The sequence below is a fragment of the Janthinobacterium fluminis genome (assembly GCF_028595325.1).
In the GTDB taxonomy this organism is placed as follows: domain Bacteria; phylum Pseudomonadota; class Gammaproteobacteria; order Burkholderiales; family Burkholderiaceae_D; genus Janthinobacterium; species Janthinobacterium fluminis.
In genome coordinates this window covers 910205-967875 of the sequence record NZ_JAQQXR010000001.1, presented here as the reverse complement: position 1 = coordinate 967875, position 57671 = coordinate 910205, and the positions used below count along the sequence as shown (strand labels likewise).

Annotated in this window: 50 protein-coding genes and 1 riboswitch (2 of these 51 running past the window's edge); of the genes, 14 read left to right on the top strand and 36 right to left on the bottom strand. The window is 66.8% G+C overall.

The genetic code is table 11. From position 1 onward, the window contains the following. The 5 genes from OIK44_RS04290 to OIK44_RS04270 all read right to left on the bottom strand — a co-directional run. On the bottom strand, positions 1-294 hold the start of the coding sequence (locus OIK44_RS04290) for a response regulator (RefSeq protein ID WP_273669440.1). It extends 693 nt beyond the left edge of the window; 294 of the gene's 987 nt are visible here — the first part of the coding sequence; it begins with the start codon at positions 292-294; its stop codon lies off the left edge, out of view. Beyond that, complete coding sequence (locus OIK44_RS04285) at positions 287-1702, bottom strand: sensor histidine kinase (RefSeq protein ID WP_273669439.1); 1416 nt, start codon at positions 1700-1702, stop codon at positions 287-289. Before OIK44_RS04285 ends, OIK44_RS04290 begins: the two co-directional genes overlap by 8 nt. Next, positions 1696-3105 (bottom strand): class I SAM-dependent methyltransferase, encoded by a 1410-nt coding sequence (locus OIK44_RS04280; protein ID WP_273669437.1) that lies wholly within the window; start codon positions 3103-3105, stop codon positions 1696-1698. The genes OIK44_RS04285 and OIK44_RS04280 overlap by 7 nt, the downstream gene beginning before the upstream one ends. A gap of 490 nt (positions 3106-3595) precedes the next feature. Further along, positions 3596-5185 carry a sensor domain-containing diguanylate cyclase gene (locus tag OIK44_RS04275; protein ID WP_273669435.1) on the bottom strand — a complete coding sequence of 530 codons (1590 nt, stop codon included), beginning with the start codon at positions 5183-5185 and terminating at the stop codon, positions 3596-3598. Positions 5186-5290: 105 nt separating this feature from the next. Then, positions 5291-6181, bottom strand: coding sequence for a LysR family transcriptional regulator (locus tag OIK44_RS04270; protein WP_273669433.1), 891 nt, complete (start codon positions 6179-6181; stop codon positions 5291-5293). Between the two features lie 136 nt (positions 6182-6317). Between OIK44_RS04270 and OIK44_RS04265 the strand changes: the two genes are divergently transcribed. Next, positions 6318-7388: a YeiH family protein gene (locus OIK44_RS04265; protein WP_273669432.1), complete on the top strand. Its 1071-nt coding sequence runs from the start codon at positions 6318-6320 to the stop codon at positions 7386-7388. A 177-nt stretch (positions 7389-7565) separates the two neighbouring features. Then, positions 7566-8417, top strand: a complete 852-nt coding sequence (locus OIK44_RS04260; protein WP_273669431.1) for a type 2 periplasmic-binding domain-containing protein — start codon at positions 7566-7568, stop codon at positions 8415-8417. A 72-nt stretch (positions 8418-8489) separates the two neighbouring features. Here OIK44_RS04260 and OIK44_RS04255 read toward each other — a convergent pair whose 3' ends face one another. The 5 genes from OIK44_RS04255 to OIK44_RS04235 all read right to left on the bottom strand — a co-directional run bounded on the left by OIK44_RS04255 (position 8490) and on the right by OIK44_RS04235 (position 16607). Then, positions 8490-11201, bottom strand: coding sequence for a polysaccharide deacetylase family protein (locus tag OIK44_RS04255; RefSeq protein ID WP_273669430.1), 2712 nt, complete (start codon positions 11199-11201; stop codon positions 8490-8492). 225 nt (positions 11202-11426) lie between these two features. Next, the gene (locus OIK44_RS04250; RefSeq protein WP_273669429.1) at positions 11427-13862 is read right to left on the bottom strand and encodes a TonB-dependent siderophore receptor; all 2436 of its coding nucleotides are present in this window, start codon (positions 13860-13862) and stop codon (positions 11427-11429) included. 94 nt (positions 13863-13956) lie between these two features. Then, a complete protein-coding gene (locus OIK44_RS04245; protein ID WP_273669428.1) occupies positions 13957-14943 on the bottom strand; it encodes a FecR domain-containing protein in 987 nt (328 codons plus the stop codon). Next, entirely contained in the window at positions 14944-15468 is a 525-nt protein-coding gene (locus OIK44_RS04240; protein WP_420213824.1) for a sigma-70 family RNA polymerase sigma factor, read from the bottom strand. A gap of 146 nt (positions 15469-15614) precedes the next feature. Continuing rightward, complete coding sequence (locus OIK44_RS04235; protein ID WP_273669426.1) at positions 15615-16607, bottom strand: alpha/beta hydrolase; 993 nt, start codon at positions 16605-16607, stop codon at positions 15615-15617. Positions 16608-16863: 256 nt separating this feature from the next. Here OIK44_RS04235 and OIK44_RS04230 point away from each other — a divergent pair, with 256 nt between their 5' ends. Continuing rightward, a complete protein-coding gene (locus OIK44_RS04230) occupies positions 16864-19104 on the top strand; it encodes an EAL domain-containing protein (protein ID WP_273669425.1) in 2241 nt (746 codons plus the stop codon). Here OIK44_RS04230 and OIK44_RS04225 read toward each other — a convergent pair. The 4 genes from OIK44_RS04225 to OIK44_RS04210 form a co-directional block, all read right to left on the bottom strand. Then, positions 19101-20369, bottom strand: a complete 1269-nt coding sequence (locus OIK44_RS04225) for a haloacid dehalogenase-like hydrolase (RefSeq protein ID WP_273669424.1) — start codon at positions 20367-20369, stop codon at positions 19101-19103. The two genes, OIK44_RS04230 and OIK44_RS04225, sit on opposite strands and share 4 nt — an antisense overlap. A gap of 101 nt (positions 20370-20470) precedes the next feature. After that, on the bottom strand, positions 20471-21841 hold the full coding sequence (locus OIK44_RS04220) for a TolC family protein (protein WP_273669423.1): 1371 nt from the start codon (positions 21839-21841) through the stop codon (positions 20471-20473). Further along, positions 21838-23988, bottom strand: coding sequence for a peptidase domain-containing ABC transporter (locus OIK44_RS04215; protein WP_273669422.1), 2151 nt, complete (start codon positions 23986-23988; stop codon positions 21838-21840). The genes OIK44_RS04220 and OIK44_RS04215 overlap by 4 nt, the downstream gene beginning before the upstream one ends. Positions 23989-24006: 18 nt before the next feature. After that, the gene (locus tag OIK44_RS04210) at positions 24007-25260 is read right to left on the bottom strand and encodes an HlyD family secretion protein (RefSeq protein WP_273669421.1); all 1254 of its coding nucleotides are present in this window, start codon (positions 25258-25260) and stop codon (positions 24007-24009) included. Positions 25261-25709: 449 nt separating this feature from the next. Here OIK44_RS04210 and OIK44_RS04205 point away from each other — a divergent pair, with 449 nt between their 5' ends. The 7 genes from OIK44_RS04205 (at position 25710) to OIK44_RS04175 (ending at position 29609) form a co-directional block, all read left to right on the top strand. Further along, positions 25710-25943 (top strand): hypothetical protein, encoded by a 234-nt coding sequence (locus tag OIK44_RS04205; protein ID WP_273669419.1) that lies wholly within the window; start codon positions 25710-25712, stop codon positions 25941-25943. An 81-nt stretch (positions 25944-26024) separates the two neighbouring features. Continuing rightward, positions 26025-26966, top strand: coding sequence for an MvdC/MvdD family ATP grasp protein (locus tag OIK44_RS04200; protein ID WP_273669418.1), 942 nt, complete (start codon positions 26025-26027; stop codon positions 26964-26966). Positions 26967-27393: 427 nt separating this feature from the next. Beyond that, positions 27394-27582: a hypothetical protein gene (locus OIK44_RS04195; protein ID WP_273669417.1), complete on the top strand. Its 189-nt coding sequence runs from the start codon at positions 27394-27396 to the stop codon at positions 27580-27582. An 83-nt stretch (positions 27583-27665) separates the two neighbouring features. Further along, complete coding sequence (locus OIK44_RS04190; RefSeq protein ID WP_273669416.1) at positions 27666-28607, top strand: MvdC/MvdD family ATP grasp protein; 942 nt, start codon at positions 27666-27668, stop codon at positions 28605-28607. 300 nt (positions 28608-28907) lie between these two features. Further along, complete coding sequence (locus OIK44_RS04185) at positions 28908-29111, top strand: hypothetical protein (RefSeq protein WP_273669415.1); 204 nt, start codon at positions 28908-28910, stop codon at positions 29109-29111. Positions 29112-29156: 45 nt separating this feature from the next. Beyond that, positions 29157-29318, top strand: coding sequence for a hypothetical protein (locus OIK44_RS04180; RefSeq protein WP_273669414.1), 162 nt, complete (start codon positions 29157-29159; stop codon positions 29316-29318). A 126-nt stretch (positions 29319-29444) separates the two neighbouring features. Beyond that, positions 29445-29609: a hypothetical protein gene (locus tag OIK44_RS04175; RefSeq protein ID WP_273669413.1), complete on the top strand. Its 165-nt coding sequence runs from the start codon at positions 29445-29447 to the stop codon at positions 29607-29609. A gap of 101 nt (positions 29610-29710) precedes the next feature. Here OIK44_RS04175 and OIK44_RS04170 read toward each other — a convergent pair whose 3' ends face one another. The 16 genes from OIK44_RS04170 to OIK44_RS04095 all read right to left on the bottom strand — a co-directional run bounded on the left by OIK44_RS04170 (position 29711) and on the right by OIK44_RS04095 (position 49146). Next, complete coding sequence (locus OIK44_RS04170) at positions 29711-30283, bottom strand: HupE/UreJ family protein (RefSeq protein WP_273669412.1); 573 nt, start codon at positions 30281-30283, stop codon at positions 29711-29713. A gap of 47 nt (positions 30284-30330) precedes the next feature. Next, on the bottom strand, positions 30331-31434 hold the full coding sequence (locus tag OIK44_RS04165) for a CobW family GTP-binding protein (protein WP_273669411.1): 1104 nt from the start codon (positions 31432-31434) through the stop codon (positions 30331-30333). After that, positions 31431-32990, bottom strand: coding sequence for a precorrin-3B C(17)-methyltransferase (gene cobJ, locus OIK44_RS04160; protein ID WP_273669410.1), 1560 nt, complete (start codon positions 32988-32990; stop codon positions 31431-31433). Before cobJ ends, OIK44_RS04165 begins: the two co-directional genes overlap by 4 nt. Continuing rightward, positions 32987-33745 carry a cobalamin biosynthesis protein gene (locus OIK44_RS04155; protein ID WP_273669409.1) on the bottom strand — a complete coding sequence of 253 codons (759 nt, stop codon included), beginning with the start codon at positions 33743-33745 and terminating at the stop codon, positions 32987-32989. Before OIK44_RS04155 ends, cobJ begins: the two co-directional genes overlap by 4 nt. Next, positions 33742-34548 carry a precorrin-4 C(11)-methyltransferase gene (gene cobM, locus OIK44_RS04150; protein WP_273669408.1) on the bottom strand — a complete coding sequence of 269 codons (807 nt, stop codon included), beginning with the start codon at positions 34546-34548 and terminating at the stop codon, positions 33742-33744. Before cobM ends, OIK44_RS04155 begins: the two co-directional genes overlap by 4 nt. 2 nt (positions 34549-34550) lie before the next feature. After that, positions 34551-35282 (bottom strand): precorrin-2 C(20)-methyltransferase, encoded by a 732-nt coding sequence (cobI, locus tag OIK44_RS04145; protein ID WP_273669406.1) that lies wholly within the window; start codon positions 35280-35282, stop codon positions 34551-34553. Beyond that, positions 35279-36427, bottom strand: a complete 1149-nt coding sequence (gene cbiD / locus OIK44_RS04140; protein WP_273669405.1) for a cobalt-precorrin-5B (C(1))-methyltransferase CbiD — start codon at positions 36425-36427, stop codon at positions 35279-35281. Before cbiD ends, cobI begins: the two co-directional genes overlap by 4 nt. Beyond that, complete coding sequence (locus OIK44_RS04135; protein ID WP_273669404.1) at positions 36414-37982, bottom strand: precorrin-8X methylmutase; 1569 nt, start codon at positions 37980-37982, stop codon at positions 36414-36416. Before OIK44_RS04135 ends, cbiD begins: the two co-directional genes overlap by 14 nt. After that, positions 37979-38683: a cobalt-precorrin-7 (C(5))-methyltransferase gene (locus OIK44_RS04130; protein WP_273669403.1), complete on the bottom strand. Its 705-nt coding sequence runs from the start codon at positions 38681-38683 to the stop codon at positions 37979-37981. The genes OIK44_RS04135 and OIK44_RS04130 overlap by 4 nt, the downstream gene beginning before the upstream one ends. A gap of 78 nt (positions 38684-38761) precedes the next feature. Further along, the gene (gene cobA, locus OIK44_RS04125) at positions 38762-39502 is read right to left on the bottom strand and encodes a uroporphyrinogen-III C-methyltransferase (RefSeq protein ID WP_273669402.1); all 741 of its coding nucleotides are present in this window, start codon (positions 39500-39502) and stop codon (positions 38762-38764) included. Continuing rightward, positions 39499-41406: a putative cobaltochelatase gene (locus OIK44_RS04120; protein ID WP_273669401.1), complete on the bottom strand. Its 1908-nt coding sequence runs from the start codon at positions 41404-41406 to the stop codon at positions 39499-39501. The genes cobA and OIK44_RS04120 overlap by 4 nt, the downstream gene beginning before the upstream one ends. Position 41407: 1 nt before the next feature. Continuing rightward, entirely contained in the window at positions 41408-45520 is a 4113-nt protein-coding gene (locus OIK44_RS04115; RefSeq protein ID WP_273669400.1) for a cobaltochelatase subunit CobN, read from the bottom strand. Continuing rightward, positions 45513-45851, bottom strand: coding sequence for a (2Fe-2S) ferredoxin domain-containing protein (locus tag OIK44_RS04110; RefSeq protein WP_273669399.1), 339 nt, complete (start codon positions 45849-45851; stop codon positions 45513-45515). Before OIK44_RS04110 ends, OIK44_RS04115 begins: the two co-directional genes overlap by 8 nt. Positions 45852-45861: 10 nt before the next feature. Beyond that, positions 45862-46686, bottom strand: a complete 825-nt coding sequence (locus OIK44_RS04105; RefSeq protein WP_420213814.1) for a CbtA family protein — start codon at positions 46684-46686, stop codon at positions 45862-45864. Continuing rightward, positions 46677-46874, bottom strand: coding sequence for a CbtB domain-containing protein (locus OIK44_RS04100; protein WP_273669398.1), 198 nt, complete (start codon positions 46872-46874; stop codon positions 46677-46679). The genes OIK44_RS04105 and OIK44_RS04100 overlap by 10 nt, the downstream gene beginning before the upstream one ends. Positions 46875-46972: 98 nt before the next feature. After that, a riboswitch (cobalamin riboswitch) is annotated at positions 46973-47205 on the bottom strand. A gap of 96 nt (positions 47206-47301) precedes the next feature. Beyond that, positions 47302-49146, bottom strand: a complete 1845-nt coding sequence (locus OIK44_RS04095) for an AMP-dependent synthetase/ligase (protein ID WP_273669397.1) — start codon at positions 49144-49146, stop codon at positions 47302-47304. A 271-nt stretch (positions 49147-49417) separates the two neighbouring features. On the opposite strand from OIK44_RS04095, the gene OIK44_RS04090 reads away from it, so the two are divergent. Then, positions 49418-50257, top strand: a complete 840-nt coding sequence (locus OIK44_RS04090) for a universal stress protein (RefSeq protein WP_273669396.1) — start codon at positions 49418-49420, stop codon at positions 50255-50257. A gap of 9 nt (positions 50258-50266) precedes the next feature. Here OIK44_RS04090 and OIK44_RS04085 read toward each other — a convergent pair whose 3' ends face one another. The 4 genes from OIK44_RS04085 to OIK44_RS04070 form a co-directional block, all read right to left on the bottom strand. Then, positions 50267-50821 (bottom strand): PadR family transcriptional regulator, encoded by a 555-nt coding sequence (locus OIK44_RS04085; RefSeq protein WP_273669395.1) that lies wholly within the window; start codon positions 50819-50821, stop codon positions 50267-50269. 70 nt (positions 50822-50891) lie between these two features. After that, positions 50892-51323, bottom strand: coding sequence for a nuclear transport factor 2 family protein (locus tag OIK44_RS04080; protein ID WP_273669393.1), 432 nt, complete (start codon positions 51321-51323; stop codon positions 50892-50894). Positions 51324-51383: 60 nt separating this feature from the next. After that, positions 51384-53405, bottom strand: a complete 2022-nt coding sequence (locus OIK44_RS04075) for an NADPH-dependent 2,4-dienoyl-CoA reductase (protein WP_273669392.1) — start codon at positions 53403-53405, stop codon at positions 51384-51386. 89 nt (positions 53406-53494) lie between these two features. After that, positions 53495-54388, bottom strand: a complete 894-nt coding sequence (locus OIK44_RS04070; protein ID WP_273669391.1) for a LysR family transcriptional regulator — start codon at positions 54386-54388, stop codon at positions 53495-53497. A gap of 100 nt (positions 54389-54488) precedes the next feature. Between OIK44_RS04070 and OIK44_RS04065 the strand changes: the two genes are divergently transcribed. The 3 genes from OIK44_RS04065 to OIK44_RS04055 all read left to right on the top strand — a co-directional run bounded on the left by OIK44_RS04065 (position 54489) and on the right by OIK44_RS04055 (position 56600). Then, positions 54489-54725, top strand: a complete 237-nt coding sequence (locus OIK44_RS04065; protein WP_273669390.1) for a DUF2798 domain-containing protein — start codon at positions 54489-54491, stop codon at positions 54723-54725. A 55-nt stretch (positions 54726-54780) separates the two neighbouring features. After that, positions 54781-55176 carry a VOC family protein gene (locus OIK44_RS04060; protein ID WP_273669389.1) on the top strand — a complete coding sequence of 132 codons (396 nt, stop codon included), beginning with the start codon at positions 54781-54783 and terminating at the stop codon, positions 55174-55176. Between the two features lie 140 nt (positions 55177-55316). Next, complete coding sequence (locus OIK44_RS04055; RefSeq protein WP_273669388.1) at positions 55317-56600, top strand: hypothetical protein; 1284 nt, start codon at positions 55317-55319, stop codon at positions 56598-56600. An 8-nt stretch (positions 56601-56608) separates the two neighbouring features. Here the strand turns inward: OIK44_RS04055 and OIK44_RS04050 are convergent, their stop codons facing one another. Together OIK44_RS04050 and OIK44_RS04045 are read right to left on the bottom strand one after the other, a co-directional pair. After that, a complete protein-coding gene (locus tag OIK44_RS04050; RefSeq protein WP_273669387.1) occupies positions 56609-57319 on the bottom strand; it encodes an alpha/beta hydrolase in 711 nt (236 codons plus the stop codon). Between the two features lie 90 nt (positions 57320-57409). Further along, positions 57410-57671, bottom strand: the end of a protein-coding gene (locus OIK44_RS04045; RefSeq protein ID WP_273669386.1) for a 3-hydroxyacyl-CoA dehydrogenase NAD-binding domain-containing protein. Its footprint extends 1826 nt past the window's final position; only the last 262 of its 2088 coding nucleotides appear in the window; its start codon lies beyond the right edge, outside the window; the stop codon is at positions 57410-57412.

Genomic DNA, 57671 nt, shown 5'->3' with positions numbered 1-57671 from the left:
CTCCACCGTCTGTTCCAGCTCGGAATAGGCGGTGGTCAGCACGCGCACGATGTGCGGATGGCGGTCCCAGGCGTAGGACAGCAGTTCGTTGCCGTTGGCGCCGGGCATGCGTTGGTCCGACACCAGCACGGCGATACGCCCGGCGTTCTCGTCGAGCAGGCGCTTGCCCTCCTCGACCGAGCCGGCCGTCAGCACGGGCGCCAGGCCGCCTATCGCACGTTGGAAGTATTTGAGGGCGTTAGCCTCGTCGTCGACGTAGAGTATCGCCGGTGCGTGCGATGGAAAGTCAGTCATGCTCTTGCCTTATGTGTTCTGAAGAATTCGTGGCGGCGCCGCCGTCGGCGCCCTGCCATTCCGCGCGCGGTAAATCGAAGCTCATTTGCGTCCATTCGCCGACGACGCTGTCGGCCAGCAGCGCACCGCCGTGGCGTTCGATGACGCTATAGCTGATGCTCAGCCCCAGGCCCAGGCCCTGCCCCACTTCGCGCGTCGTGAAGAAGGGCTCGAACACCCGCGCCAGATTGTGCGCGGCGATGCCGGGGCCGTTGTCGCGCACGGCCACGCGCAGGCGCGGCCCGTCCCAGGCGGCCGTGACGTCGATGCGGTGCGGCGCGGCGCCCTGGCGCAGCGACAGCGCGGCATTGCCCAGCAGATTGATCAGCACGCCGACGATGGCCGCCTCGTCGCCGCACACCAGCGTGTCGTCCGGCAGCGCGCGCGCGACGGCAACGTCCTTGAGCTCGTGTCCGATCAGGCGGATGGCCGCGTCGAGCGCGCGCTCGAACAGAAAGTGCGCGCCCTCCACCTCGCCGCCCGCCCCGGCCTTCCTGTAGGCGAAGGTTTTCAGGTCGGAGACGATGTGCTGGATGCGCTGCATCCCCTGTTTCGCGTCGTTCAGGCAGTCGGCCAGCAAGTCGTTGGCCTTGGCGTCCGGCTCCTCGATGGCGACCTCGATGGCCATCAGACAGAAATTGACCGGATTGTTCACTTCGTGCAGCAAGCCGGCCGCCAGCGTGCCGATCGCCGCCATTTTTTCCTGTTGCAGCATTTGTCCCTTGATCTCCGCCAGGTTCTTGTTGGTTTGCTCCAGCTGGCTGTTCTTATCGGCCACCTCGGCCTTCAGCTGGAACAACATGAAACGCGCCTGTTCATTATAGAAGGTGCAGACGGCGCTGGCGATGGCTGTGAAGATCAGGAACAGGGAATTGACGCCAAAGGCGCCGCGCCACTCGAAGCCGCCCGGATGCAGGTAGCAGGCGGCAAAGTAGAACAGGTAGCTGAGCGCGCCAAGGGCGGCATTTTGCCACAGGCTGAACGGCAGCGCGATGGCCGAGGCGAACACGGCCAGGTTCAAGCCGGCGTAATAGATGGAATCGGCGCCCTCGGTGACCCAGATCATCCAGGCGATCATCGCCTGCGGTAGCAGCAGCCACAGGAAGGTCAGCGCCGGCACGCGGCGCCGCCCCCAGTCGCTGCCCATGACGCCGATGACGGCCAGCATCAGCGTGGCGAACAGCAGGCGCACCAGGGCGAAGCGCAGTTGCTGCTGCGGATACAGGCTGTAGTCGAGGCCGACGCCAAATAGCACCAGCGCGATGCCGGTCCAGGCGCCGCCCCGGCTGAATTTCAGGCGGTAGGCGCTGAGGGTGGCGTCGTACCGGCCGCGCAGTTCGGCGTCCGGCGCCGGCACCGACGTCAGCACGCGCTGCTCGCTTCGGCGAAGACGTTGACGCCGGTGGCGTCGACATACAGGCGCTGCGCCGTCGACAGCGGCGGCAGCAGCGCCGCCATCTGCGCCTGGTCGCGGTAGATCAGATACCATTCCAGCAGGTGCTCCATGCCGGCCTTTTCCGGATTGTCGGAGTGGACGTTGGTCAGCAGCAGGCGGCCTCCGCGGCGCATGCGCGCGACGAAATGGTTGATCAGCCGTATACACACCTTGTCAGACAGGTAGTCGAACAGCCCGGCACAGTAGACGGCGTCGAACTCGCCAAAGCCCTGCGGCGCCGGCGTGGCGCTGACGCGGCGCTTCAGCAGTTGGTGGACGGAGTCGTGCACATAGTCGATCGCCACCTCCTGGCGGCCGCGCGCCGCCTGTGCCTGCGCCTGCGCCAGCGTGGCGCGCGTATAGGCCAGCGTCTCCTCGCTGAAGTCGACCAGCTCGAAGGCCAGCCAGTGCGGCTCCGGATACTCCTGCAGGAAGCGCTGGATTTCGACGGCCGGGCCGCAACCGACGTTGAGCACGCGGAAGGGGCGCCCGGCCAGCCGCGCCGCGTCGGCCTGGCCGGCCAGGAAGTCGACCAGGATGTCGATGCGGTTGCGGTGGGCGTGCGCGACGGCCGTCTGCAGGAAGGCCGCATTGACGATCTGGAAATAGGTGCTCGGCCCCTGCCGCGGGTCGTCGAGTATCTGCCTGACCATCTGGTAGTCGCCGGCGTAGCCGAGCGGCTTGGTGTAGGTGCGGAAGACGAAGGGGGCGCGCAGGATCAGCGGGTGCAGCGCCGCCTGGACGAAGGCGCGGTGGGCCGGCGCCAGCTCCTCGTCGACCAGCGCGGCCTGGCCGTTGAGTTCGTCGAAATAGTGGCGCGTCTTTTCCATCAGCGGCTCGGCCAGCTCGAAGAAGACATCCTCGCGCAGGCGCCCATCCTGCTTCGGCAGTGCGTCCGACATGTCGACCTGTTCGACCCAGCGCGACACCTCGGCCAGGAAGGCGCGCATTTCGTTGACGACGACCTGGTAGTCGCGGCGTATGCAAAAGCGCTGGTCCCATTCGCGCACGAAATTGCCGGCCTCGTGGCGCAGCGCGCCCGGCACCAGGGCGACATTGCTCAACTCGCGCCACTCGTCGATCAAGGCCACCGACACCAGCGCCGTCAGACCCGTGTTGACCATGCTGATGACGACCGCCTTGCCGAGGTAAATGCTTTTGATACCGCGGCGCACGGTCAGCTCATCGAGCACCTCGCTGACCTGGACGATGGAGTACGGGTTGTAGACCTCCATCACCAGCGCCTTGCGCTGCAAATTGATGATGGTCGCGCGCACGGATTCTCCCTGCGAGTTGCGGAAATTCACCACCGGATCGATTTGCGATTCTGAATACACGATTGAACACTATGAAATTGCCGGAAGCCCCGGCGGGAGATGGCACACGCACACCGCCAGCTTCACGCGGCGGGCAGCAAAATGGACGCGACGGCACACAGCGCAGCCAGGGGAACGCGGGCGCGCGGGGGTGACAGTCGAGTGTACTATGGATACGTAGCAATGAGCAATTATTGCCCTGCTGGCCATGGGCGAATACCACGGCGGCGCCGCGCCGCGCGGCCGGTGCGCGTAGTCGAGCACCGGCGCCGGCGTAGAGGGCGGCGATGACGCTGGAACGGTGGAGGGGCAGCATGCGGGCGGCGAGCCTTATGTGAGCGACGGCCGAACAGCATATATGCCCGGCGTGACAAGCCGATGACAATGCCGGGGAAGTGTCCGCGCCCTAAAGTTACCGCAACCAAATGGGGTCAGGTCTAGACATGGCGGTTTTCGCCCCCAAAACCGCCATGTCTAGACCTGACCCCAGCACCGGTTTGGTGCATGCGCCTCAGGCTGCGGCGTCGCCGGCGTGCAGCAGTTGTTTTGCCGGGCCGCAGACGCGGTTGCGGCCGTGCGCTTTGGCTTGGTAGAGGGCCTGGTCGGCCGCTTCGATCAGTTCCAGGGGCCGGCTGTCGAGCCGCACCGGCGCGAACGCTTCGACGCCGGCGCTGACGGTGACGACGCCGCCGTTGTTGCCGGCATGGCGTAGTTGTAGTTTGTTGATGGCCTTGCGGATGTTTTCGGCCACGATGAGGGCGCCGGCCACGTCCGTTTCCGGCAGTAGTACGGCCATTTCTTCGCCGCCGTAGCGCGCCGTGATGTCGCCGGGCCGGTGTTTGCTGCCGGCCACCACTTTGCCAATGGCGCGCAGGCATTCGTCGCCGGCCGGGTGGCCGTAGATGTCGTTGTATTGTTTGAAGCAGTCGACGTCGATCATGATCAGCGCCAGCGAGCTGGCGTTGCGCATGGCCCGGCTGAATTCTTCCTGCAGCGAGGCGTCGAACTGGCGCCGGTTCGCCAGCCCCGTCAAGCCGTCTTGCATGGCCAGTTTTTCCAGCGTGCGGTTGAGCGTTTCCAGCGAGTTGCGCGCGAGTACCAACTCGGACTCGGTCTGGCTGCGCAGCTCGATCTGCCTCACCAGGCGCCAGCCCATCCAGCCCAGCACCAGCACCAGCAGGCCGACGCCGATGCCGTGCAGGTAGGCGTCGGCCCGCCATTGGGCCAGTATTTCGTCCCTGGACAGCGCCGCCGAGATCACCAGCGGGTATTGCTCCAGCTTGCGGTAGCTGTTGATGCGGGTAACGCCGTCCTGGCCGGAGGTGATGATGGCCGTGCCGACCGGCCCGCGCGGCAGATGATCGCGGAACAGAGGCAGCGCGGAGATGTTGCGGCCCAGCGATTTTTCCTCGAACGGACGGCGCACCAGCATGATGCCGTTGTCGAGCGCGACGAAGATGGCGCCGGAGCGGCCTATCATGAAGCGCTCGAAGAAGGACCTGAAGTAGTCCATCTTGATGGTCGCCAGCACCACGCCGGCAAAGCTGCCGTCGGCCGCGTCGATGCGCCGCGAGACGGTGACGATCCAGTCGCCGGTGGATTTGCTGCGGATCGGCGGCCCGATGTGCGGCCCGCGCTCCGCATGGCTGCGGTGGTAGGCAAAATACTCGCGGTCGGCGTTGTTTTGCCCTTTGGCCATCGTCGGCTGCGAGTTGACCAGCCAGCCGCCGTCGCGGTCGTAGACAAACAGCCCGTGCAATTGCGGCAGCTCGCCCACGCGCTTGATCAACAAGCGGTGGATGCGCTCCAGTTGGGAAGGCTTGCGTCCGTCCGTTTCCATCCGCTCCACAAGGCCGACGAGGATCGTGTCGGTTTCCTTGACGGTGTCGTAAGCGTGCTGCGCCACCGCCTGCGCCAGATTGGCCGTGGCGATCGTCGTTTCGTGCAACTGGATGTCGCGCGCCCGCCAGGTCAGCCAGGCTTGCACCGCGACCAGCGACGCGCATACCAGCACGACGAAGGAGACGGCGCGCCATTTGATGGGCGAAAAACCGGTGTTCAAGTCGATGATGCGCGCCGCGATTCCGCGTAGCTTGGCCATGATGTCCCCCCGTAGCGGCGCCCGCACACACCGGCGCAGTTCCATTGTGCCGCGTTCCCCGGCGGGAAATCTCTCAGATAGTCACGGCGCCCGCAGTTTGCGGACTCAGCCGCCATATTCGCGGCAAGTCTGCAGGAAGGCGGCCAGGCGCGGCGACAGCATCTTGCGCTCGTGGTGAATCAGGTAGAAATGCCGCTGCAGCGGCGGCAGCGCCGTGTCGAGTTCGACGAGCTGGCCGCCGGCCAGCAGGTCGGCCACCACCACGCGCGACAGGCAGGCGATGCCCAGCCCGGCCGCCGCCGCGTACTTGATCGCCTCGGAGTTGCTGAATTCGCCGGCCGGATGCAGATAATGCAGATGCGGCACCAAGGCGTGTTCGACCGCCTCGCGCGTGCCGGAGCCCGATTCGCGCAGCAGCCAGCCGGCGCCGCGCAGCGCCGCCGGCGCCAGCTTGCCGCCGCCGGCCAGGGCGTGGCCGGGCGCGGCGACGACGATCATGCGGTCGCTGAGCCAGGGTTCGACGTGCAGCCCGGGCTGGTGGCACGGCCCCTCGATCAGCCCGAGGTCGACGCGGAACTCCGCCACGGCCGCGGCGACGGCGGCCGTGTTGGCGATGCTCACCTGCGGCGTGCTGCGGCCGTGGCGCCGGGCGAAGCCGGCCAGTATCGCCGGCAGCAGGTAGCTGCCGATGGTGGTGCTGGCGCCGATGCGCAGGCCGACCGGCACGGCCGGCGCGCCGCCGGCGAACTGGCGTTCGATGCTGGCGGCCGCGTCGCCCATGTGGCGCGCCTGGGGTAGCAGCAGGCGGCCGTTGTCGTTCAAGACCAGGCGCCGGCCGACGCGGTCGAACAACTGCGCGCCCAGCAGCGACTCCAGCTCATTGAGCGCGGCGCTGGCGGCCGATTGCGACAGCGCCACCGCGTCGGCGGCGGCGGCCGTGCTGCCGTGGTCGGCCACGGCCAGAAAAATTTGTAACTGTCTCAGCGTCAAAGCCATCGAATAAGCAATTTAATGGGTTAAATATACAAAAACAATTCGTTTTACCATTTAAATGCCGAACTGTACAGTGCGCTACGTGGCCACGGCCACGAAAAGCGCAGCCCTTCGCCGCGCGCACAGTCCAGGAAAAACCATGCATACCGCCCCCGCCGCCCTCCCATCCGCCACGCCCCGCTGGCAGCAACTGCTGCCGGGCCTGCTGTTCAGCGGCGCCCTCGCCTGCGCCGCCAGCGAACTGGGCGCACTGCCGGCGCTGCAGGCGCAGGGCGTCAGCGCCCTGACCCTGGCCATCGTGCTGGGCATGGCGCTCGGCAACACCTGCTACGCCCGCCTGGCGCCGCCCTGCGCGGCCGGCGTCGACTTTTCCAGGCAGACGCTGCTGCGCCTGGGCATCATCCTGTACGGCTTCCGCCTGACCTTCCAGGACATCGGCGCCGTCGGCCTGGCCGGCGTGGCGATCGACGCGCTGGTGCTGACATCGACCTTCGCGCTGGCTCTGTTGCTGGGGACGAAAGTGTTCAAGCTGGAGCGCAACAGCGCCATCCTCATCGGCGCCGGCAGCGCCATCTGCGGCGCCGCCGCGATCATGGCGGCCGAGCCCGTCGTCGAGGGGCGCCGCGAACAGGTGGCCGTCGCCGTCGCCACCGTCGTCGTGTTCGGCACGCTGGCCATCTTCCTCTACCCGCTGCTGTACCGGCTCAATCTGCACTGGCAGGTGATCGGCGCGGCGCCGGCCGCCTTCGGCGTGTATGTCGGCTCGACCGTGCACGAGGTCGCGCAGGTGGTCGCCGCCGCCCGGGCCGTCGGCACGCAAGCGGCCGACAGCGCCGTCATCGCGAAAATGGTGCGCGTGATGATGCTGGCGCCCTTCCTGATGGTGCTGTCGGCCTGGCTGGCGCGCGGCCGCGCCGCCGGCGCCGCGCCGGGCGGCGCGCGCCTGGCGGTCCCCTGGTTTGCCTTCGTCTTCATCGCCGTGGTCGGCTTCAACTCGCTGGCCTGGCTGCCGCGCCCGGTGGTCGCCGCCGTCACCGCCGCCGACACCTTCCTGCTGGCGATGGCCATGGCCGCCCTCGGCCTGGGCACGCAATGGTCGGCCATCCGCCGCGCCGGCCTCAAGCCGCTGCTGCTGGCGGCCCTGCTGTTCTGCTGGCTAGTCGCGGGCGGCGCCGCCATCAACGCCGGCGTCGCAGCGATGTTGGCGTAAAACTCCAGCGGATTGATGCACAAATGATACGAAAGGTGTAATCTGGCGGAGTCCGCAGAACGGGCACAGACTGCGGCAATTCCACAGGGGGAGCGCCAAGTGCGTCCACACACGAAGCAAGCCGGCGACGCGCCGGCACACGGGCGGGCATCGCCGCGGCTGACGGCATCCGCCCTCATGCTCGCAACGCTGCTGTGCTGCGGCGCGGCGGCCGGCGCCGGCGTGAAAGTCGTCTATCCGGCCGACGAAGCGGCCGGCGGCACGCGCTTCAACGACTTGATCGAGCTGCTCCAGCAGGCGCTGGAAAAGACGGCGGCGGAATATGGCCCGTTTGAGCTGCGGGCCTCGCACGCCGGCATGACGGAGGCGCGCTACCTGGCCGAGCTGAAAAGCCCTGGCCGCGAAATCAACATCGCCTGGACCTCGACCTCGAAGGCGAAGGAGCGCGAGCTGCTGCCGCTGCGCATCCCGCTGCGCAAAGGTCTGCTCGGCTACCGCATTGCCCTGATCGCCCAGGACAAGCAGGCGCTGGTCGACCAGGTCGACACCATCGAAGACCTGAGAAAGCTGACCTTCGGCCAGGGCCTCGGCTGGGGCGACACCGAGCTGTACGAAGCCAACGGCATCCACGTCAGCAAAGCCCGCTACGAGAACCTGTTTGCGATGACGGCGCTGGGGCGCGTCGACATATTCCCGCGCGGCATCAGCGAAATATTCGTCGAACACCAGTCGCACGTGGCCGCCAACCCGACGCTGGCGATCGAAAAAAACCTGCTGATTTACTATCCCTGGCCGTACTACTTCTTCTTCAACCGGCAAGACGCGGCCCTCAAGGCGCGCGTCGAAAGCGGCCTGCGCACGATGCTGACGGACGGCAGCTTCGACCTGCTGTTCCGCAAATACCATGGCCTGGCCATCGAACAGGCCGAGCTGAGCCGGCGCCGCGTCATCCGCATCGACAACGACATGCTGCCGCCGGAAACGCCGCTGAACGACCCCTCGCTGTGGTTCGACCCGTCCCGCTACTAGCGATACAGCCGGGGACAGACCACGATTTCCGAGAAATATTTCTCGGAAATCGTGGTCTGTCCCCGGCTGTTGTTAGATTTTTTCCAGTTGCTGTTTGGCGTAGACGGCCTGGCTGCCACCCGGCGCCAGTTCCAGGTAGGTGCGGTAGGCGCCTTTGGCTTTGGCAACGTCGCCGGAACGGGCCTGGGCGTCGCCCAGGTTCAGGTAGGCGATCGCCCGCGACGGGTCCATTTTGATGGTGTTCTCGAACCAGCGCGCCGCTTCCGGATATTTTTCCTGCTTGTAGAAGACGAAGCCGAGGTTGTTGGCCGCCAGCGCGAAGTCGGTGCGCAGTTTCAGCGCTTCCGTGAATTGCGCCTCGGCCGCCGCGTATTGCTTCTCCTTGTAGAGTTGCAGGCCGCGGTCGTTGGCCCGCTGCGCCAGTTGCCGCGCCGACGTCGGCACCGTCGGCGGCGTGACGATTTTCTGTTCGACGCCCTGCAAGTCCTTGACGGTGACGGCGCCGGCCGGCGCGCCGGCAGCCTTGCGCTCCTCGCCCGGCGCCGGGCGCGAGGCGTCCAGCTTGGAGTTCAGCGCGATCGCCGCCGTCGACAGTTGCGTCGTGGTCGGGCTGAGGAACTCCGTCTCGCCCGGCAGTTCGAAGACGAAGTCGCCGCCCTCCGAGCCCGGCAGGCTGCCGAAGGCCGGCGTCTGGTTCGACACGCTGGCCACGGCCGGCGCGACATAGGCGGCCAGCTCGGTGGCCGTGATCAGGCCGTCGCCATTCAGGTCGGCCTTGCCGGCCATGCCCTGCAGCAGCGTCCAGGTGAACACCGAATGGCCGTTCGGCCCGCCGTCGGCGACCAGTTGGTCGCCGCCGCCGGCCGTCAGCATTTGCCGGCCGATGCGCTTGGCGTTGTCGCGCAGGAAGGAGCTGGAACCGGCGCCGCGCGTCAGGCCCAGGCCGCTGTAGCAGGCGTCCATGACGAACAGCGCGTGCTTGGCCGTCAGGCTTTCGGCGATGTTCTGGATTTCCGTCATCGGGATGGCGTCGGTGGCGAACTGGTTCGGGTCCGAGTCCGCCGGCACGATGTAGCCGAGGTCGCGCCCCGAGCTGAGCTTGCGGGTGGCGCCGTGGCCGGCGAAGAAGACGAAGATGCGGTCGTTCCTTTGCACGCCGCCGTGGGCCAGCTTGTCGTGGAAGGCGGCCAGGATATTGGTGCGGGTCGCCTCGGCGTTCTTCAGCGATACGACGCGCTCGGGCGCGAAGCCGAATTTTTCGACCAGGCTCTGGCGCACGCCCTGCGCGTCGCGCACCGCGTATTGCAGCTTGGGCCACTTGGCGTAGTCGTCGATGCCGATCACCACGGCCCAGGAATTGCCGTAGCCGGTGGTGACGGGGGTTTTCTCGGCCACCGGCGTGGCGCCCTTGCTGACCTTGAAGGTGCTGCCGTCCCAGCCGGCGAACTGGTAGCCGTCCGCCACCAGCCGGTCCAGCACGGCCGGCAGCGCCTTGACGGTGCGCTCGTGGATGTCGTGGAACAGGATGATGCCGCGCCCTTCCTTGTCGACGGAGCGCAGCACGCGGTCGGCGATCGAGCTGGGCACCGGATCGGCCCAGTCCAGCGAGTCGATATTCCACATCACCGATTTCAGATGGGCGCCGGCCAGCGCCGCCATGCCTTCGCCGTTGCGGGCGCCGTAGGGGAAGCGGAACAGCGGCGCGCGCTCGTTGTTGATGGCCTTGAGCAGCACGTCGGTGTTGAGGATTTCGCCCTTCAGGCTGTCGCCGGTCTGCTTCGACAGCTGCGCGTGCGTGAAGCTGTGGTTGCCGACGGCGTAGCCATCGGCCATCAGCTTGCGGCTCACTTCGGCGCCGGCCGACAGTTTCGCCTTGCCGGCCGCGTCCAGGCTGCCCAGGTTGCGTCCGACGCTGAAGAATACGGCCGGCACCCCGTATTGTTTAAGGATGGCGGCGATTTCCTCGCTGTAGCGCTTGTGCGGGCCGTCGTCGAAGGTCAGCACCACGGTTTTCTTCGGCAGCGCCGTGCCGAAGATTTCCGCCTCGTCCTTTTTGACGTCCGCTTCGGCCGCGGCCGCCGGCGCCGCCGGGTAAGGCAGCACGACACCGTATTCCTTGAGAATCTGTTCGCGCGTGTAGCGCTTTTTCAGGTGGGCGACGTAATCGTCCCAGCGCTCGCGCTTCAGCTCGATGGCGCGCGCCTCGAAACGGCCGAAGATCTGGCGTATCTCTTTTTCATAGTTGCGCTCGATTTCGGCCAGCGCGTCCAAGTCTTCCGAAATGCGCTTGTGCACCTTGATGGCCGGCAGCGAGGAATCCTTGGCGACGTCGGCCAACAGGGTTTGCAGCAGCTCGCGGAAAGCCAGGCGGTCGGCGTCGAACAGGTCCGGGTCCGACTCGACATAGCTCAGCAGCGCATCGATGGCCTCGAAGCGGCCCGCATTGCCCGGCGCCGTCAGCGCGGCGAGCGCCTCGTCGAGCCGGGCGATGCGCGCCTGGTTGTCATGGAACAAGCCCTGGCCGACGCGCCGGGTTTCCTCGCGCAACTGCGCCGACTGCGCCTGCTCGTCGGCCAGCAGCACGATGATTTTGCGGTGGGCGGCCAGCACTTCACGGAATTGCGCGCCGATGGCGGCGGCGTCGACGCTGCCGACCGGGGCGGCTGCGCCGGAAACGGGCGCTGGCGCCGGCGCCGTGGCCGGGCGCTTGGCGAGGTACAGGCCGCCGCCGACCGCCATCAGGGCGGCGAGCGTAACGGCGATCTTGATCGGCTTGGAAGTCACAATGGGGGTCCGTAAAAAACGATGTGTGAAAAATACAATATGGCTATGGGCGTAATTGTAGAGCACACCTTGCCTTTACGTAAGACCGCGCGCGCCCGCCACGCGGGGCCGCGCAAGCCTGGGCCAATCATTTTGACAACAATCCGCCGGATTTACAGAAGAGCATGCGGACAATGCTGCTGGCCGGCGAAGCGCGCAAGCACGCGCAGCCGGCCAATCTGGCTGTTACCAGCGATACGTGGCCGACGCGACGACCTGGCGCCGCTCGCCGAAGAAGCAGGCGTAGGTGCAGGACGCGATATAGCGCTTGTCGCCCAGGTTGTTGAGGTTCAGGGCATAGCGCCATGGCCCCGTTTCATAGGACAGCATCGCGTCGGCGACCGTATAGGCCGGCACCTTGCCATCCACAAACAGGCCCAGCGTGGAGCCGACGTAACGCAGGCCGCCGCCCAGCTTCATCCCCGCCACACCGAAATTGGCCAGGTCGGCCTCGCCCCACACGGAAGCGGCATGCAAAGGCACGGCGCCGCGCCGCTGGCCGACCAGCGCCGGATCGGTATCGGCTGTCGTGCTGGCGTTCGTGTACGCATACGAGGCCAGCACGGTGAAAGCCTTGCCGATCCGCGTGTTCGCCTCCAACTCCAGGCCGCGCGAACGGATCTCGCCCGTTTGCACGCCGAAACCCTGGTGTTTTGGATCGGCCGCCATCACGTTTTGCTGCGTCAACTGGTAGACGGCGGCGCTCAGCAGCGTATCCGTGCCGGCCGGCTGCCAGCGCAGACCGGCCTCATACTGCTCGCCGCGGCTCGGTTTGAAGCGGGCGCCGCCGAACGCCACCCCGGACACCGGCTGGAAGGACTGGCTGAAGCTGACGAACGGCGCCAGGCCGTTGTCGGCCAGGTAGACCAGGCCGGCGCGGCCGGTCGTCGCCGAACTGCTCTCCTTGCTGTTCGGACTGACGCCGTCGACCGGGATCTGGCGCTCGCTGGCGCGGTCATGGCGGGCCCCCAGCAGCAGGCTCCAGCGCCGGTCGATCTTCATCTGGTCCTGCACATACACGCCGACATTACGCAAGACCGACACCGGGTTCCACAGATTCGGCACGGCCTGGCCAATCTCGTAAACATAATTCGGCTTGAAATAGTCGAAGGGCTGCTTGACCTCCCGGTCGGCGCGGATGCTGCGGTGATACTGGTAAGTGGTGTCGACGCCGGCCAGCAGCGTGTGCTCAACGCGTCCGCCGCCGACCGTGTAGACCAGCGACGTGTCGGTGGTATAAGCCTTGGAGAAATCGTCGCGGTCCTGCACCCCGTGGGAGGCGGAGCTGGCCTGATTCGCATCCAGGCCATCCACCGACGTGCTGGGGAACGCCACCTCGGAGCGGAAGGCGCGCGCATTGTGGCGCAGCGTCAGGTTCGCGCTGAAGGCGTGCTCGAACAAATAGCCCAGCAAGGCATTCTTGCCGTCATACTTATCGCGGCCCGGCGTGCCCAGGTATAAATTGCTGGGAAACTTGCCGTTCGGATTAGGCAAAATGCTGCCGGCCGTCGGCAAACCGTACACATAATTGGTGCGGCTGTGCAGATGTTCCGCCTGCAGCGTCAGCGCGGTGGCGGCGCCGATCTGCCACTTGATGGCGCCGGACAGGAACTGGCGGTCGTCCGGCACATGGTCGACGAAGGTGTCGCTGCTGCGCGCCAGGCCCGTCAAGCGGTAACTGAGGCTGCCGTCGGTGTTTAGCGGGCCGCCGAAATCACCCTTGACCTGCTTGCGCCGATAATTGCCCAGCTCGACGCCCAGCTCGCGCAGCGGCTCGGCGGTGGGCTGCTTGCTGACCGTGTTGATGATGCCGCCCGGCGCCGCCGTGCCATACAACAGCGAAGCGGCGCCCTTCAAGACCTCGATGCGCTCCAGGCCATACAACTCCTGCTGGCCATTGTAAGGATTGACCATGAACTTCGAGCCGTCGCGGTACAGATTACCCATATTGGCGCCCGCCTGAAAGCCGCGGATGACGAAACTGTCGGCGGTGCGGTCGCTGCCCTCGGTGCGCACCACGCCGGCCGAATAGGCCAGCGCATCGGCCAGATTGCGCGGCTGCGTGGCCTCGATCTGCCGCGCCGTCACCACCGACACCGACTGCGGAATCTCCAGAATCGGCGTATCGGTCTTGCTGCCGACGGAGCTGCGCTTGGCGCCATACACCGCGGCGTCATCGTGCCCGGCGACGGCCTTCACCGTGACCGCCGCCAGCGTCGCGGCCACTGGCGCCGCTGCGGCCGGCGCGCTACTGCGCACCAGCGCATACGCGCCCTGCCCCTGGGACACGGCCGTCAGCTTCGCGCCCTGCAGCAAAGCCGGCAAGGCTTCCGGCACCGTAAAACTGCCGCGCAAGCCTGGGCTATTCAAACCCGCCGTCAAATCGCTGGCGAAAGAAAGCAGAATGCCGGATTCGCGGCCGAAGCGGTTCAACACGCCTTCCAGCGGGCCGGCCGGGATGTCATACGCTTTGCGCGCCTGCGCGGCCGGGGCGTCGGCGGCCTGCGCGGCGACCGGCAGCCACAACGCCGTCGCGGCGCAAACGTGGCCGACGGCATAAGCCAACACCGTGCGGGTCAATTGTTGCCGGGTGCTGCGCCGGGCGCGGGAGAAATGCTGCATAGTCTGTTTCCTTGCGATGGGGTGGGAGATGTGATGCGCTCACCTCCTATGTCACGCGAGAAAGCAAAACAGACCACCATGAACGAAATATTTTTCAGGCGGCGCGCCCGACGCTGACCCAATAGCGGCTGATGAAGCGCACCTGCAACGGTAGCGTCGCGGCCAGCGCCGCCAGGATGCGGTCCGTGTCGGCCAGCGGATAGCTGCCGGAGACGCGCAAACCGGCCACGTCGGCGTCCCAGCGCAACCGGCCGGGGCGGTGGCGCGCCAGCTCCGCGAGGAAATCGTCGAGGCGCATGCCGCTGGCGACGAGCACACCGTCGACCCAGGCGCCGGCATGCGCGTCGAGCGGCGCCGGCGCGCCGGCGCCGTCCGCGCTGAAGCGCAACTGCGAACCGGCGCGCAAAGTGTATGCCAACGCGGCGCGCCCGCGCGGGCGCACCGCCACCGCGCCCTCGAACACCGCAAGGGCGCAAAAATCGCCATGCTGGCGCACCAGGAAGCGCGTGCCCAAAGGCTGCAGCTCGCCGTGCGCCGTCTCAAGCAAGAACGGCCGGGCGGCGCGGCCGCCGTCCTTGCCGGTGCTGACGAGGACTTCGCCGGCCAGCAAGCGCAAACGCCGCTCGCCGGCGCTGAAACGCACACTGATCGCGCTATCCGTGTTCATATCCACCGTACTGCCATCGGCCAGCACAACGGTGCGCCGCTGGCCGACGGCGGTGCGCTCATCGGCCAGCCAGACACGCCACGGCGCCCGCTCCTGCGCCAGCCAGGCGCCGCCGCCGGCGAACAACAGCACCGCCAGCGACTTCAGCGCGGCGCGCCGCTGCGGCGAACGCGGCGGCGCCAGCGCCGCATGCGCGACGCGCGCGCCCAGCGGCGAAGCCAGTCCCAGCAAACGGCCGTTGAAGGCCTCGATGCGCTGCCAGGCGCGCTCATGATCGGGATGGCTGGCGCGCCAGCGCTGCAAAGCCTCGGCGCTGCGCCCGCCGGCGCCATCCTCCTGAAGCTCGACCAGCCAGCGCACGGCGCGGCGCGCGATCCGCGGCGGAATCGCCCCGCCATCCGCATGCGCGCCCACTCAGTGCCCGGCAATCGCAAAATAGCACTGCGTACCGGCGCGCACCAGATAGCGCTTCACCGTCGTCACCGACACGCCGAGCGCCAAGGCGATCTCGGCGTGGCTCAAGCCGTCGAGCTGGGCAAACAAGAAAGCCCGCTTGACGGGCTGCGGCAAACCGTCCAACAGACGGTCCAACTCAAACAGCGTCTCCAACAACATGGCGCGCTCCTCCGGTCCCGGCGCCAGCGCCTCGGGGGCCAGCGCCAGCGCATCGCGGTAAGCGCGCTCGATCTGCTCGCGGCGCCAATGATTGGCCAGCACGCGCTGCGCCACGGTCGTCAAAAACGCCCGCGGCTGCGCCAGCGCGACCGGCTCCTCGCGCGCCAACAAACGCAAAAACGTATCGTGGGCCAAATCCGCGGCGCGATGCGAACAACCGAGCTTCTTGCGCAGCCAGCCCTGCAGCCAGCCATGATGATGGTCATACAACCGGGCCACCTGCTGCGGCACATCCGGATCAAACGAAAGCGACACAAGCGACATGGGCACCGTCATATGCAAATGAGAATAATTCTCATTGTATATTATTCCATGGGGTCAGGTCTAGACATGACGGTTTTTGAATTTTCAAGCACATTTTTTTACCGGCCGCGCCACACTGCGCGCCACGGCCGCCGGCAAGCGATGCCTCATTTCGCCCGCAAGAAGAACTCCAGGCCGCGCGACAGCGCCGGGAACACGGTGGAACCGTGGTCCTCGTCCGCGAACGCATGGAAGACGACCTTGCCGGCGCCGCCGGGCTGCCCGCCCAGCGTGGCCGCAAGCTCGCGCGCCGCCGCCACCATGCGCCGCTGCGCCACCATGTCGCGCCGCTCGGCCGAGTCGGTGGCGGCCGGCATTTGCTCCAGCGCGCCGACCGTCAGCATGATCTGCGGCCATTCGCGGCGGACATCCAGGAAAGCCGGCAGCTGCGTCAGCACGAAGCGCTCATGCCACCAGATCGACGGGCTGGCCGCCACATAGGTCTGGAACGCGGCCGGCCGCGTAAACAAGGTGTGCAGCACGAACAGGCCGCCATACGAATGGCCGAACAGCGCCTGACGGCGCCGGTCGATCCGGTATTCCTGCTCGATCAGCGGCTTCAACTCGCTCTCGATGAAGTCGAGGAAGCGCCCCGCCCCGCCCTCGCCCGCAGCAGATGCCGCGCCGACCGGCGGCGTGTAGTCCAGCGTGCGGGCGCGCGCGTCGTAGTCGTCGCCGCTGGCGTAGCCGATGCCCACCACCAGCGCCGGCTGGACGCCGGTAACCTTGCTGCGCTGGCCGGCCGTGCGGTTCATCAACGCCAGGCTGGCGAACGCGGCGTTGCCGTCCAGCGCGTAGATGACCGGATAACCGGCGGCCGGCGCCGGCGCCGCCGGCACGCTGATGAAGATGCGGTAGCGCTGTCCGGTGTGGCGCGACAGCATGTCGCGCTGCGCCGCGTGCTGCAACTGCGCCGGCTGCCAGGCTTCTGCGGCGGCCGGGGCGGCCATGGCCTGCGTCAACGTCAGTGCGGCGGCCAGGGCCAGCGCAGCGCTCCGTTTCGATAGCGTCAACGACTTCCTGCGCCGCCAGGCGTGGGGCTGGCGGTACGGCGACTGCACCTGCTGGTCGAAAATATGCTGCGCGGCCGATATGGACACTTTTCCCCTCCGGAACGCGGCGCGCCGCGTATAATGTGCAAATAAGAATGATTCGCATTTTACTGTTTGCGCGCCACTTGCGCAATTCTCTGGATACGCGGATCAAGGAATGGTGTGCGCCGTCGCCGCCCGCAAGATATACTCTGTCCTGGCTGCGCCGGGCGGCAAGGCGGGTTCCGGCACCACACTTTGGCAATGACGACGACTCCCTGCTCCGGCACACGCCGGCGCGCCGGGAGCGCTATGCGGCAAGAACATGACATCAGACCAGTACCCCGCGCCACGGCCCGGCCATGACGGGCCCGAAGCCCAGCAATTGCTCGACGAGCTGAGGCTGCGGCACCGCGCCCTGGAAGCGGAAAACGCGGCCCTGCGGCTGGCCCACGACGCGGCCAAGCGCAGCGAGCAGGCGCTGCGGCTGGCCGCCAGCGTCTTCGCCCACGCCCGCGAGGGCATCATGGTCACCGACTTGAGCGGCACCATCGTCGAAGTCAACGACACCTTCAGCCAGATCACCGGCTACAGCCGCGAGGAAGCGCTCGGGCAGAATCCGCGCATGCTCAAATCGGGGCGCCAGCCGGCCGAGTTCTACACCGAGATGTGGCGCGCGCTGGTCGACGACGGCCACTGGTGCGGCGAAGCGTGGAACCGGCGCAAGGACGGCGAATTCTACGCCCAGAAGGTCACCGTCAGCGCCGTGCGCGACGCCGCCGGCGCGACGCAGAACTATGTCGCGCTGTTCACCGACATCACGCACATGAAGCAACACGCGCAGCAGATCGAGCACATCGCCCACTTCGACGCCCTCACCGGCCTGCCGAACCGCGTGCTGCTCGGCGATCGGCTGCAGCAGGCGATCGCCCACAGCCAGCGCCATCAGCAGTCGCTGGCCGTGGTCTACCTCGATCTGGACGGCTTCAAGGCCATCAACGACCGGCACGGCCACAAAACCGGCGACGAGCTGCTGATCGGCGTGGCGCAGCGCCTGAAGGCGGCGCTGCGCGAGGGCGACACCATCGCCCGCATCGGCGGCGACGAATTCGTCGCCGTACTCGTCGAGCTGGACCAGCCGCAGGACTGCGAACCGGTGCTGGCGCGCCTGCTGCAGGCGGCGGCCGCGCCGCTGCGCGTCGAGCAGCTCGAACTGCGCGTCTCGGCCAGCGTCGGCGTCACGCTGTACCCGCAGGACGGCGCCGACGCCGACCTGCTGATGCGCCACGCCGACCAGGCCATGTACCAGGCCAAGCAGGCCGGCAAGAACCGTTACCACCTGTTCGACGTCAGCCGCGACGAGGCGGCGCGCCAGCACCGCGACGCGCTCGAGCACATCCGCCGCGCGCTGGAACGCGGCGAATTCGTGCTGTACTACCAGCCCAAGGTGAACATGAAAACCGGCGCCATCATCGGCGCCGAGGCGCTGATACGCTGGCAGCACCCGGAGCGCGGCCTGCTGCCGCCCGGCGCCTTCCTGCCGGCCGTCGAAACCCATCCGCTCGGCGTGCGCCTGGGCGAATGGGTGATCGCCAGCGCGCTGCGGCAAATTTCCGAGTGGCGCCGCGGCGGGCTGCAAATCACCGTCAGCGTCAACGTCGGCGCGCACCAGCTGCAGCGCCCCAATTTCCTGGCGCGCCTGTCGGCGCTGCTGGACGCCCAGCCGGACGTGCCGGCGCACTGCCTGGAGCTGGAAATCCTCGAAACCAGCGCGCTGGGCGACATGGCCCTGGTGTCGGAGCTGATGCACGACTGCCGCGCGCTGGGCGTGCAGTTCGCGCTGGACGACTTCGGCACCGGCTACTCCTCGCTGACCTACCTGAAACGCCTGCCGGCCGAACTGCTGAAGATCGACCAGAGCTTCGTGCGCGGCATGCTGGAAGACTCCGACAGCCTGGCCATCATCGACGGCGTGGTCGGCCTGGCGACGGCCTTCCGCCGCCAGGTCATCGCCGAGGGCGTCGAGACGGTGGCGCACGGCGAGCTGCTGCTGCCGCTGGGTTGCGAACTGGCGCAGGGCTACGGCATCGCCCGGCCGATGCCGGCGGCCGAGCTGCCCGGCTGGGCCGCCACCTGGCGCCCCGACCCGGCGTGGACGGCGTGGCGCAACCGGCCGGCGCGGCGCGACGACGTCGCCGTCGTCTTCGCCGAGGTCGAACACAATCACTGGCTGCGCGGCATCGAGAACTTCCTGGCCGGCGCGCGCGACGCGGCGCCGCCGACGACGGCGCGCAGCTGCCACTTCAGCCGCTGGCACGCCAGCGAGGGCCAGGTCCGCTACGGCGCGCATCCGCACTTTCCGCCGCTGATCGCCCTGCACGAACAATTGCACATGCAGGGACATGAACTGGTGACGCTGTACAGCGCCGGCCAGGACGGCCACATGGCGGTGCGGCTGGCGCAGCTGCACGCGCTGCGCGACGAATTGATCGACGGCTTGCGCCGGCTGGTGCGGGACGGCGAGGAGTTGCGCCCGGCGCCACCGCTATCGGCGTCGCGGATCTAGCCGGCGGCCAGCAAGGCGCGCTCGCTCTTGCCGTATTTGAGCGTGCGCTCGTCCGGCAGCAGCATGCCGGTGTGCTCGTTGCGCCCCTGCAGCAGATAGCGCGCGTCGGCCCTGCCGGCGCTGCCCGCCGCCAGCTTGCCCAGTTTGCCGATTTCGCCGCCCTTGACGCGGTTGATCATCATCGAAATTTCGGTGCCGGCGAAGTCGCGCAGCATCCAGGCGTCGCCGTCGCTGTCGCCGAACACCATCGCCGGATCGCCGCGCCCACCCAGCACGGCGCGGATGCCGACGGTCTTGCCGGCGCCCCAGTTGAAATGCCAGCCCTTGCGGTAGACGCTAGTGTATTTACCGTCGCGCATCTCCAGGCGCAGGCCGATGACGTTTTCCGCCACCACGCCATAGCCCAGGTCGGGGTCGCAGGCGAAGGCGCGCACCACGTCGTCGAGCGATGCGGTACTGACGTAGACGTCGATGCCGTTGGCGCGCAGCGTGTGCATCAGCGCGCGGATGTCGTCGTTGACGCGCAAGCCGCGGAAGTGGCTGGCCGCCACCACGCCGGCCTTGCCGGGCAGGTTATAGCTGCTGAGCAGTTTCACCTTGCTCAAGGCGTCGCCCAGGCCGCGCTGGATCGCCGCCGTCGCCAGCGTCCGCAACTGCGCCGGCGTCATATTCGCCAGGAAGCCGATCACCCATTTGTAGCCGACCTCGATGGGGTGCGTATCGCAGATCGCCTCGTACATGAAATACAGCTTGGCGCGCAAGTTCTCGAACTGCGGCATCTCGCGCAACTGCGCCACCGTCATGCCGTCCGAACGGTTCTCGTGCAGCCAGCGATAGGCGTCGTCAACGTCGTCGGCCAGATCGGCCATCGTCACCGGCTTGCCGTCCGTCGTGACATGTCCCGCCTCCGCCTTGAAGGGGCCGGCCGGCACGTTCTGCCGCAGCACCAGCGCGAACTCGTCCGGCGCCAGCCTGAACGCGAACTCCTCGATCTGGTACATCAACAGCGCTTCCTCGCAATCGTTCATGATGCAGGTGTTGTCCCAATCGAACACCGCATACGGCCGCCGCGCCTCCAGGTAGCCGGGGCTGGCCCGGCCGACGCTGCGGATCGCCGCCTGCAGCCGCTGCGCATTGTGCGGCGCCCAGCGCGCCGCGTCGAGCGGCGGCGCTGCGTCGGCCGGCGCCGCGCCGACCGCTTGCGCGCCCAGCGGCACGGCCACAGAAGCGGCCAGAAGGTTCTTGAGCAGGGTGCGTCTTTGCATGGGCGGTCCTTGGTGGGCGGTAAATATTGTATTTTAGAAAGTGTAGCATCCACTTCCGCCCCCACGGGCCGCGCACGACCAAAAAACAACGATGGCGCCGCTCAGCGCACCGCCCAGTAACCGAGCTGGCCCAGGCTGGCCGCCAGCTTCAGGCGCGCGCTATGCCAGCGCGACGTCGCCTGCACGCGTTGCTGGCGGGCGTCGGCCAGCGCGCTCTGGGCGTTGAGCAGCTCCAGCAGATTGCCGACGCCGGCCTTGTAGCGTCCGCGCACCACGTCCGCCGATTGCGCGGCGCTCTGCAGCAGTTCCTCGCTGGCCTTCAGGCTTTCCGTCTCCGTGCCCAGCCCCTGGTAATTCTTCCACAGCTCCAGCGCGACGTCCTGCTCGGTCTGCGCCAGTTCGGCCGCCTTGGCGTCGCGCGCCGCCTGCGCCGCGTGGACGCCGGCCGCGCGCGACCAGCCGGCCAGCAGCGGAATGCGCAGCTGCAGGCCGATGCTTTTGCTGCGCGCGTCCGCGTCGGCCTGCGACTCGCTGCTCTGGCGGTTGCGCTCGACGGACGCGCTCAGCGACAGCGTCGGCATGCCGTCGGCGCGCGCCGCCGCCACGCCTTGCTGGGCCGCCTGCAACTGCGCCTGCGCCGCGCGCACGCTGGGGTGCGCGCGTTTGGCCTGCTCCAGCAAGACCGCCACCGACTGCACGAAGGCGGTGCCGGGCAAGCTTGTCGGCCCCGCCGCCAGCGTCAGCGGCGTCGCCACGCTCATCCCCATCGCCGCGGCCAGCGTGCCGGCCGCGTTCTGCGCCTCGCCTTCGGCGCGCACCCGGCTCAGCACCGCCTGCGCGGCCGCCGTCTGCGCCTGCAATTTGTCCGACAGCGAGGCCGCGCCGGCCTGGTGCCGGGCGGCGGCGGCCAGCGCGCTTTCGCGCGCGGCCTGCTCGGCGTCGCGCGCCGCGGCCAGCGCGCCCTGGGCGCTGAGCAAATCGTAATACGCCTGCGCGGCGGCGGCGAACACCGACTGCAGCGTGGCGTCGCGCGTCGCGCCGGCCGCCTCCAGCAAGGCGCGCGCCTGCTCGACGCCGGCGCGGCGCTGGCCGAAATCGTACAGGGTCCAGCTCAGGTCGACACTGGCGGCGCGCGTGTCGCTGTTTTGCCGCGAATCGAGCTGCGGCCGGCCGCTGATGGCGCGGCTGCTGTTGCCCTTGAAAGCGCCGATGGACGCCGTCGCCGCCGGCAGATAGGCTGCCCGCGCCGTTTCCAGCCGCGCCGCCTGCGCCATGACGCCGGCCCATGCCTGCCGGGTTTGCGGATGGTGGCACAGGGCGCGCTCGACCGCCTCCAGCACGTCGAGCGGCGCCGCCAAAGGCGCCCGCGCGCATACCTCCGGCACGGCCAGCGCGGCGTCGCCGGAGGCGCCGGAGGCCGGCGTCGTCAAGGGCAGCACGGCGGCCAGCGCCAGAACGCAGCGCCAGCTCATGCCGCGTTCAAGCCGGGCGCCACATCGTTCAGCACGTCGCGCACGACGCGGCCGCCGGACAGCGTGACAACGCGGTTCGCCGTGGCGATGGTTTCCGGCCGGTGCGCGATGATGATGCGGGTGATGTTCAGCGCGCTGACGGCGGCGTTGACCTCGCGCTCCTTGTCGACGTCCAGATGGCTGGTCGCCTCGTCGAGGAACAGGATGCGCGGCCGCTTGTACAGCGCGCGGGCCAGCAGCACGCGTTGTTTCTGCCCGCCCGAGAGCACCGTTCCCATGTCGCCGACCAGGGTGTTGTAGCCCATCGGCATGGCGTCGATCTCCGGCGCCACGGCCGCCATCGCCGCGCACTGCTCGACCCAGGCCTGGTCGGTCTGCGTGTCGAAGAAACTGATATTGTCGCCGATCGAGCCGGCGAACAGCTGGTCGTCCTGCAGCACCGTGCCGACGGCCTGGCGCAGCGCGTCGATGCCCAGATGCTTGAGGCTGGCGCCGCCGAGCAGCACCTCGCCCTCGGCTGGCGGCAGGATGCCCAGCAGGACGTTCATCAAGGTAGTCTTGCCGCAGCCGGAAGGCCCGGTGATGGCCACCGACTCGCCGGCGCGGATGCTCAGGTTGATGCCGTCGACGACATACGGCTCGTCGTCGGAATAGCGGTAGCGCAGGCCGACGATGTCGATGGCGGCCGCCTTCCCGGCGTCCTCCGCCGCCGCCGCGTGCCGTCCGTGCAGCGTCTCGGGTTCGCCGAGCACGATGTCGGCCAGCCGCTCGCCCTGCAGCTGCAGCATTTTGACTTCATAGAATTTGTCGATCAGCGAGCTGACGCGGTTGTCGAACTGGCCCTTGTAGGCGATGAAGGCGATCAGCACGCCGACGCTGAAGTTGCCGTCCATGACCAGCTTGGCGCCCAGCCAGATGATGACGATATTCTCGATGCCGAACAGGACGCCGTTGAGCAGCTTGTACAGCAATTGCAGCTTCTGCGTGCGCAGGTCGGCGTTGACCTGGTCCACCACCAGCGTCAGCCAGGTGGCACGGCGCCCGTCCTCGCGCTGGAACAGCTTGATCGCCTTGACGCCGCGCACCGTTTCGAGGAAATGGCTTTGCTGCTTGGCGGCGTGGATAATCTGCTCCTCGGTGGCCGCGCGCAGCGGCCCATACCAGGCCCAGCGGATCATCGCGTACAGCGCCATCGCGGCCACCGCCACCAGCCCCAGCATCGGGCTGTAGATGAACATCATCACCAGCGTGACGATCGTCATCACGCCGTCGAGCATCGCTTCGAGGAAGGAGGTGGTCAGCGTGTGCTGGATTTGGTCGATCGAACCGAAGCGCGAGACGACGTCGCCCAGGTGGCGCTTCTCGAAATACTGCACCGGCAGGCGCAGCAGGTGGGTGAACACATTGGCGCGCCACTGGATGCTCAGCGTCGTCCCCATGTACAGGATGGCCCAGGAGCGCACCGCGCTGATCGCCTGCTGCATCAGCATCAACAGGCCGAAGCCGACGGCCAGCGTGGCCAGCAGGTCGCGGTCGGACGACACCAGCACGTTGTCGATCACCCACTGCATGAAGAAGGGATTGACCAGCGCGAACACTTCCAGCGCCAGCGCCAGCAGCAGGATTTGCCCAAACGAGCGCCCCAGTCCGCGCACCTTGCCCATCAGGCTGCGCAGCCGGATCGGCCGCTTTTCCTCCTGCTGCTTGAAGCCGGCGTCCGGCCACAGCTCCATCGCCACGCCGGTGAAGCACTTCGACACCTCGTCCATCGGCAGGGTGCGCACGCCGAAGGCCGGGTCGTGTATCGTCACCGACTTGGCGCCGACTTCCTTGAGCACGACGAAATGGTTGAAGTTCCAGTGCAGGATGCAGGGCAGCTTCAACTGCGGCAAATGCTCCATGTCCAGGCGCACCGGGTGGGTGCCCAGTTCCATGCGCTTGGCGATGTGGATCAGCTGCGCCAGCGTCGCCCCCTTCAGCGAGATCGGATAGCGCCCGCGCAAGGTGGCCAGGTCGGTCTTGTAGCCGTGGAAACCGGCCACCATGCCCAGGCAGGCCAGGCCGCATTCAGTCGATTCGGTTTGCAGAATCAGCGGCAGTTTCGCGCCCGCGCCAAGGCCAAAGGAAATTTTATCGAGAAAAGACATGCTGCGCGTGTTCCGAGGTTAAAGTTTGCCAGTCAGGCTGTACAGCGGCTCAAGCACCCATTCGTACAGGCGGCGCGTCTCTTGCAGAATGTCGGCGTCGAGCAGCATGCCGGCCTGCAGCGCCTGCTGCTTGCCATAGGCCGGCATGCTTTGCGCCGCCAGCGTCACCGTGACGCGGTACAAGGGTTCCGGGTTCGCTGTGGCGTTGCCGCCCAGTTCGCCGGCCGGCAGCGCCGTGCGCGACACCGATTTGACGACGCCCTTGGCGTGGCCGAATTTCTGATACGGATAAGCCTGGTAGCGCACCAGCACGGCGTCGCCCGGCTTGATGAAGCCGACCGCCCGGCTCTGCGCGTACAGGTGGGCCTGCAGCGTGGCGCCGGCCGGCACCACGCTCAGCAAGGGCCGGCTGGTGTCGAGCCACTGGCCGACGTCGGCGCCCAGCGCCGTCGCCACGCCCGCCTCCGGCGCCGTGATCAGCAGGCGCCGCCTGGCCTCGCTCTCGCTCAATTCCTGGCCGGTGCTGGCCAGGCTGCGCTCGACCTGGGCCAGGCGGTTCTGCTGGCGCGGCGCCAACGTGGCCAGCTCGTTGCGCTGGGCCGCCAGCTCGCGGGCCACGGCGATGTGGTCGCGCTCCATGCCGCGCACGCGGTTGCGCTGGTCCAGCAGCTCTTCCTGCTTTTGCTGCGCCTGCTCGCGCGAAATATAGTCCTGCGCCAGCAAACCCTGATAGCGGGCGACGCTTTCCTCGGCCAGCTTGACGCGGCGGCGTTGGTCCTCGATCTGGCCGTCGAGCTTGGCCAATTCCGCCTGCAGGCCGGCGATCTTGGTTTGCAAAGCCTCGCGCTCCTCGCCCAGCAGGGCGCGGCTCTTGGCCAGTTCCTCGCGCAGCGACTGCTGGCGCGCCTCCACCTGGCTGCTGATGGCGGCCTGGGTGTCGCCCTGGGTGCTGCTGTGCCGCTCGCTCGACAACACGTACAGCACTTCGCCCCGCTTCACCGCCTGCCCTTCGCTGACGAATTTTTGCAGCACCACGCCGGGCTGCGGCGCATATACCTTGACGAGGCCGGAATCGGGCACCAACTGCCCCGTCACCGGCGTGCGCTTGGTGTAACTGCCCCACGCCAGGAAGGCCAGGATGACGCTGGCGAAGGCCAGCGCCACCCCGGTCAGCATGGTGAAGGTCAGCGGCCGGATCAGCACGACGTCGGCGAGCCAGTTGACCTGGCGCGCCTCCAGCGCGGCCGCACGGAAGAGGCTGGGCCGCTTCATAGACTACACACAAGAGAGAAAACAGCAGTGTCGGGAACGGAAAAATACAGTTTCGTGTGCATGAGTCAGATTGCGCAAGGAAGCGATGGAGTGCGCAAGCCTACCACAAACATTGCGATAAAAAAAACTTTGTTGAATAGGCATTGACGGCGCCGGCTTTACCCTCCCGCGCATGCGAAGAGTTAATACCGCCCGGCGATATAAATATCATTTAATCATGTAATTAATTATTGGTTATTTGTTACAATTACTTTTTTAAAAAGTTTGACATAAAAAAAATAATCGTTAAGATAGCCGGGCGTTGCAGAGATCCGGAAGATCCCGGATAGCTGAAACGCGAAAGGCGCATGTTACTTGGTGCGCTGGTGCGGCAATGGCTTGATAACCGGGCATCCCCACGATAGCCATTGCCATTATTGATTGATGTTTATTTTGAAATAGGAACTACCATGCATCCATTTTCTCTGAACGCTGAACAAGTCAAACAAGTTAGCGGCGGCGTCCGCGGCCCAATCATCAGCACGCTGTCGATTGGCGAAGAAGGCGGCGTCATGACGACCCTGGCCATCGGCGAAGAAGGCGGCGGCGTTTCGACCAAAGCCATCGGCGAAGAAGGCGGCGGCATCGAAACCACGATGGCCATCGGCGAAGAAGGCGGCCAGCCGCCAGTCGATCTGTCCTAATCGCCCCAGATTAAGTAGCGCATCGCCGGCCGGCGCCGGCCGGCGATGTGACCCTTTCGTTGCAACGGTAGCGGAACAGCCATGAAACATATCATTCTGGGTCATGCAAGCGACCCACACGCCCAGCATATCCTGGCGCAGTTACACCACCGCGGACATGAAGCCTACCTGTTCGAAACCCACAAATTCCCCTCTGAAGCAAAGATCAGCCTGACCCCGGCCGATGGCGGCGGCACCCTCACCCTGCCCGACGGCAACAGCGCCGCCTTCAGCGACATTGCCTCCGTCTACTGGCGCAATTTCTGCGGCGTGAGCGCGGAAACCACCAAGGCCAACCGCGGCACCATCGAAGATATCTCCTATTACGACAGCATGGCCAGCCTGCGCTCCTGGTTTCAGGCGCGCAACCAAACCCATTGGCTCAATAGCTGGGAGGCTTACCAGTCGCACCAGGAAAAACCGCAGCAGCTGCAACTGGTGGCCCAGGCCGGCGTGCGCATTCCCCGCACCTATATCGGCAACGACCCGCAACAGGTACTGGCCTTTTGCAAGGCCGAGCCGCACGCCATTTTCAAGCCGGTCTACGGCGGCGCGCACACGGAACGCATTACCGAACAGCATCTAGCCGGCGCGCACCTGGCCAAGGCGCTGACGCAGGCGCCCATCACGCTGCAGCAATATGTGGACGGCACGAACATCCGCACCTATGCCATCGGCGAGCAGCTGTTTTCGCTGGAGCTGGAAACCGACGACGTCGATTTCCGCACCGACCAGAAAGTGAACATCAAAAAGATCGAGCTGCCCGAGGCGATCCGCCTGCAGGTGCCGGCAATCATGGAGCAACTGTCGCTGAACTGGACCGCCATCGACTGGCGCCGCGACACCGAGGGGCAATATTACTTCCTCGAAGCCAATCCAAGTCCGATGTTCATGGGTATTGAGCATTCCACCGGCTATCCAATCACGGATACGCTGATCGATGCGATGATCAACGGCCACAGCCGTTTGAAGCGCGCGGCCTGAATTCCCAGGCCGATACAAAGCCCCTGATAAAGGGGCTTTTTTTATGCGCGCCAGCAAATAAGCTTTTGTTTTTCAGCGCCGCCCCCAACAAATATTAATTTCACAATTGCTTAATATTCATGATTTCACCAGGAAATCAGCCGTTTTGCGGACACCGCGAGGGGCGGTGAACACAAAAATATTTCATAAATAAAAAGTTTGACAGAAAAAAAATATTCGATAGTATAGCCCTGCACTCCCGGCATCCGCATTACTCCGGCTGCGTGGCAGGGCATAGGGCGCAGCGGCCCTCGTTGCGCCAAGGCGACGATGGATTACGGGATAGGAGCGCCTCCTTGGAGCGCCTCCTTGGAGCCTCTCCTTGGAGCGCCTCCTTCCCCGGCCATTTTCGTAATTGATCGATGTTTACTATGAAATAGGAACTACCATGCATCCATTTTCACTGAACGCGGAACAAATCCAACAAGTTAGCGGCGGCGTAGTACTTCATACGGTGCATTTAATTGGCAATGACGGCGAAGGCGGCGGGGTTCCCCCCGTGTATCTGACCGGCGGCGGCAAGCACACCACCCTGGCCATCGGCGAAGAAGGCGGCCAGCCTCCAGTCCTGAGCTGATCGATTTCGATTAAGCAGTCCATCGTCGGCCGGCTAACCGACCGACGATGCCCCCTTCTCGTTGCAACGGTAGCGGAACAGCCATGAAACATATCATTCTGGGTCATGCAAGCGACCCACACGCCCAGCATATCCTGGCGCAGTTACACCACCGCGGACATGAAGCCCACCTGTTCGAAACCCACAAATTCCCCTCTGAAGCAAAGATCAGCCTGACCCCGGCCGATGGCGGCGGCACCCTCACCCTGCCCGACGGCAACAGCGCCGCCTTCAGCGACATCGCCTCCGTCTACTGGCGCAATTTCTGCGGCGTGAGCGCGGAAACCACCAAGGCCAACCGCGGCACCATCGAAGATATCGCCTATTACGACAGCATGGCCAGTCTGCGCTCCTGGTTTCAGGCGCGCAACCAAACCCATTGGCTCAATAGCTGGCAGGCTTACCAGTCGCACCAGGAAAAACCGCAACAGCTGCAACTGGTGGCCCAGGCCGGCGTGCGCATTCCCCGCACCTATATCGGCAACGACCCGCAGCAGGTACTGGCCTTTTGCAAGGCCGAGCCGCACGCCATTTTCAAGCCGGTCTACGGCGGCGCGCACACGGAACGCATTACCGAACAGCATCTGGCCGGCGCGCACCTGGCCAAGGCGCTGACGCAGGCGCCCATCACGCTGCAGCAATATGTGGACGGCACGAACATCCGCACCTATGCCATCGGCGAGCAGCTGTTTTCGCTGGAGCTGGAAACCGACGACGTCGATTTCCGCACCGACCAGAAAGTGAACATCAAAAAGATCGAGCTGCCCGAGGCGATCCGCCTGCAGGTGCCGGCAATCATGGAGCAACTGTCGCTGAACTGGACCGCCATCGACTGGCGCCGCGACACCGAGGGGCAATATTACTTCCTCGAAGCCAATCCAAGTCCGATGTTCATGGGTATTGAACATTCCACCGGCTATCCAATCACGGATACGCTGATCGATGCGATGGTCAACGGCCATTCCAGGTTAAAACGCGCCGCCTGATTCTATTGCCGCGTCATTTACTGCGTTCCGGCAGGCGATTTTATTCGCCTCGCCGGCCGCTTCCATTCGCCTGGAAATAAGTGTTTACGCATCCAAATGTATCAAGGCGTGGCGGGTAATTTATTTTTTAAATAAGTTTGACATAAATCAAATATTCGATAAGATAGATGTGCGTTGCAAGCAATCAATTTATATGATTTGCTCATAACGCGGGCCGCCCGGCCTTGCGCCAAGCAGGCATATTGACGGGTTTGACTCTACGGCAATTGATCGAAGTTTATTTTAGAAATAGGAAACGACATGCATCCATTTTCATTGAACGTTGAACAGATCGAGCAAGTGAGCGGCGGTTACAAGGCCACCCAAATCGACGACAACACCACGCTGGCGATCGGCGAAGAAGGCGGCGGTCCAACCACGCTGGCCCTGGGCGAAGAAGGCGGCCACCCTCCTACGCTGAAGTTCGGCGAAATTGGCGGCTTGCCACATCCAGACCTGGTCTGAGCGTAACGCCAACTTTCATTGATGTCTTTTTAAAAGGAAATAATCATGCATCCATTTTCACTGAACGTAGAAGAAATCAAACAAGTTAGCGGCGGCATTGCAGTCGAACCGCCGTGGAGCACCCAAGCCATCGGCGAAGAAGGCGGCATTTACTACACCCAGGCCCTTGGCGAAAGCGGCAACCCACCGCTGCCATCGCAAGTTTAATCGCGCTCCGAGCCTGCGGCGGTGCCAGCGTGCCTGGCACCGCCTTCAGCAGCCCATCGTCGGCTAACTGAGCGGCCGGCGATGTTTCCTCGTATCATCGGTAGCACTTTTAAAAGGAAAGCAACCATGCATCCATTTTCACTGAACGTAGAAGAAATCAAACAAGTTAGCGGCGGCGTTGCAGTCGAACCGCCGTCGAGCACCCAAGCCATCGGCGAAGAAGGCGGCATTCACTACACCCAGGCCCTCGGTGAAAGCGGCAACCCACCGCTGCCGCCACCGGAATACTGATAGCAGACTGCGCCCGCGGCGGTGCTGGTCTAAACACCATCGCATCGCGTTGCAATAAAAAAAGCCCCTCGGGGCTTTTTTTCTGTCCGCAGCTTCGGTTTTTACACCGTGGCGCTCATCCAGATGCCGCTCAGTGCGATCAACGCGCCGCTGGCGCGCAACCACAGCACCTGGCGTTGCAGGCTGTTGCCGAGAACGACGCCGGCGCCGTGCAGCAGCGCGCTGGCGACGACAAAGCCGAAACCGTACTGCCACGGCGTGCTCAGGTGCGGCATTTCCACACCGTGGGCGTAACCGTGGAACAAGGCGAACACGCCAACCATCGCCGCGCCCGCCGCCGCCGGCATCTGCACCGCCAGCGCGATCAGCATGCCGAGCAGCAGCACCGAGGTGGCGATGCCGCCCTCAACCATCGGCAAGACCGTGCCGCTCATCGCCAGGCCGGCGCCGGCCACCAGCACGGCGACGAAACTCAGCGGCAGCAGCCACTTCGCCTTGCCGCCCAGTTGCGCCGCCCACACGCCCACGGCCAGCATGGCCAGCAGGTGGTCGAGGCCCATGAAGGGGTGCATCAGGCCGGCCATCGCACCGTGCGAATGGCCGGGATGGGCGTTGGCCGCGCCGGAAATTGCCAGCGATGCCAGGGCCAGGTAACGGAAGTGCTTCGATTGCATGTGATTCTCCTGAAAAGTAAACAATATAGGGGGTGGCGTTTGGCCGCTTAGCGCCACGTCGTGCCAGTCATCTCGGTCAGCAGCGCCGCCACCTTGCTGCGGCTGGTGTGGTAGCCGATGAAGACCAGTTCCGAACGCTTCGCCGCCGGCTTGACGGCGTCGACGCTGAGATTCACGCGCGAGCGCACGCCCTGCACCAGGATGGCGCGCGGCGATTCCTCGGTGCGGATGAAACCTTTGCTGCGCAGGATGGGCTCGACCCGGCTCGCCTCCAGCACGGCCGCCTTCAAGGTCTCGGCCTGCTGCGCCGCCTCGCTGCGCAGCACGAAGGACAGCCAGCCGGGGTCTTGCTCGTGGAAGTGCTTGTGCGTCGCCAGGCCGTGGCTGTGCGCGCCCAGACCCGAGTGGGCGTGGCCGTTCAGGCGGCTTTGCTCGGCCAGCACGCCCGTTTGCGGCCCCGGCATCGCCGGCAGCGGCGTGTAGCTGTGGCCGTGCTCGGTGCGGGTCGGCTGGTGCAGGCGCAGGCCCAGCGCCAAACGGATGTCGAGCTGGGCCTGGTGCGCCAGCTCCAGGAAGCGCACGTTCGGCGCGCGCAGCCGCACCCGCGTTTCGGCCAGCAGCAGCGCGTCTTCGTCGAGGCCGTCGATCTTGTTCAGCACCACGACGTCGGCGAATTCCAGCTGCTGCTCGAACATCGCCGCGGCCGGATTGACTCCGGCGCCATGCTCGAACTGGTCCGACAGCAGCAGCGGCGTGTCGACCACGGCCAGCGTCGCGTCGAGGATGAAGTCATCGCACAGCCCGGGGCTTTGCAGCAGTTCCATCACCGCCGTCGGCAACGCCAGGCCCGACGTTTCGATCAGCACGTGGTCGACGTTGGCGCGGCGCGCGGCGATGGCGCGCATTGTCGGCACAAACTGCTCGTCGTCGCCGTAGGCGATCAGGCCATACGGGAAATCGTGGATATGCACCTGCCCGTCGCCGCCGGCCGCGTCGCGTATCAGCGCACCGTCGATGGAAATTTCGCCGAACTCGTTGATCAGCAAGGCCAGCCGGCGCGTCTGGCGGCGCTGGATCAGGCTGCGCAGCAAGGTGGTTTTGCCCGAGCCGAGGAAGCCCGTGACGATGGTCACCGGTATCGGCTGCTTCATGCGATGTTCCAGGCTTGCAGTTGCCCGACCACGGCGTCGTAGCTGGTCGCCAGATGCGGGTACGCCAGTTGCGGCCGCGCCACCACCAGCAGCGGAATGTCCAGCGCCCGCGCCGCCTGCGCCTTGGCGCGGTAGCCGCCGGCGTCGCCGGAATCCTTGCTCACCACGCAGTCGATCTGCCAGTCCTGCCACAGCGCCGTGTTGAAGGCCGTGGAAAACGGCCCCTGCATCGCGCAGATGCGGTCGCGCGGCACGCCCAGCGCGATGGCGCGCTGGATGAACTCCGGCTCGGCCGTCAGGCGCACGAACCACTGCTTCTCGGCGGCGCCCGGCAGGGTCAGGAAGGTGGCCAGGTCTTTCGATCCCGTCGCCAGGAAAATGCGCTGGCCCAGCGCGATGGCGCGCTCGCCCGCCTGCCGGGCGGAGTCGCACAGCTCGCCGTCCTGCGGCGCGAATTCGCTGGCGCGCTCGTAGCGCAGGTAGGGAATGCCCAGCTCCAGCGCCAGTCCAAGCAGTTGCTCGGACATGCTGGTCGCGTATGGATGGGTGGCGTCGACCAGCACGCGGGCGCGGCTTTGCGTCAGCGCCTGGCGGCGCGCCTCGATGCCCTGGCGGCCGGCCCAGACGGTGGCGCCGGGACAGTCCTTCAGCGCCACCTCGCCGCCGTAGCCGGTGGCGGCCGAGACCACCACCGGGCTGCCCTGCCGCGCCGCCAGTTGCGCCGCCAGGGCGTTGCCGTCGCTGGTGCCGGAGAAGACCCACACGGCGTCGCCCGGCAAGGCGTCGCGCGCCGGCGCCGCCAGCAGCGCGCCTTCCGGCGTGGCCCAGTCGTTATAGCCGCGCGGCGTGAAGATCTGGCCGCGCTTGCGCTTGGTGAAGCGGTTGCCGACGACGATGGTGGTGAGCATGTCGAACTGCAGCGACGGCAATTCGTCGAGGCGGTGGATGCTGACCTGCTGGCCCGGACGGTAGGCGTTCTTGACCACGCCGCACAGCGTATGCGGGGCCTTCGATTCGAGCATCAGCTGCAGCACGCGGTAGACGCCCTGCTGCCGCCCGGCGCTCTGCACGTTGTACATGACGCAGGCCAGGTCGGCCTGGGCGATGTGGCGGGCGCGGTGCTCGATCCAATCCCACGGGCACAGCAGATCGGACAGGCTGAGCGTGGCGAAATCGTGCGACAACGGCGAACCGAGCAGCGAGGCGCAGGCGTTCGCCGAGGTCACGCCCGGCACCAGGTTCACCGCATAGCTGTCGTCCTCCAGCATTTCCTCGTAGGCCAGCGCGGCCATCGCGTAGATGCCGATGTCGCCGCTGGAAATCAGCGCCACCTTGGCGCCGGCGCGGGCCTTCTCGATCGCCAGCATGGCGCGCTCGCGCTCCTGCGTCAGCGGCGGCGTGTGGATCTCCTTGCCCTCGATGTGCGGCGCGATCCAGCGCAGATACAGTTCGTAGGAGACGATCACGTCGCTGTCCCGCAGCGCCGCGACGGCGCGCGGCACGATCAGATCCTCGAAGCCCGGCCCGACCGACACCAAATTCAGTACACCACTCATATTTCCATCCATTTATCTTGAACCACTGCGACGGCGACGCCGTCCAGACTTGTTTTCGGCACCAGCAGCGTGCCGCGCGGGCAGGCCACCAGGGCGCACGGCTCGCACACGCCGTTCAATCCCACATTCTGCATCACCCAGTCCGAGGGCTTGCCGACCCAGGGCCGCGCCGCCAGCGTGGCGCGCGCGAACACCCGCAGCGGCAGGCCGTGGCTGCGGCAAAATTCCAGCAAACCGGGCTCGTTCGCCTTCAGGTCGACGGTGGCCACCTCGCGCACCTCGTCGATGCGGCGCCGGCCCAGCGCGTGCAGCACCGCCGCCTCGATGCGCCCGGCCGGCACGCCCTTGCGGCAGCCGACGCCGAGCACCAGCGGCTTCAGCGCCTCGGTCGCCGTGGTCACCACCGGCACGGCGCCGACCACGGCGGCCACGCGGTAGGCCAGCTCGTTGCCGCCGCCCTCGTGGCCGGCCAGCAGCGAGACGGCGAAACGGCCCGCCTCGTCCAGCACGACGACGGCGGGGTCGCTATGCTTGTCCTGCGCCAGGCCGTCGAGGAAGCGCACGGCGATGCCGCTGGCCGCCACCATCACCCATTGGGCGTGGCGGCGGTAGGCGGCGGCGAACTGCGCCTTCTGCGCCGCGCCGGGATTCAACCAGGGGCGGTGAATCTCGCCGCCCAGCCGCGCCTGCAGGCTGGCGGCGAGTTCCTCGCCTTCGGCCCGCACCAGCCAGATCCCGAGCGGGGCTTCGCTCACGCGGCGTCCCCGCCGGCGGCCTTGGCCTTGGCTTTGCTCTTGTCCTTCTTCACCACCCGGAACAGGTGGGTGAAGTCCTTCGAGTACAGGCTGGACTCGGCCGCGACGCTCTTGTCCAGCGCGGCGCCGACCAGCATCATCGTCGTCAAATTCCAGGCGCCGCGCTTGGTGTCCTGCAGCACCGTGCCGAGCGTGCCCTGGTAGATTTTCTGCTCCGGCCAGCTGGCGCGGTAGACCAGGTTCACCGGCGTCTCCTGCGGATAGTGCAGCGACAGGTCGGCGACGATTTTCTTCAGGTGCGGGCCGGACAGGAAGATGCACATCGTGGCGCGGTGTTCGGCCAGCCGGGCGATCGACTCCAGCTCCGGCACCGCCGAGGCGCGCCCGGAGACGCGCGTCAGAATCACGCTCTGCGACACCTCCGGCTTGGTCAGCTCGGACTGGATCGCCGCCGCCGCCGCCGTGAACGAGGACACGCCCGGAACGATTTCATAGCCGATGCCGAGGGCGTCGAGGCGGCGCATCTGCTCGGCGGTGGCGCCGTAGATGGCCGGGTCGCCCGAGTGCAGCCGCGCCACATCCTTGCCGGCCGCCTGCGCGCGCAGGTAGCAAGCCTGCTGCTGCTCCAGGTCGAGCTGGGCGGTGTCGATCAGTTCCGCGTCCGGGCGGCAGTGCTGCAGCATGTCGGTCGGCACCAGCGAACCGGCGTACAGCACCATGTCGACGCTGCCCAGCAGCCGCGCGCCGCGCAGCGTGATCAGGTCGGCCGCGCCGGGGCCGGCGCCAATGAAATACACCTTCATAGTTATCTTTCTTCTCGTGGATTGCGGCGCACCAGCAAGGTGGCCAGGTAGCCCATCGCCTCGCCGGCGACCAGGTCGCCGACGCCGCTGGCCAGCATTTCGCCGGGCAGGCCGATGCGCCGCGCGAACGCGCAGTGCTGGGCGATGCCCATCTCGCGCAGCAGGTCGAGCACCCAGCCCAGGCGCGCGCCGACCTTCATCAGCACGACGATGTCGTGGGTTTCGATATCGCGCCGCAGTTCCTGCGGCGTTTCCGGGCACGGCAAAATCAGCACGCGCTCCTTGCCCTCGCCCAGCGGCCAGCTGAGCGCCGCCGCCGCCGAGGCGTAGCTGGTGACGCCGGGGAAGGTGTGCAGCGTCGCCTCGGGCAGGCGCTCGCGCAGGCCCGCCAGCACGTAGCCGTAGGTCGAATAGGTCAGCGAGTCGCCGATGGTCAGGTAGGCGACGTTGCGGCCGGCGCGCAATTCCACGGCGATGGCGTCGGCCAGCTGCGCGTAGTGCTCGCTCAGCACGGCGCGGTCCGGGTCCATATTGAATTCGATCTCGCGCAGCTTGGCCGGGTCCAGGTCGATGCCGGCCAGGCACTGCAGCGCCACCGAGGTGTCGGCGCTGCGCGCCCGCGGCGCGTAGATCAGGTCGGCGCGGCGCAGCGCCTCCAGCGCCGCCAGCGGCAGGTAGCCGGCCGGGCCGGGACCGACGCCGATGCCCCACAGGGTGCCCAGTGGCGCGCTCATGCGTCCGCCCCCAGGCTGTTGCCGGCCAGGTCGAACAGGCGCACCTCCAGCCGCTTCACCGCCGGCACGCGCGCGTGCGCGAGCGCGCCGATGCGCCGCTCGATCTCCATCCAGAATGCCTGCGCACCGGGTTCACTCTTTAGTATTTCCATTGCCGCTTCCACTGTGTTTGCGTTTTCTATCTCTTGCACCAGCGGCGCCGGGTAGCCCAGTTCAGCCGCCACCCGCGCCACGCCGGCCATCGCCATCTTGCTCTTGCCCGAATGCGTGTCCCACCAGCCGTCCAGCACCTTCGCCAGCTTGCCCGGATGTCCGGCCAACCACAGCACGTCCAGCGTGCGGCCCTCCTCCTCCAGCGCCTTTTGCGTGAAGTCCAGCGAATCGCCGAGGAAGTTGGCGATCTGCACGCTGCAGCGCTCCGGCAGGCCCAGCACGTCCCTGGCGTACTCGCGGCCGATTTTTCCGGGCAGGTAGGCCACGCTCGACGCGCCGCCGCCCAGCGCGACGCGCACATAGACTTCGATCGAGGCGATCCAGGTCGCCATCGACATCGGTTCGACGATGCCCGAAGTGCCGAGGATCGAAATGCCGCCGACGATGCCCAGGCGCGGGTTGAAGGTCTTGCGCGCGATGGCCTCGCCGTCCTCGCAACCTATGCTCAGGTCGAAGCCGGCGTCGGCCTGCTCCGCCAGCGCCTCGTCGAGCACCTCGGCCACCGCCATGCGCATCATCTGCCGCGGCACCGGGTTGATGGCCGGCTCGCCGACCGCCACCCGCAGGCCCGGCCGGGTCGCCGTGCCGACGCCGCGCCCGGCGAAAAAGCGCAACTGGCGCGCGTCGTTGCGGCGCACCTCGGCGAAAATCGTCGCGCCGTGGGTGTTGTCCGGATCGTCGCCGCCGTCCTTCAGCACCTCGGCCCGCACCACATCCGCCGCCAGCCAGTCCACCTTCTGGATCGGCACCAGCAGATAATGCACGCCGTCCGGCAGGCTGACCTTCACCTGTTCGCAGCGCTCGCCGGCCAGCAGCAGGTTCAGCGCCGCCTTGACGGCGGCCGTCGCGCAACTTCCCGTCGTGCGGCCGCGCCGCAGGCCGTTGAGGGCCAGCACTGCAAGATCGTACTCGCTGCGTTCAGCCAGGCTCATACCCGGCGAGCTGGTTCAGCGCGTCGATCATCATGCCGTTGACCACGCTGGCCGCCCACGGCGAACCGCCGCGCGTTCCGCTGTTGGTGATGCGCGGCACCTGCAGGCAGCGCCGCAGCTCCTCCTTGGTTTCGCGCGTGCCGACGAAGCCGACCGGCAGGCCGATCACCAGTTGCGGGCGCCAGCCGTGGTCGCGGATCAGACGCACCGCCTCGGCGATCGCGGTCGGCGCGTCGCCGATCGACACCACCACGTCGTTGCCGAATTTTTCCCAGCCGCGGCGGATGCCGGCCGCCGAGCGCGTGATGCCGTACTGTTCCGACATCAGATGCGTCTCGCGGTCGTGCACGCCGCACCAGGTGTCGATGCCCAGCTGCTCCAGCAAGGCCCGTTTCAGGCCGGTCTGCACCATCGTCACATCGGTCAGCACGCGTTTGCAGCGCAGCAGCGCGCGTATGCCGTTTTCGATGGCGCCGGGCGAAAAATACATGTCGTTGACGGCGTCGAAGTCGCCGCTGGTGTGCACCAGCCGCTGCAGCACCGTCAGGTGGGCCGCCGGGAAGGCGCTCCAGTCGCGCCCTTCGGCGATGATGCGGAAGCTCTCGGCCTCGATCGGGTGCGGTTCGTAGGCGCTGAAGCCGGCGGCGGGCGCCTTGTCGGCGGCCTCCTCGTTGGCCAGCAGGCCGCGCACGGCCAGGTGGTGGGCGCGCTGCGGTTCGCCGACCTGCTGCTCGAAGCCGACGATCTGCACGCGGTATTTGCACAGCGAGCAGTTCATCGCGGCGCGTCCGGCCACGGCCTCGCGCGCGCGCTCGATCATCACGTCGGCGACGTGCGGGTGCACGCCGAGGTAGCCGGCCTTCAGCACCTCGATGCCCGGCTCGCGCTCGCCCAGTTCGTCGGCGGCCGCGTAGATGCGCTTGACCAGCACGCCGTCGAACAGGAAGAACGGCAGCACCACCAGGCGCGCGTAACCCATGCGCGCGGCGGCGCGCAGGCCGTCGGCGACCAGCGGCGTGGCGGTGCCCGAATAGCAGACGTAGGCGGCGCCGAAGCCCATGCCCTCCTCCAGCATGCGCGCCATTTTCGACACTTCGCCGTTGGCGTCCGGGTCGGTGGTGCCGCGCCCCACCAGCACCAGGCAGGTGTCGCCGCGCCGCACGGTGGCGGCCGAGCCCGCCTCGGCCGCGACGATGCGCTCCTGCGCCAGTTGCAGCAGCTGCGGATGCAGGTTCAGCGGCGCGCCGAAGTGGAAGTCGATGTCGGGATAGTCGCGCGCCAACGCCAGCACTTCGGCCGGCATGTCGTTCTTGGCGTGGCGGGCGGCCAGCAGCACGCCCGGCACCACCGCCACCTGGCGGGCGCCGGCGGCCAGGTTCGCCGCCACCGCCTCGGCGATGGTGGGGCTGGAAAACTCCAGGTAGCCGTGGCTGACCACGTCGTTCGGCGCGCGCGCCCGCACCAGCTCCACCAGCGCCTCGAATTCGCGCACGGCGTCGGGGTCGCGGCTGCCGTGGCCAGCCACGACGATGCCGGTTTTTTCCGCCTGCGTCATTTGCTCTCCGCCGGCTCGATCTGGCTGGCCATCGGCGCCAGCGTGCGGATCAGCATGATGCTCATGTCCGAGCATTTATGCTGGGCGCACTCGGCCAGCGTGCCGTGCCATTCGGCTTCGCCGCGGGTCAGGTTTTCCCATACCTCAGTCGGATGCTCGGGCGAAATGCCCTGCTCCATCAAGTAGGCGGCGATATGCCAGGGCATGAAGGAGCGCGCCTCGTCCCACGGGCAGGGAATCACGATGGCGTTGCGCTGGTCCTGCAGCACATGCACGAGGTGGCGCTTGAAGGGACTCAGGTCGCCACGGCGGTGGAAGGTGATGAAGGTGGTTTCGTCGAAGCAGACCTTGGCGCGCGAGGCGAGGATCTGCGCCGACGAAATGCCCGGCAGCGACTCGACCGGATGGCCGACGGCGCGCTCGACCCGCTCCAGGTACTGGAAGCCGCTGAAGTGGATGTCGCCCATGAAGACCACCACGCACTTCTTGCCGGCGTGGTGCTCGACCGCGCACTCGTCGAGTTTGGCGACCTGGTCGCGGTAACCCATCGTGATCACCTGGGCCTGGGCCGGGATCAAGCTGCGCACCACGTTCAGCACGGCCTCGAAACCGGCGACGACGTCGGCGTTGCGGATCAGGTCCGCGCCGCGCTGCGTCAGATAGCCAATGTCACCCGGCCCTGCGCCGATACAAATGATCATACAAACTGCTCCTTCGATGTATTGAGTAATGCTGGGGGCAGGCCCCAAAAAAGGGTCTGCCCCCGCGAAGCGGAATTTCTACGCCGCCGGCGCGCCGACCAGCCGCGCGGCACCGACCACGTCGCCGACAATGACGATGGATGGGCTGCCGATGCCCTGCGCCTGCACCACGCACGCCAGTTCCGCCAGCGGCGCCGCCACGCAGCGCTGCTGCGGCAAGGTGCCGTGCTGGATCGCCGCCGCCGGCCGCGTGGCCGGCATGCCGGCCGCCAGCAACTGTTCGACAATGTGCGGTAAATTGGCGATACCCATATAGATTACCAGCGTTCCACCGGCCGCCACCAGCGCGGTCCAATTGGTCGGGCTGTCGTTGCAGCCGTGCCCGGTCAAAAAGGTGACGCTGCGCGCATGGTCGCGGTGCGTCAGCGGAATGCCCAGCGCCGCCGGAGCCGCCACGCCGGAGGTGACCCCGCTGACCACTTCGACCTCGATGCCGGCCGCTTGCAGGCACTGCATTTCCTCGCCGCCGCGCCCGAAGACGAAGGGGTCGCCGCCTTTCAGCCGCGCCACGATCCGGCCGGCCTGCGCGTGCTCCAGCATCTGCTCGTGGATCGCCTGCTGGGTCGCCGAATGGCGGCCGCCGCGCTTGCCCACTTCGATCACGCGCGCCTGCGGCGCGGCGAAGCGCAGCACCTCGCGGTTGACCAGGTCGTCCAGCAGCACCACGTCGGCCTCGCCCAGCAGGCGCACCGCCTTCAGCGTCATCAGCTCGACGTCGCCGGGGCCGGCGCCGATCAAATATACCTTGCCGGGCTTCATGCGGCCCCCATGCGCGCGCGGATCGTCAGCGCCAGGCTGTCGGCGGAAAGCTGTTCCAGCGTCAGGCATTCGGCGCCCAGCGTCTGCGCCAGTTGCGCGGCGCGGCCGAGGCGCAGATAGCCGCTTTCGGTGTCCAGCACCAGCGCCGGCACGCCGCGTTCGGCCAGCATGCCGGCCATCGCCAGCGATTCGCGCCAGGGGTCGCCGCCTTCGCCCATTGCGACATTGGCCTTGCCGTCGGTAAGCAACACCAGCAACGGCGGCGCGCCGCCGGCGGCGCGTTCCAGCGTTTCCAGCGCCAGTTGCAGCGCGTGCGGCAACGGCGTGCGTCCGCCCGTCGGCAATTCGCCCAGACCCTGTTCGGCGCGCTCGACGCTGCGGGTCGGCGCCAGCAGCAGTTGCGCCGCCTGGCCCCGGAATGCAATCACCGCCACTTCGTCGCGGCGCTGGTAGGCGTCGGTCAGCAGCGTCATCACGGCGCCCTTGACCGCTACCATGCGGCGCTGCGCCGCCATCGAACCGGAGGCGTCGACCACGAACAGGATCAGGTTGGCGCTTTTGCCGACGCGGACCTGCTGGTGCAGATCCGCTTTGCTGACATGCAAATTGCCCGGATCGCGCAAGGCGGCGCTGCGCAGCGTCGCGCCGATGGCCAGGCTGCTCGGGTTTTCGTCCGGCACCGCGCGCACGACGCGTCCGCGCGGCGCGTTCGCGGCCTCGCTGCGCCGGCCCATGCTGGCGCGGGCGGCGTGGGACTCGACGGCGATGCGCGGCGCCGCGCCGTTGCCGGCTACGGCGGCAAACACCTGTTCTTCGTCCTGCGGCTCGGATTCGCCGCGCTGTTCCTGTTCCTGATCCTGGTCGGGCGCGTCCTGGCCGTCCTCGGGTTGCGGCTGCTGCGCGGCCTGCCGCATCAGCTCGTCGAGACGCTCGCGGTCCAGGCCCGGTTGCTCGAAGGGCTTGCGGCGGCGCCGGTGCGGCAGCACCAGCTCGGCGGCGTTGCGCAAATCGGCCGGCGTCACCTTCAGGCGCCCGTCCAGCGCGGCCAGCGCGCGCGCAGCCTTGTGCATGACGATGTCGGCGCGCAGGCTGGCCACCTCGAATTCGCAGCACAGGTGGCTGATCAGGTCGAGCATGGCGTCGTCCAGCACCACCTCCGGCAGCAGCCGCTGGGCGGTGGCGAGCTGGCGGTGCAGGGCCTGCTGCTGCAATTCCCAGGCCGCGCCGAAGCCGGCCGGATCGCTTTCATAGGCGATGCGGCGGCGCACGACCTCGGAGCGCACCTTCTTGTCGCGCGGCGCGGCCACCTCGACCATCAGGCCGAAACGGTCCAACAGTTGCGGACGCAGGTCGCCCTCCTCCAGGTTCATCGTGCCAATCAGCGTGAAGCGCGCCGCATGCTTGATCGACAAACCTTCGCGCTGCACCGAGTTGACGCCCATCGCGGCGACGTCGAGCAGCACGTCGACCAGGTGGTCGGCCAGCAGGTTCACCTCGTCGATATACAGCACGCCGCGGTGGGCGGCCGCCAGCAGGCCGGGCTGAAAGGCGCGCTGGGCGCCCTGCAGCGCGCGCGCCAGGTCGAGGCTGCCCAGCACGCGGTCTTCCGTCGCGCCCAGCGGCAGCGTGACGAAGGGCACGGCGGACAGCTCGGGCTGGCCGTCGCGGCAGGCGTCGCAGTGTTCGCACGGCGCCGCCGGCGCGCAATTGTAGGCGCAGCCGGCAACCCGCTCGACGCGCGGCAGCACGTCGGCCAGCGCGCGCGCGGCGGTGCTTTTCGCGGTGCCCTTGTCGCCCCGGATCAGCACGCCCCCCATGCTCGGATCGACGGCGCACAGCAACAGCGCCGCCTGCAATTGCGGCTGCCCGACAATGGCGGAAAAGGGAAAATTCGTGCTCGTCATCTTATACGCTGCGCGGGGTTTCGCCGCGCGCCTCCAGCAGGGTTTCACTATTCAGGTACAGCTCGCGCAGCTTGTCCAGCGTTTCCGGGCGCGGCTCGGCCCACATGCCGCGGCTGGCCGCTTCCAGCAGGCGCTCGGCAATGGCGTTCTGCGCCCACGGGTTGGCCTCCTGCAGGAACTGCTGCATCTGCGGATCGAAGCCGTAAGCCTCGGCGACGTTCTCGTACATCCAGTCGTCCATCACCTGGGCGGTGGCGTCGTAGCCGAACAGGTAGTCAACCGTGGCCGTCAGCTCCAGGCCGCCCTTGTAGCCGTGGCGCTGGATGCTGGCCAGCCACTTCGGATTGACCACGCGCGAACGGAACACGCGCAGCGTCTCCTCCTTCAGGTCGCGCACCTGGGCGCGCGCCGGATCGTGGCTGTCGCCGAAGTAGTGGCGCGGCTGCTGCCCGGTCAGCGCGCGTATCGTCGCGATCATCCCGCCGTGGAATTGCAGGTAGTCGTCGCTGTCGAAGATGTCATGCTCGCGGTTGTCCTGGTTGTGCAGCGCCACCTGCACGCCGGACAGGCGCACCTTGAAGGCGTCGCGCTGGTCCGCGCCCTGGGCGCCGCGCGCGTAGGCGTAGCCGCCCCAGTTGACGTAGGCTTCGGCGAAATCGGCGTCGGCCTCCCAGTTTTTGTGCTGGATCAGCGGCAGGATGCCGGCGCCGTAGCTGCCCGGCTTGGCGCCGAAGACGCGGTAGGCCGCGCGCCGCTCCGCCTCGTCCTGCGGCAAGCCTTGGCCGATCCAGTCGCCCAGCTCGGCCAGATAATGCTTGCGCACGAAATTGTGCGTCAGCGGCTCGTCGAGCTGGATGACGGTGTTGACGGCGTCGTCGATCAGGTCGATCAACTGCGGGAAGGCGTCGCGGAAGAAGCCGCTGATGCGCGTCGTGACGTCGATGCGCGGGCGCTTCAGCTCGTCCAGCGGAATGACTTCGACGCCGCTGACCTGACGGCTTTCGGCGCGCCACACGGGCCGCACGCCCAGCAGCGCCAGGATCTGCGCGACGTCGTCGCCGTGGGTGCGCATCGCGCTGGTGCCCCAGATGCTGATGGCGACGCTCTCCGGGTAGGCGCCGGTTTCGCGCTCGTGCCGCACCAGCACCTCGTGCGCCAGTTGCAGGCCGACGCGCCAGGCCGATTGCGACGGCACGCTGCGCGGGTCGACGGAATAGAAATTACGTCCGGTCGGCAGGATGTGCGCCATGCCGCGCGTCGGCGAGCCGTTCGGGCCGGCCGGCACGTAGGCGCCGGCCAGACCGTTGATCAGGTTGTCGATTTCGTCGGTGGCGCGGGCCAGGTTCGGCACCAGTTCGCGGCAGGCGAAACCGAGCACGCTGCGCAAGGCGTCGAAACGGGCCGCGCTGGGCGCCGGTGTGACGCTGGCCGCAGGCGCGCGGGGTGGCGCGGCCAGCTTGGCGCGCGGCTTGCCCATTTGCGACAGCATATTGCCGCCGGGTCGCAGCGCCGGTTGCAGCAGCGGCTTGGCGGCGGCCGCGCTGTCGGCGTCCAGTCCATCGAAAACTGTGTCGAGCGCGTCGTCGATGCGCGCCGCCAGATAGCCGTGGGTTCGCAGTTCGGTAAACAGTTGCAGACACAACGCGTCGATTGCGTCGAGCGCGTCCGCGCGCGTGACGACGGCGCGCTTTGCCAGCCGGGCCAGCGCGTCGACCACGTTCAGGCGGCGGCCCTTCTGGTCCAGCAGCATGTCCATGTTCAGGCCGAACAGGCGCGCCACTTCGGCCTGCAAACCGGGAATGTCCTGGTTCGGCAGGCGCGTCAGCGACACCAGCATATCCGGCAGTTGCTCGTCGTCCGGGCCGCGTCCGAGGATGTGCAGGCCGTCGCGGATTTGCGCCGAGCCGAGTTCGCACAGGTAACCGTCCAGGTCTTCGATCAAGTGGGCGACGTCGGAGCCGCCCATATTGGCCAGGGCCTCGGGGAGTTCGCCGTCGTGGGTATGGTCGTGGCCGTGCTCATGGCCGTGGCCGTGGTCGTGGCCGTGATGATGGTCGTGGCCGTGATGGTGGCCATGTCCATGCTCATGATCGTGGTCGTGGTCGTGGTCATGGTGCAGCAGGCGCGCCTGCAGGTCGGCGTCCAGATTGGTCTGCTTGACCAGCTCCCATATCTGCTGCTGCAGCAGCGGCAGCTTGGCCGGGTCCAGCACCTCGACCTGATAATATTCATCGACCAGTTGGGTCAACTGGGCCAACGCGCCGTAGGTATCGGCCGTGGTCATCGGCGGTGTCAGGTGATCGACGACGACCGCGTGGCCGCGCCGCTTCGCCTGCGAGCCTTCGCCCGGATCGTTGATGATAAAGGGATAAAACAGCGGCAAGTCGCCGAGCAAGGCATCCGGGAAGCAGTTCTCCGACAAGCCGACGCCTTTGCCGGGCAACCACTCCATCGTGCCGTGCTTGCCGACGTGGACGATGGCGTCGGCGCGCCACTCGTCGCGCAGCCAGCGGTACAAGGCATAATAATGATGGGTGGGCGGCAGGTCGGGCTGGTGGTAAATCGCGTCCGGGTCCATGCCGTAGCCGCGCGGCGGCTGCAGCGCGACGAAGGTGTTGCCCAGCTCGATGCCGGCCAGCGCGAGGTGGCCGTCGTGGACATACGCCTCGCCGGGCGCGGCGCCCCACTGGGCCGTCATTTTGTCCTGCATCTCGGCCGGCAGGTCGGCGAACCAGGCGGCGTACTGCGCCGCCGGCACGCGCCCGGCCGCGTGCGTCAACTGCTCGGCCGTCAGATAGATATTATCGTAGGAGCAGCGCTGCACCAGATCGTGGATCAGCGCCGTGCCGTCCTTCGGCAGTGCGCCGACGTCGTAGCCGGCCACGCGCATCGCGTCGAGGATGCGCATCAGCGAAGCCGGCGCGTCCAGGCCGACGGCGTTGCCGATCTGCGAAGCCTTGCTGCTGGAATTGGTGAACATGAAGGCCACGCGCTTCTCGGCGTTCGGCACGCGCTTCAGGCGGGCGAACCGCGCCGCGATGCCGGCCACGCGGGCGACGCGCTCGGGCTGCGGCTCGTACTCGACCGCCTCGCTCGGCAGCCCCGCCGCGCGCGCCTTGAACGACACCGGCACCGTGATGATGCGGCCGTCGAACTCGGGCAGCACGACGTTCATCGCCGCGTCGAGCGGATTCAGGCCGCGCGCCGACTGCTGCCACTGCGCCAGCGTCATGCCGCTGGTGATCGCCTGCAGCACCGGCACGTTCAGCGTTTCCAGCACGCCGACCGACCAGCCGGCCGGGGTCGGCCCGCCGGGCGTGATCTCGCCCATCGCGAACGAGGTGGTATTAATCAGCACGTCGATATGCGCGCCCTGCTCGCCGCTGAAGTAGCGTAGCGCGCTCGGCAGGCTGGCGCCGCCCTCGCCGCCGGCCCGCAGCGAGGCGGTGAACACCGGCAGCACGTTCATGCCGCGCTGCTCCAGCGCGGCCAGCAGCGCGTCGATGAAGCGCGTGTTACCGCTCATCCAGTGGGCGCGGTAGAAGACGATGCCGACGCTGGGTTGCTGCGGCGCGCGCAGCGCCAGCCAGTCGGCCACGCCGGCGCCTTGCGCCAGGTCGGGATGGTAGATGCCGTGTTCCGGCAGGGCGTGCGCCGCCTCGAAGCCGAAGCCCGTCAGCAGCAGATGGTCGGACAGGTAGCGCAGCAGTTGCGCCAGGTTGGTGCTGCCGCCGGCCTGGAAGTACTTCAGCGCCTGCTGCAGCACGTCCGGCGACACGGTCGACACCGCCGCCAGCTCCGGGTCCGGCTCGCCGGTGCCGCTGATGGCGATCAGGTGGCGGCCCTGGCGCCGCGCCAGTCCGACCAGTTCAGCGAAGCCGGGCACGCCGCCGAGGCGGCCCAGCACGCGCAGCACGATGATGCGCGCGCCGGCCAGTTCCCCCGCCAGCAGCAGCGCCATCTGCGATTCGCTTTCCAGCGACTGCAAATTGACGCCCGCCACCGGCGCGAAGTCCGGCGGCATCTGCGACAAGGCGTTGTGTAAAACCGTCAAATCATTCGATGCGTGCGTCAACAGCGCAATCTGCGCCTTCCCGGCCGGTGCTTCAGACATCTTGCTTATCCAATGTACAGGTGTCGCCTTCGCCGAGGCGATGGAAAATCAAATCGCTTACTTCCTTGCCGCCGACCAGATGCTCGGTGACGATGCGCTCCACCGCCGCCTCGTCGACGCGGTTGTACCAGACGCCTTCCGGATACACGACCAGGATGGGGCCATTGTTCCGGCAGGCGACCATGCAGTGCGTGCGGGTGCGCTTGACGGTCAGTTCGGGGCGGGCGTCGATCTTCTCGCCCATCAGCTCGAACATGGCCTGCGCCTGCAAACCGTTTTCGGTGCAGCGCGGGCCGACGCACATGAAGACGTGACGGTTGTGGGTTCTCATGCGGTCCGGCTCAGGCGGATTTTTTGTAGAAGAACCCCGCCAGCGCGCCCAGCGCAAGCCAGAATGCGCCGTTGGCCCAAGCCGTCGCGTAGATGAAGGCACGCGCCAGCTCGGCCGGCGCGGTGCTGGCATGCACTTCCGGCTGCGGCGCGCCGACCAGATGCGGCACGAACAGCACGGCCGCGCCCAGCGCCCTCAACGGCAGACCGCGGGCAAACACCAGCAGCGCCAAACCGCCCGCCGACGCGGCAACCGTCGTCAGCCACCACATCTGGCGCGCGGCCAGCGGCGCGGCGGCCGTGCCCGGCACTTCCGGCGGCAGGCCGATGGACGGCGCCAGGAAAAAGACGCCGTAACCGGCGGCGCCCCACAGCAGGCCGGCGCGCCAGCCCGTAACCTGGCCGCGCAGGCTGATGGCGCCCGCCAGCAGCAGGCCGAAGCCGACCGCCATGCTGATATTTGCCACGGCCGTGAAGAAGGTGCGCTCGGCGCCGTTTTCCGGCTGCCAGCCGGCGTGCGAATGCGCCGCGCCGCCGTCGTGGGAATGCGCGGGTTCGGCGGCGCCGTCGTGGGCATGCGCGGGCGCGGCCTCGTGGGTATGCGCGTGACCGTCCGCGTGGACATGCTGCACCGGCGCGGCGTGGACGTGTTCGGGCTGGGGCGCGGCGCTGGCGGCATCCTCATACGTCTCGGCCTGCAAGATGATCTTGCTGACCTGGACCTGCTGCACGGCCGTCAACAGCAAACCGGCCAGGATGCCCGAAAAAGCGGCGGCGCGCACGATGCGGTTGAAAGCGCCCAGATTGACCCCGCCGGACGGTCGCGTCAATGGCACGGGAAGCCCGCCGAGTGGCGGCCGTCGTGGGCCGCGTTGTGCAAGGCTTCCGTCTCGGCGAACGCCGCGCCGTACAAGAGCACGATGCCGAGGCCGCCGGCCATCAGGAATGGCAAGACTTTGTCTTTCCAAAGCGCCAGTTGGGATTGCGAATTGCCAGGGCCGACGACAGCGTGTTGTGTGGACATGATGTTCTTTCCAGAGGAAAACTTGGGAAGCTTGTAACCGGAGAGAAAAGATGGGTGCGGAGTGCAGCATACCACCTGGATCGCCCTCCGCGATACAAACGCTTAACAGGCTTTGGGCTGGTTTCCGGGCTGACGAGTGGCGCTCCGGGGGCCGGAACTGCCTGGGTTTACGCCTTCCCATGCGAAGCACAGTGGCATACTGCAAACCCTTTTACTCGATTACCGTTGCGGGGGCAGCGCCGGCATTGTTTTTCCATGCGGAAAAATTCACCGGCTTCCCATTTAAACTCGCCAACGACCGCTGGCAAATACCGAAAGCAATACGGGCGAAGTATAGGTTGCGGCTGCACAAATAGCAAGCTGGGGACAGACCACGATTTTCAAGAAATAATTTCTTGAAAATCGTGGTCTGTCCCCGGGGAGGGGCCTAGCCGCGCTTGCGGTAGACGTCCTCGGTCTCGCCCTCGAAGTGCGCCAGCAAGTTCTTGCGCTTGAGTTTCAGCGTCGGCGTCATCAGCGAGTTTTCAATCGACCACGGCGTCAGCTCCATGCGCACCGCGCGCGGCACCGCATACGCCGGGAAGCTCTTGCACATCTGCTGGATCTGCGCCAGCGCGGCGTCGCGCACGGCATTCAGGCCCAGGCTGGCCGGCTCGTCGGCGACGTTGAGCCGGCGCGCCAGCGCCGCCCAGGCCGCCGGGTTCAGCACCACGAAGGCCGCCACGAAGGGCCGGTTTTCGCCGATGACGAAAGCCTGGTCGAACAGGGCGTCGGCGATGATGGCCAGCTCCAGGTCGGCCGGCGCGACCTTCTCGCCGGTCGAGGTGACGATGATTTCCTTGATACGGCCGGTGATGCGCACGCGTCCGTCGACGATGCTGGCCTGGTCGCCGGTGCGCAGCCAGCCGTCGCCGGTGAAGGTGTTGGCGCTGTCCTCCGGACGCTTCCAGTAGCCGCGCATGACGCTGGCGCCGCGCACCTGCAGTTCCTGGTTCTCGCCGATGCGCACCTGCACGCCGTCGAGCACCTTGCCGACGGTGGCGGGCCAGTTGTCTTCAACCGTGTTGTTGCACACCACCGGCGAGGTTTCCGTCATGCCGTAGCCCTGCAGCAGCGGCAGCCCCATGCCGAGGAAGCATTGCGCGACAGCCTGCGACATCGGCGCGCCGCCGCAGACGGCGAAGCGCAGCCGGCCGCCAAAACGGGCCAGCACCTTGCGCGCCACCAGGCGCCGCGTCAGCGGCTCCAGCAGCGCGTCCAGCCAGGCCGCGCCGCCGGCCGCCGGCGGCAAGTGCTGGCGCCGGCTGAACTGGCGCCAGCCGACCGCCTGCGCCAGCGCGAACAGCGCGCGCGTGACGGCGCCGGACGCGGCCATCGTCTCCTCCAGCTTGGCGTGGAAGCGTTCGTAGATGCGCGGCACCGACACCAGCGCCGTCGGGCGCACCGCCTGCAGGTCGTCGGCGATCTGCGCCACCGAGCGCACGTAGGCGACGCAACTGCCGGCGGCGATCGGCAGGTAGTAGCCGACCGTGCGCTCGAAGGTGTGCGACAGCGGCAGGAAGGACAGGAACACGTCGGCCGTGCCGACCTTGACGCAGCCGGTCAGCGCGCGCACATTGGCCAGGATGTTCGCGTGCGTCAGCATCACCCCTTTCGGCTTGCCGGTGGTGCCGGAGGTGTAGACGATGGCCGCCAGGTCGGCGGCGGCCACCGCCGGCAGGCGCGCCGGGCTGGAACCGGCGGCCACGGCCAGCCAGTCGCGCAGCGCCACCAGCATCACCGGCCCCGAGGCCGGCGCCGCCGGATGCGCCGGAATGTCGCCGCCGGCCACCGCCACCAGCTTCAGCGCCGGCATGGCCGCGGCCGCGCCGGCGATCGCCGCCCACTGCGCGTAGTTCGTCACCACCAGCACGGAGGCGTCGCAGTCGTTGACGATGTAGGCGATGCTGTCGGGGTTGTCGAGCGCGTGCATCGGCACCGGCACCATGCCCAGCGCCAGGCTGGCCTGGTCGATGCAGACGGCCTCGACGCCGTTCGGCAGCAGGATCGCCACCTTGGCCGCGTGCGGCAGCTCCAGCGCGGCCAGCGCGGCGGCGCAGGCGGCGACGCGCGCGGCCATCTCGGCCCAGGTGTAACTGATCCACTGCGCGCTCTGCGCGTCGAACTGGCGATATGCCTCGGCCTGCGGGGTTTGGCTGACGCGCCAGGCGAACAATTCGCCCAGCGTGGTGCTCGCGCCCAGTGCGGCGGCGCTTCTGTTACCGATTTCCATGTCTTCCTTTAATGAGTAAAACCGGCGCCCATACGGACGCGACCAGACCGGCCGCGCGGCGTGTCGCGCATGCCGAATCCGGTAGATGTGCATACTAGAAACAGCATGCACTTTTTAATTTGATGTAGATCAAAAATTCCATAAACACCCCTTGAGCCCTGCGAATATTTGTGGACTCAGCGCCATCCGGCCTCTACGCTTTGAGCACCGGCCCCGCGCAAGGGCGCGGCGACAAGCGCCGGGCAAGCCCCCACATAGACAAGGACACGACATGGCCTACAAAACGATTCTGGTACACGCCGACCAATCCAAACACGCGCCCGAGCGCATCCGCGTCGCCGCCGCGCTGGCCGTGGCCGAAGGCGCGCATCTGGTCGGCGCGGCGTTGAGCGGCATTTCCGGCGCCATCTACCAGGCCGACGCCGTCGACCTGACCGGCGCCATCCTGGCCGGGCGCATCAACACCGAGATGGACCACGCCCGCACCGCGCTGGCGCAGTTCGAGTCGCTGGCCAAGGCGGCTGGCGTGAACACCTACGAAAGCCGGCTGCTCAACGACGATCCGCAGGGCGGCCTGTCGCTGCAGGCGCGCTACAGCGACCTGGTGGTGCTCAGCCAGTGCGACCTGGACGAGGGCCGGACCCGGATTATCCCCGACCTGCCCGAATATGTGGTGCTCAATAGCGCGCGGCCGGTGTTGATCGTGCCGTATGCCGGCCACTTCCCCAGCGTCGGCAAGCGCGCGCTGGTCGCCTGGGACGGCAGCATGGAATCGACGCGGGCGCTGACCAACGCGCTGCCGCTGCTGCGCCGCGCCGACAACGTCGCGCTGGCCCTGTTCAATCCGTCCAAGCGCCAGGGCGTGCACGGCGAGCTGCCCGGCGCCGACATCGCGCTGGTGCTGGCGCGCCACGGCGTCAAGGTCGAAGTGCTGCCGCAGCACACCGACATCGACGTCGGCAACGCCCTGCTCTCGCTGGCCTCCGACCAGGATTCGGATTTGATCGTCATGGGCGGCTACGGCCACAGCCGCTTCCGCGAAATGCTGCTGGGCGGCGTCACCAAGACCGTGCTGCAGACGATGACGGTGCCGGTGCTGATGTCGCATTAAGCCGGCGGTTTACTCGGCGTCGGCGTCCTTTGCGGCGCTTGAGGACAGCACCTTCAGCGCCTTTTCCGACCACTCGACCCACAGCGCCTCCAGCATCAGGCCGGCGTCCAGCACCAGGTGCTGGATCTGCCGCTCGCGCGAGGCGTCGCCGGGCGGGAAGTCGCGCGCCTCGATTTCCCGGTACAGCGCCAGCCTTGCGCGGTGCACCTCCAGGTGCCGCTGTATCTCGTCCATGACGGCGGTCGGGCCGACCAGCACCTCGGCGCGCAGGCGCAGCATCAATTCGTCGCGCATCGGCTTCGGGTCGCGGCTCTCGCCGACCCAGCGCGTCAGCTCTTCCCGTCCGGCCGGCAAGGCCCGATAGACCTTCTTGCGTCCGCGCCCCGTCTCCGGCGGCAGCGATGCCACCCAGCCCTGCTCCTCCAGGCGGCCCAGTTCCCGATATATCTGCTGATGCGTGGCGTGCCAAAAATGGCCGATGGACAGATCGAAGCGGCGCGCCAGCTCCAGACCGGAACAGGGCCGCTCCATCAAGGCGGTAATCAGTGCGTGGGGTAAGGACATGAAGGGAGTGATTGTGCCGGCATCTACAGGGCGCTCATTATCCCATACGGCGCCGGCTATCCATTGCCGCTTATTTGAAGGCGGCCATGCGCTCGCCCAGGCGCTTGCCCATTTCCAGCCCCAGCGCCTGCAATCCGCTCAGCGGCCGCACCATCACTTCAAACTCGACGATCTTGCCGTCTTCGTCGAAGCGCACCAGGTCGATGCCCTTGAGCTGCCGGTCGCCGACGTTGGCGCTGAATTCCAGCACGACGTTCAAGCCGTCGTCGGAGGCCAGTTGGCGGTGATAGCGGAAGTTCTCGAACACATTGATGACGGTGCCCAGCGCCAGCGCCACCGCCGCCGACGAATGGTAGGCGCTGTTCGCCAACGGCGAACGAAACACGGCGTCCGGATGCACGATCGCCAGCAGATTGTCGAGATTGCGGCTGGCCACCATCTCGTGCCAGGTAGCCAGCGACGCCGCCACGGCCGGTTGTAAAGTCAAAGGGGATGTAGTCATGAAGCCTCCTGTATAAGCACTGCATTGAAAACCAGGGTATCCGGCGCCACCCGGATGCGATCAAATCCCCGCCGCCAGGCGCACGCCCTGGTTGATGGCGCGCTTGGCGTCCAGTTCGGCGGCCGCGTCGGCGCCGCCGATCAGGTGGACCACGCAACCGGCGCCGCGCAATTCTTCGTACAGCTCGCGCAGCGGCTCCTGGCCGGCGCACAGCACGACATTGTCGACGGCCAGCACGCGCGCCTCGCCGTCTACGCTGATGTGCAGGCCGGCGTCGTCGATCTTGTGGTAGCTGACCGCCGGCGTCATCGCCACCCTGCGCGCCTTCAGCGAGGCGCGGTGTATCCAGCCGGTGGTCTTGCCCAGCGTGTCGCCAACCTTGCCCGGCTTGCGCTGCAGCAGATGGATTTGCCGCGCGGGCGCCGCCACCTGCGGCGCGCGCAGGCCGCCGGCCGCGCCGTAAGCGGTGTCGACACCCCATTCGGCGAAGAATTTGGCGGCGTCGACGCTGCCGCTGGCGCCGCTGTGCGCCAGGTACTCGGCCACGTCGAAGCCGATGCCGCCGGCGCCGATCAGGGCCACCGTCTTACCGACCGGCTTATCGTCGCGCAGCACATCGAGGTAGCCCAGCACCTTCGGGTGGTCGGCGCCGTCGATGGCCGGCGTGCGCGGCACGACGCCGGTGGCCAGCACGATCTCGTCGAAGCCGCCGTCGCGCAACTGGCGCGCCCCAACACGCGTGTTCAGCCGCAGCGCCACGCCGCGCAGTTCGATCTGGCGGCGGAAGTAGCGCAGCGTTTCGCCGAACTCCTCCTTGCCCGGCACCTTCCTGGCGATGTTGAACTGGCCACCGATCTGCGCGGCCGACTCGAACAAGGTCACGCGGTGGCCGCGTTCGGCGGCGCTGACGGCAAAACTGAGGCCGGCCGGTCCGGCGCCGACGACGGCGATGCGCTTGGGCCGCGCGGCCGGCGCCAGCGCCAGCTCGGTTTCGTGACAGGCGCGCGGATTCACCAGGCAGGAGGTGATTTTGCCGGCGAAGGTGTGGTCCAGGCAGGCCTGGTTGCAGCCTATGCAGGTGTTGATCTCGTCGGCGCGGCCCTGCTCCGCCTTGCGCACGAAGAAGGGATCGGCCAGGAAGGGGCGCGCCATCGACACCATGTCGCAGCAGCCGTCGGCCAGCACTTGCTCGGCCAGTTCCGGGGTGTTGATGCGGTTGGTCGCCACCAGCGGGATCGCCACCTGCCCCTTCAGGCGTTGCGTGACCCAGGCGAAGGCGCCGCGCGGCACCTTCGTGGCGATGGTCGGAATGCGCGCCTCGTGCCAGCCGATGCCGGTGTTGATGATGGTCGCGCCAGCCGCCTCGACGGCCTTGGCCAGTTCGATGACCTCGTCCAGCGTCGAGCCGCCCTCGACCAGATCGAGCATCGACAGGCGGTAGATGATGATGAAGCGCTCGCCCACCAGCGCGCGCGTGCGCCGCACGATCTCCACCGGGAAGCGGATGCGCCTGGCGTAGGCGCCGCCCCATTCGTCGTCGCGCTGGTTGGTACGGGCGGCGATGAATTCATTGATCAGGTAGCCCTCGGAACCCATGATCTCGACGCCGTCGTAGCCGGCGTGCCGCGCCAGCCCGGCGCAGCGGACGAAGTCGCCGATGGTTTCCTCGACTTCGGCCGAGGTCAGCGCGTGCGGCACGTGCGGATTGATCGGCGCCTGGATGGCGCTGGGCGCGACGGCCGAAGCCTGGTAGGAGTAGCGGCCGAAGTGCAGTATCTGCATGGCGATCTTGCCGCCCTCGGCGTGCACCGCCGCCGTGATCTGCCGGTGCTGTTCGGCCTGCGCCTCGGTGCTCAGCATGGCGCCGCCGCGCATCGGCCGGCCGCGCTCGTTCGGGGCGATGCCGCCGGTGACGATCAGGCCGACGCCGCCGCGCGCCCGCTCGGCGTAAAACGCGGCCATGCGCGTGAAGCCATCCTCGGCCTCCTCCAGGCCGACGTGCATCGACCCCATCAGCACGCGGTTCTTCAAGGTGGTAAAGCCCAGGTCCAGCGGTTCCAACAGATGCGGGTATGGCGCCATGCGAATCTCCTCTTTTTATGCAACTGGTTGCACAATTGTAGGCCGGCATATTTGTTTATGCAAGCAGTTGCAGAAAGATTGGCCTCGGCTTAGGAATTCAGCAAGGGATTGCCGGCGGCGAAAGCGGCCAGGTGCTCCAGCAAGGCGCGCACGCGCGCCGGCAGGTAGCGCTGCTGCGGCCAGACGGCGTAGACGTGGCGCGGCGGCGGCATCCATTCCGGCAGCAAGCGCACCAGACGGCCCTGCACGATCAGCTCGCGGCACTGCAGCAGCGGACACAGGACGATGCCCAGGCCGGCCTCGGCCAGCTCCACGGCCAGGCGCATCTCATTGACGCGCATGCGCGCCCGCGGCTGAATCAGCACTTCCGCGCCGTTGGCCGGATCGCGCAGCCGCCACTCGCGCAGCGGCTCGGCCACCAGCAAGGCGTGCTCGTTCAAGGCGGCGGCGTCGCCCGGCGCGCCGGCGCCGGCCAGATAAGAAGGCGCCGCCACCAGCACCAGCTCGGACTTGCCCAGGCCACGCTGCATCAGCCCCGAATCGGGCGGCGCGCCGGAACGTATGGCCAAGTCGGCGCCGCTGCCGACCAGATCCTGGACCTGGTTCGACAACTCCAGCTCCAGATTGATGTCCGGGTACTGCTGCATGAAGCTGATCCAGGCCGGCGTCAGCAGGCCGCTAGCGAAATTCACCGGCGCCAGCACGCGGATCGTGCCCGACAGCGCGCCCAGGCTGGCGTCGAGGCGCTGCGTGGCTTGGCGCAGCGCGTGCACCAGCGGGCGGCACTGCTCGTAATACTGCCAGCCCTCCGCCGTCGGCTGCATGCGCCGCGCGCTGCGGTTCAGCAGGCGATAGCCGAGCGTGCGCTCCAGTTTTTGCAGGCGGCGCGTCACCGTGGCGGCGGGCACCTCCTCTTTGGCGGCGGCGGCGTTCAGGCTGCCCGCCTCCACGATGGCAACAAACAGCGCTAAATCGTCGAGCATGGTTTCACTTTTGGAATTTGAAATTGAAATTTACGCTCTAGTATAGAACTTCGCAAGTTGTTACGCTATGCAAACACTCACAACACCTCTGGAGAACACCATGTCCGACGCCCTGCGCCTGCGCTTTATCTTCGCTTTTCTCATGTCCCTGACCATGACCACATTGATGTCGCTGTGGGTCACCTGGATCAACATCGGCCTGCCCCCGGACTTCCTCGCCAAGTGGCGCCATGCCTTCATGGCCGCCTGGCCGGTCGCCTTCCTCGCCGTGGTGCTGTTCGGGCCGCGGGTGCAAAGCATCAGCCAGAAATTGCTGCGGCGCCTGGCGCGGAGCTGAGATTGGCCGGCGCCGCCATGTGCGCTATGCTTGGGCCTCCATACTCAATGCCGGGATGCCCATGCTGGACCATGTTTCCGTCACCGTCGCCGACTTGCACAAGGCGGAGCGCTTCTACGACGCCGTGTTTGCCGCCCTCGGGGTCGCCAAAGTGGGATCGGACCACGCCGAGGCGTGGATAGGCTACGGCGAACGCTGCGACGCCGACCATCCCGGCCGCAGCTACTTTTCCGTGCGCCACGGCGCCCGGCCGGAAGACGCGCCGCGCCGCCACTGCTGCTTCAAGGCGCCGTCGCGCGCGGCCGTCGAGGCATTCTGGCGCGCCGGCCTGGAACACGGCGGCAGCGACAACGGCGCACCCGGCCTGCGCGACTATCACCCATCCTATTACGCCGCCTTCCTGCTCGACCCGGACGGCAACCGCATCGAAGCGGTCTGCCACCTGCGCTAACGCCGTTCGACGGAAAGGCCGCCGCCCCAAGTTTGGCGTGGGCATATGCGCCATTCAGCCATATCTGAGGTAAGCTTGAGGATCCCGCACGAGCGTCGCTGCCAGGAAACGCCCTGTGGCAGCCCCAAAACGGAGATCGCATGAAAGCACCGGCGCAGCCCACAACGCACCACGCGCAGCAATCGGCCCCTTTGTCGGGCGGACAAACAGCCGCGTCGCCGGCCTTCAGCGACAAGCGCCCCGCGGCGGCGGCGCAACTGGCACTCGCCGCAAAGGCACAAGACGGCCCTGGCGCGCATCGGCAAAAAACGCTGCTTGAGCGCATCAACGGGAGCGCCAGGTTGACGGCGCAACGCCAGGCAGCCGGCATTATTCAACGCGTTCAAATTCCAGGCATATATACGTTAACATCGGATTCGAATCTGAGGAAAAAGGTTGCTCCACACGATGTGATAGTGAGCCTTAAAAACGGCGATGAGGTAGTCGTTGAGAAAGGCGCTGCGGAGCTCAGTTTCAGCCTTCCAGGATTGTTTAGCTGGAGCAAGGACCACACATGGGTCAGCACCCGTGGCGGTCAAGCTGGCTGGATAAAGGACGGCAACATTCGGTTTCTCAAAAAAGCGGAGAGCGCCAGCCTCAGTCTTATCACGGAAGAGGAGGAAAAGTCGGCCAGCCTCAGCCTTATCACGGAGGAGGAGGAAAAGTCGCCGAGCCGAGGATTGGAATTATTGGATGAAAGCTCAGGCGCGAGAAAACCTAAGAAACTACCGCCAATTTCTTATTTTGAAGGACTCAGGAACAACACGCATATGAGGGTAGCCGCATCTGAAAAAGTAATGAAGGAATCCCGCGATAAAAAAACCCGGGAAATACCCGAGCGTGCGAAACAGGAACATAGTATGGTCCTGAGGAGAGAAGCGACAATGCATGAAACCGCAAACCGGCATGAGAAAAATATAAGAAAATGGATACCGGATAACATTGACCTGTCAGATTCTTATTCCGTCATAAAAGAGATCAACGCGAGAATTTTTGCAAATATGGCGTATTCGCGAAGCTACAACCCACCAGAGAGATTGTTGGAACATGATGATAAAAGCAATAAAAAATACGAGGGGGATTGCAGGAGCATCAGCGAGATGACTAAATATATAGCGGAAAACATTTTTGGAATCGCCAATGTGAGAATTGAATCCGTAGCCGACGGAGTACGCGTAAGCGGCTCCGATAACGAGGACGACAAGTACACCAACCACCATTGGCTAAACATCAATGGCCAGCGTTTCGATGCAATGGACAACCGGGATTTTGATTTTTCAAGATGGGAAATCCACAGGAACAAAGCTTGGCGCCGATTATCCGAAGCCGATATTGTGCAAGGGATCAGCGTCAATAAAATCCCACCGCCGGCCCATGCCCCATAATGACTCCGCTAGGCAACCTCGACACACCCCATAATCAGCGCCATCGTCGCATCCAGCTCCTCGGGACGCTCGCGCAGCAGCGCAAACAAATGGTTGTGCGTCGCGCCCGCGACCACGTGCAGCCTGCGCGAGCGCGCCACCAGCGCCGACGCCACCAGGCGCTGCGGGATCTCGGCCGGAATGACGGCGTCGTCCGCCGCCGCGATCACCAGCAGGTCGCCGGTGAATTCGGCCAGGATGCCCCAGGCGTCGCTGTCGATCCAGCTGCGCTCGCGCCGAATTGCGGCGCTGAAGCGCGGCCCGAACGGCAAGGCGTAGGCGCGCGGGTCGTAAATGCCCGGCACCACCAGGATCAGCGCGTCGACGCGCATCTGCTGCGTCAGCCGGATGGCGTTGTAGGCCCCCATGCTGAAGCCGAAGACCGCCAACGCCTGCTTTCCCATGCCGGTGGCGGCGGCCACGGCCGCAGCCTGGCTGGTGCGGCTGTGCAGCGAGGACTGCGCCATCGCGCCGCCGGTGGCGCCGTGGCCGACGCAGTCGAAGGCGGTCGAGCCGACGCCGCGCTCGTGCAGTTCGCGGCGCAGCTCGGCGAACCTGCTGCGGCTGCTGGCGCCGGCGCCGTGGATAAACAACACGCGCTTGTCCAGCGGCGCGACGTGGATGTCGCCTTGCAGCGTCCAGTTTTCGTACTTGAGTTGAAAATACTGAATGAGCGGCATACTTAAAATTAAATTCCAATGCCGTTAAGCAAAAAACCGGCGGCAGACCCGGGGCGGGGCCGCGCGCCGTCGTTTGGCGTTACCGGCGCCTTAGCCGTTGAAGGTTTTGCCCTCGGCCGCCAGTGTAAGCAGCAGCGGCGCCGCTGTCCAGGCGTCGCCGTGGCGGCCCTTCGCGTATTTCTCTATCGCGCTTAGCACATTCGGCAAGCCGACCGTGTCGGCGTAGAACATCGGGCCGCCTCGGTGCAGGGGGAAGCCGTAGCCGGTCAGGTAGACCATGTCGATGTCGGAGGCGCGCAGGGCGATGCCCTCCTCCAGTATCCGCGCGCCTTCGTTGACCAGCGAGTAGACC

Coding starts and splice junctions, on each gene's coding strand:
- OIK44_RS04175 (WP_273669413.1), top strand. CDS start 29,445: ATGCATCCATTTTCACTGAACGTAGAAGAAATCAAACAAGTTAGCGGC.
- OIK44_RS04095 (WP_273669397.1), bottom strand. CDS start 49,146: ATGGAAATCGGTAACAGAAGCGCCGCCGCACTGGGCGCGAGCACCACG.
- OIK44_RS04260 (WP_273669431.1), top strand. CDS start 7,566: ATGCTCGCAACGCTGCTGTGCTGCGGCGCGGCGGCCGGCGCCGGCGTG.
- OIK44_RS04250 (WP_273669429.1), bottom strand. CDS start 13,862: ATGCAGCATTTCTCCCGCGCCCGGCGCAGCACCCGGCAACAATTGACC.
- OIK44_RS04200 (WP_273669418.1), top strand. CDS start 26,025: ATGAAACATATCATTCTGGGTCATGCAAGCGACCCACACGCCCAGCAT.
- OIK44_RS04210 (WP_273669421.1), bottom strand. CDS start 25,260: ATGAAGCGGCCCAGCCTCTTCCGTGCGGCCGCGCTGGAGGCGCGCCAG.
- OIK44_RS04110 (WP_273669399.1), bottom strand. CDS start 45,851: ATGAGAACCCACAACCGTCACGTCTTCATGTGCGTCGGCCCGCGCTGC.
- OIK44_RS04090 (WP_273669396.1), top strand. CDS start 49,418: ATGGCCTACAAAACGATTCTGGTACACGCCGACCAATCCAAACACGCG.
- OIK44_RS04120 (WP_273669401.1), bottom strand. CDS start 41,406: ATGACGAGCACGAATTTTCCCTTTTCCGCCATTGTCGGGCAGCCGCAA.
- OIK44_RS04165 (WP_273669411.1), bottom strand. CDS start 31,434: ATGAAGCAGCCGATACCGGTGACCATCGTCACGGGCTTCCTCGGCTCG.
- OIK44_RS04275 (WP_273669435.1), bottom strand. CDS start 5,185: ATGGCCAAGCTACGCGGAATCGCGGCGCGCATCATCGACTTGAACACC.
- OIK44_RS04130 (WP_273669403.1), bottom strand. CDS start 38,683: ATGATCATTTGTATCGGCGCAGGGCCGGGTGACATTGGCTATCTGACG.
- cbiD (WP_273669405.1), bottom strand. CDS start 36,427: ATGAGCCTGGCTGAACGCAGCGAGTACGATCTTGCAGTGCTGGCCCTC.
- OIK44_RS04240 (WP_420213824.1), bottom strand. CDS start 15,468: ATGTCGCTTGTGTCGCTTTCGTTTGATCCGGATGTGCCGCAGCAGGTG.
- OIK44_RS04265 (WP_273669432.1), top strand. CDS start 6,318: ATGCATACCGCCCCCGCCGCCCTCCCATCCGCCACGCCCCGCTGGCAG.
- OIK44_RS04100 (WP_273669398.1), bottom strand. CDS start 46,874: ATGTCCACACAACACGCTGTCGTCGGCCCTGGCAATTCGCAATCCCAA.
- OIK44_RS04075 (WP_273669392.1), bottom strand. CDS start 53,405: ATGGCGCCATACCCGCATCTGTTGGAACCGCTGGACCTGGGCTTTACC.
- OIK44_RS04230 (WP_273669425.1), top strand. CDS start 16,864: ATGACATCAGACCAGTACCCCGCGCCACGGCCCGGCCATGACGGGCCC.
- OIK44_RS04215 (WP_273669422.1), bottom strand. CDS start 23,988: ATGTCTTTTCTCGATAAAATTTCCTTTGGCCTTGGCGCGGGCGCGAAA.
- OIK44_RS04050 (WP_273669387.1), bottom strand. CDS start 57,319: ATGCCGCTCATTCAGTATTTTCAACTCAAGTACGAAAACTGGACGCTG.
- OIK44_RS04195 (WP_273669417.1), top strand. CDS start 27,394: ATGCATCCATTTTCACTGAACGCGGAACAAATCCAACAAGTTAGCGGC.
- OIK44_RS04115 (WP_273669400.1), bottom strand. CDS start 45,520: ATGTCTGAAGCACCGGCCGGGAAGGCGCAGATTGCGCTGTTGACGCAC.
- cobM (WP_273669408.1), bottom strand. CDS start 34,548: ATGAAGGTGTATTTCATTGGCGCCGGCCCCGGCGCGGCCGACCTGATC.
- OIK44_RS04170 (WP_273669412.1), bottom strand. CDS start 30,283: ATGCAATCGAAGCACTTCCGTTACCTGGCCCTGGCATCGCTGGCAATT.
- OIK44_RS04070 (WP_273669391.1), bottom strand. CDS start 54,388: ATGCTCGACGATTTAGCGCTGTTTGTTGCCATCGTGGAGGCGGGCAGC.
- OIK44_RS04220 (WP_273669423.1), bottom strand. CDS start 21,841: ATGAGCTGGCGCTGCGTTCTGGCGCTGGCCGCCGTGCTGCCCTTGACG.
- OIK44_RS04065 (WP_273669390.1), top strand. CDS start 54,489: ATGTCCGACGCCCTGCGCCTGCGCTTTATCTTCGCTTTTCTCATGTCC.
- OIK44_RS04135 (WP_273669404.1), bottom strand. CDS start 37,982: ATGACGCAGGCGGAAAAAACCGGCATCGTCGTGGCTGGCCACGGCAGC.
- OIK44_RS04055 (WP_273669388.1), top strand. CDS start 55,317: ATGAAAGCACCGGCGCAGCCCACAACGCACCACGCGCAGCAATCGGCC.
- OIK44_RS04205 (WP_273669419.1), top strand. CDS start 25,710: ATGCATCCATTTTCTCTGAACGCTGAACAAGTCAAACAAGTTAGCGGC.
- cobI (WP_273669406.1), bottom strand. CDS start 35,282: ATGAGCGCGCCACTGGGCACCCTGTGGGGCATCGGCGTCGGTCCCGGC.
- OIK44_RS04270 (WP_273669433.1), bottom strand. CDS start 6,181: ATGGCTTTGACGCTGAGACAGTTACAAATTTTTCTGGCCGTGGCCGAC.
- OIK44_RS04190 (WP_273669416.1), top strand. CDS start 27,666: ATGAAACATATCATTCTGGGTCATGCAAGCGACCCACACGCCCAGCAT.
- OIK44_RS04085 (WP_273669395.1), bottom strand. CDS start 50,821: ATGTCCTTACCCCACGCACTGATTACCGCCTTGATGGAGCGGCCCTGT.
- OIK44_RS04225 (WP_273669424.1), bottom strand. CDS start 20,369: ATGCAAAGACGCACCCTGCTCAAGAACCTTCTGGCCGCTTCTGTGGCC.
- OIK44_RS04180 (WP_273669414.1), top strand. CDS start 29,157: ATGCATCCATTTTCACTGAACGTAGAAGAAATCAAACAAGTTAGCGGC.
- cobA (WP_273669402.1), bottom strand. CDS start 39,502: ATGAAGCCCGGCAAGGTATATTTGATCGGCGCCGGCCCCGGCGACGTC.
- OIK44_RS04080 (WP_273669393.1), bottom strand. CDS start 51,323: ATGACTACATCCCCTTTGACTTTACAACCGGCCGTGGCGGCGTCGCTG.
- OIK44_RS04060 (WP_273669389.1), top strand. CDS start 54,781: ATGCCCATGCTGGACCATGTTTCCGTCACCGTCGCCGACTTGCACAAG.
- cobJ (WP_273669410.1), bottom strand. CDS start 32,990: ATGAGTGGTGTACTGAATTTGGTGTCGGTCGGGCCGGGCTTCGAGGAT.
- OIK44_RS04185 (WP_273669415.1), top strand. CDS start 28,908: ATGCATCCATTTTCATTGAACGTTGAACAGATCGAGCAAGTGAGCGGC.